Annotated in this window: 37 protein-coding genes, 1 tRNA gene and 1 pseudogene; 13 read left to right on the plus strand and 26 right to left on the minus strand. The window is 69.0% G+C overall.

What is annotated here, in order from left to right; all coding sequences use genetic code 11:
• From QSJ40_RS11990 to QSJ40_RS12000, 3 genes are all read right to left on the minus strand, one after another.
• On the minus strand, positions 1 to 427 hold a 427-nt coding region (locus QSJ40_RS11990; protein WP_502875255.1), incomplete at its 3' end, for a transposase family protein.
• Positions 424 to 732, minus strand: a complete 309-nt coding sequence (locus QSJ40_RS11995) for a transposase (protein ID WP_285731180.1) — start codon at positions 730 to 732, stop codon at positions 424 to 426. The genes QSJ40_RS11995 and QSJ40_RS11990, both read right to left, overlap by 4 nt.
• 657 nt (positions 733 to 1389) lie before the next feature.
• Positions 1390 to 2562 (minus strand): SHOCT domain-containing protein, encoded by a 1173-nt coding sequence (locus QSJ40_RS12000; RefSeq protein ID WP_285731181.1) that lies wholly within the window; start codon positions 2560 to 2562, stop codon positions 1390 to 1392.
• 110 nt (positions 2563 to 2672) lie between these two features.
• Between QSJ40_RS12000 and QSJ40_RS12005 the strand changes: the two genes are divergently transcribed.
• Entirely contained in the window at positions 2673 to 2924 is a 252-nt protein-coding gene (locus QSJ40_RS12005) for a hypothetical protein (protein ID WP_285731182.1), read from the plus strand.
• A gap of 53 nt (positions 2925 to 2977) precedes the next feature.
• On the opposite strand, the gene QSJ40_RS12010 is transcribed toward QSJ40_RS12005, so the two are convergent.
• From QSJ40_RS12010 to QSJ40_RS12070, 13 genes are all read right to left on the minus strand, one after another.
• Positions 2978 to 3054 (minus strand) — tRNA-Pro (locus QSJ40_RS12010).
• Positions 3055 to 3126: 72 nt separating this feature from the next.
• Positions 3127 to 6042: a DEAD/DEAH box helicase gene (locus tag QSJ40_RS12015; RefSeq protein WP_285731183.1), complete on the minus strand. Its 2916-nt coding sequence runs from the start codon at positions 6040 to 6042 to the stop codon at positions 3127 to 3129.
• A complete protein-coding gene (locus tag QSJ40_RS12020) occupies positions 6039 to 6437 on the minus strand; it encodes a (deoxy)nucleoside triphosphate pyrophosphohydrolase (protein WP_285731184.1) in 399 nt (132 codons plus the stop codon). Before QSJ40_RS12020 ends, QSJ40_RS12015 begins: the two co-directional genes overlap by 4 nt.
• A 324-nt stretch (positions 6438 to 6761) precedes the next feature.
• Entirely contained in the window at positions 6762 to 7796 is a 1035-nt protein-coding gene (locus QSJ40_RS12025) for a hypothetical protein (protein WP_285731186.1), read from the minus strand.
• A 90-nt stretch (positions 7797 to 7886) separates the two neighbouring features.
• The gene (locus QSJ40_RS12030) at positions 7887 to 11339 is read right to left on the minus strand and encodes a pyruvate carboxylase (RefSeq protein ID WP_285731188.1); all 3453 of its coding nucleotides are present in this window, start codon (positions 11337 to 11339) and stop codon (positions 7887 to 7889) included.
• A gap of 240 nt (positions 11340 to 11579) precedes the next feature.
• Positions 11580 to 13178: a ribosome biogenesis GTPase Der gene (gene der, locus QSJ40_RS12035; protein ID WP_285731190.1), complete on the minus strand. Its 1599-nt coding sequence runs from the start codon at positions 13176 to 13178 to the stop codon at positions 11580 to 11582.
• Between the two features lie 45 nt (positions 13179 to 13223).
• Positions 13224 to 13925: a (d)CMP kinase gene (gene cmk / locus QSJ40_RS12040; protein ID WP_390886424.1), complete on the minus strand. Its 702-nt coding sequence runs from the start codon at positions 13923 to 13925 to the stop codon at positions 13224 to 13226.
• On the minus strand, positions 13907 to 15016 hold the full coding sequence (locus QSJ40_RS12045) for a prephenate dehydrogenase (RefSeq protein ID WP_285731196.1): 1110 nt from the start codon (positions 15014 to 15016) through the stop codon (positions 13907 to 13909). The genes cmk and QSJ40_RS12045 overlap by 19 nt, the downstream gene beginning before the upstream one ends.
• Positions 15017 to 15018: 2 nt before the next feature.
• Complete coding sequence (locus tag QSJ40_RS12050; protein ID WP_285731198.1) at positions 15019 to 16152, minus strand: pseudouridine synthase; 1134 nt, start codon at positions 16150 to 16152, stop codon at positions 15019 to 15021.
• Between the two features lie 383 nt (positions 16153 to 16535).
• Positions 16536 to 17207 carry an SMC-Scp complex subunit ScpB gene (scpB, locus tag QSJ40_RS12055; protein WP_285731200.1) on the minus strand — a complete coding sequence of 224 codons (672 nt, stop codon included), beginning with the start codon at positions 17205 to 17207 and terminating at the stop codon, positions 16536 to 16538.
• Positions 17200 to 18096, minus strand: coding sequence for a segregation and condensation protein A (locus QSJ40_RS12060; protein ID WP_285731202.1), 897 nt, complete (start codon positions 18094 to 18096; stop codon positions 17200 to 17202). The genes scpB and QSJ40_RS12060 overlap by 8 nt, the downstream gene beginning before the upstream one ends.
• Before the next feature lie 7 nt (positions 18097 to 18103).
• Positions 18104 to 18997 carry a ParA family protein gene (locus QSJ40_RS12065; protein ID WP_006215814.1) on the minus strand — a complete coding sequence of 298 codons (894 nt, stop codon included), beginning with the start codon at positions 18995 to 18997 and terminating at the stop codon, positions 18104 to 18106.
• 169 nt (positions 18998 to 19166) lie between these two features.
• Positions 19167 to 20564: a cation:dicarboxylate symporter family transporter gene (locus QSJ40_RS12070; RefSeq protein WP_285731205.1), complete on the minus strand. Its 1398-nt coding sequence runs from the start codon at positions 20562 to 20564 to the stop codon at positions 19167 to 19169.
• A gap of 193 nt (positions 20565 to 20757) precedes the next feature.
• On the opposite strand from QSJ40_RS12070, the gene QSJ40_RS12075 reads away from it, so the two are divergent.
• From QSJ40_RS12075 to QSJ40_RS12860, 5 genes and pseudogenes are all read left to right on the plus strand, one after another.
• Positions 20758 to 22401 carry a sensor histidine kinase gene (locus QSJ40_RS12075; RefSeq protein WP_285731207.1) on the plus strand — a complete coding sequence of 548 codons (1644 nt, stop codon included), beginning with the start codon at positions 20758 to 20760 and terminating at the stop codon, positions 22399 to 22401.
• The gene (locus QSJ40_RS12080) at positions 22398 to 23093 is read left to right on the plus strand and encodes a response regulator (RefSeq protein ID WP_285731209.1); all 696 of its coding nucleotides are present in this window, start codon (positions 22398 to 22400) and stop codon (positions 23091 to 23093) included. Before QSJ40_RS12075 ends, QSJ40_RS12080 begins: the two co-directional genes overlap by 4 nt.
• A 21-nt stretch (positions 23094 to 23114) precedes the next feature.
• A complete protein-coding gene (locus QSJ40_RS12850) occupies positions 23115 to 23465 on the plus strand; it encodes an AMP-binding protein (protein WP_352156564.1) in 351 nt (116 codons plus the stop codon).
• A pseudogene (locus tag QSJ40_RS12855) lies at positions 23465 to 23692 on the plus strand (acyl-CoA synthetase); the annotation flags it as partial. The gene QSJ40_RS12850 and the pseudogene QSJ40_RS12855, both read left to right, overlap by 1 nt.
• Positions 23693 to 23738: 46 nt before the next feature.
• The gene (locus tag QSJ40_RS12860) at positions 23739 to 24290 is read left to right on the plus strand and encodes an AMP-binding enzyme (protein ID WP_352156566.1); all 552 of its coding nucleotides are present in this window, start codon (positions 23739 to 23741) and stop codon (positions 24288 to 24290) included.
• A 44-nt stretch (positions 24291 to 24334) separates the two neighbouring features.
• Here QSJ40_RS12860 and QSJ40_RS12090 read toward each other — a convergent pair whose 3' ends face one another.
• Positions 24335 to 26305 (minus strand): acetate--CoA ligase, encoded by a 1971-nt coding sequence (locus tag QSJ40_RS12090; protein ID WP_285731211.1) that lies wholly within the window; start codon positions 26303 to 26305, stop codon positions 24335 to 24337.
• A 278-nt stretch (positions 26306 to 26583) separates the two neighbouring features.
• Between QSJ40_RS12090 and QSJ40_RS12095 the strand changes: the two genes are divergently transcribed.
• From QSJ40_RS12095 to QSJ40_RS12120, 6 genes are all read left to right on the plus strand, one after another.
• Positions 26584 to 27240: a GntR family transcriptional regulator gene (locus QSJ40_RS12095; RefSeq protein WP_006215821.1), complete on the plus strand. Its 657-nt coding sequence runs from the start codon at positions 26584 to 26586 to the stop codon at positions 27238 to 27240.
• Positions 27237 to 28754 carry an MmgE/PrpD family protein gene (locus QSJ40_RS12100; RefSeq protein WP_285731214.1) on the plus strand — a complete coding sequence of 506 codons (1518 nt, stop codon included), beginning with the start codon at positions 27237 to 27239 and terminating at the stop codon, positions 28752 to 28754. The genes QSJ40_RS12095 and QSJ40_RS12100 overlap by 4 nt, the downstream gene beginning before the upstream one ends.
• Positions 28754 to 29659, plus strand: a complete 906-nt coding sequence (gene prpB / locus QSJ40_RS12105) for a methylisocitrate lyase (RefSeq protein WP_053447576.1) — start codon at positions 28754 to 28756, stop codon at positions 29657 to 29659. The genes QSJ40_RS12100 and prpB overlap by 1 nt, the downstream gene beginning before the upstream one ends.
• The gene (locus tag QSJ40_RS12110; protein ID WP_206390570.1) at positions 29659 to 30819 is read left to right on the plus strand and encodes a bifunctional 2-methylcitrate synthase/citrate synthase; all 1161 of its coding nucleotides are present in this window, start codon (positions 29659 to 29661) and stop codon (positions 30817 to 30819) included. Before prpB ends, QSJ40_RS12110 begins: the two co-directional genes overlap by 1 nt.
• Before the next feature lie 160 nt (positions 30820 to 30979).
• Positions 30980 to 31360, plus strand: coding sequence for a GNAT family N-acetyltransferase (locus QSJ40_RS12115; RefSeq protein WP_285731218.1), 381 nt, complete (start codon positions 30980 to 30982; stop codon positions 31358 to 31360).
• Entirely contained in the window at positions 31357 to 32418 is a 1062-nt protein-coding gene (locus tag QSJ40_RS12120) for an FUSC family protein (RefSeq protein WP_285731219.1), read from the plus strand. Before QSJ40_RS12115 ends, QSJ40_RS12120 begins: the two co-directional genes overlap by 4 nt.
• Here QSJ40_RS12120 and QSJ40_RS12125 read toward each other — a convergent pair.
• From QSJ40_RS12125 to QSJ40_RS12165, 9 genes are read right to left on the minus strand one after another with little or no spacing between them, the layout of a single operon-like run.
• A complete protein-coding gene (locus QSJ40_RS12125) occupies positions 32363 to 33415 on the minus strand; it encodes a site-specific tyrosine recombinase XerD (protein ID WP_285731222.1) in 1053 nt (350 codons plus the stop codon). The two genes, QSJ40_RS12120 and QSJ40_RS12125, sit on opposite strands and share 56 nt — an antisense overlap.
• A 22-nt stretch (positions 33416 to 33437) precedes the next feature.
• A complete protein-coding gene (locus tag QSJ40_RS12130) occupies positions 33438 to 34133 on the minus strand; it encodes an NUDIX domain-containing protein (RefSeq protein ID WP_006215831.1) in 696 nt (231 codons plus the stop codon).
• A 5-nt stretch (positions 34134 to 34138) separates the two neighbouring features.
• A complete protein-coding gene (pyrG, locus tag QSJ40_RS12135; protein WP_281196904.1) occupies positions 34139 to 35875 on the minus strand; it encodes a CTP synthase in 1737 nt (578 codons plus the stop codon).
• 57 nt (positions 35876 to 35932) lie between these two features.
• The gene (gene recN, locus QSJ40_RS12140) at positions 35933 to 37678 is read right to left on the minus strand and encodes a DNA repair protein RecN (RefSeq protein WP_285731226.1); all 1746 of its coding nucleotides are present in this window, start codon (positions 37676 to 37678) and stop codon (positions 35933 to 35935) included.
• A complete protein-coding gene (locus QSJ40_RS12145) occupies positions 37675 to 38760 on the minus strand; it encodes an NAD kinase (RefSeq protein ID WP_235444488.1) in 1086 nt (361 codons plus the stop codon). Before QSJ40_RS12145 ends, recN begins: the two co-directional genes overlap by 4 nt.
• Positions 38761 to 38820: 60 nt before the next feature.
• Positions 38821 to 39591 carry a TlyA family RNA methyltransferase gene (locus tag QSJ40_RS12150; RefSeq protein WP_024290204.1) on the minus strand — a complete coding sequence of 257 codons (771 nt, stop codon included), beginning with the start codon at positions 39589 to 39591 and terminating at the stop codon, positions 38821 to 38823.
• The gene (locus tag QSJ40_RS12155; RefSeq protein ID WP_006215836.1) at positions 39588 to 39770 is read right to left on the minus strand and encodes a hypothetical protein; all 183 of its coding nucleotides are present in this window, start codon (positions 39768 to 39770) and stop codon (positions 39588 to 39590) included. Before QSJ40_RS12155 ends, QSJ40_RS12150 begins: the two co-directional genes overlap by 4 nt.
• On the minus strand, positions 39767 to 40768 hold the full coding sequence (locus QSJ40_RS12160; protein WP_285731231.1) for an HAD-IIA family hydrolase: 1002 nt from the start codon (positions 40766 to 40768) through the stop codon (positions 39767 to 39769). Before QSJ40_RS12160 ends, QSJ40_RS12155 begins: the two co-directional genes overlap by 4 nt.
• A 1-nt stretch (position 40769) precedes the next feature.
• Complete coding sequence (locus QSJ40_RS12165; RefSeq protein WP_285731233.1) at positions 40770 to 41777, minus strand: tetratricopeptide repeat protein; 1008 nt, start codon at positions 41775 to 41777, stop codon at positions 40770 to 40772.
• 1300 nt (positions 41778 to 43077) lie between these two features.
• Here QSJ40_RS12165 and QSJ40_RS12170 point away from each other — a divergent pair.
• A complete protein-coding gene (locus QSJ40_RS12170; RefSeq protein WP_259872053.1) occupies positions 43078 to 44289 on the plus strand; it encodes a dicarboxylate/amino acid:cation symporter in 1212 nt (403 codons plus the stop codon).
• The last annotated feature ends 896 nt before the right edge of the window (positions 44290 to 45185 follow it).

Here is a 45185-nt window from a genome sequence, read left to right on the forward strand (position 1 = left end):
TGGCGCAGAGGTAGAGCTTTCCCTCGTCGATCCAGTGCTCTGTGATGTCGGTCAGCCACAGTTCGTTGACGTCATCGGCGGAGAAGTCCCGCTTCACGAGATCGTCGTGGACCGGCGGCCCGGGACGCTTTCCGTTCTTGCCGCGCTTCTTCCCGAACACGGACCACCACTGGTTGTCCCGGCAGATCCTCCATGCCGTGCGCTGGCACATCACTTCGCCGGCCTCGGCGGCTTCGCCGGCCAGGAACCGGTACCCGTACTCGGGGTCGTCGAGGTGGGCGTCCAGTAACGCGTTGGCGCGGTAGGCCTCAGTCGGCTCAGCCTGGGTGACCTGCTGGTGGCGCCAGCGGTAGTAGGGCTGGCGGGAGAGCTTCAGGACCCGCAGGGACACCGCGACGGGGATGCCGTCAGCGGCGAGCTCACTCACGAGCGGGTAGAACCTTTTCCCGGCAGGTGCGCCTGGGACAGGTAGGCCGCGGCACGGCGGAGGACCTCGTTCTCCTGCTGGAGCAGCCGGATCTGCTTGCGGGCCTCGCGCAGCTCGGTCGACTCCTCCCGTGTCCTGCCGGGGCGGTTGCCGTCGTCGATGTCGGCTTGGCGGATCCATTTGTGCAGCGTCATCTCGTGGACGCCGAGGTCCTTCGCGATCTGCGCGATGGTGATGCCGTCCTCACGGGACCGGGCCACTCGCACGACGTCTTCGCGGAACTCCTGGGGGTAGGGAGCGGGCATGGTGCACATCCTTCCAGGCCGCCCAACGGGCAAGCCAGATCAGATGTCACCTATCCGTGCGGCAGTCCCGACTTCACCTACGTGAGGACCTGGACCCGGTTGGTCTATGTGGCGTTCATCGTGGACGTGTCCGCCCAGCGCATCGTCGGCTGGCACGCCTCCAAGAGCATGCGCACCGATCTCGTGATGACTTTTCGATCCAGATCGCGCTGTGGCAGCTCGGACGCGAAGGACACCCGACTCACCTGGCGATCTGATCACTCACATCGACGCAGGATCTCGGTACACCCTTGGTTGGCACACCGAGCACCTGACCTTGGAAGGCATCGAGCCTTCGATCGGGATTGACTTTGACACGTATTACAACGCGCCCATGGAGATCATGAACGGCCTGTTCTAGACTTACTACCTCCACACGACAGTGTTCCAGTCCGGTATGTACCGGACGCTTGCCAATATCGAATTTGCGTCCGTGATTTTAGTGGATTAGTCCAACAACCGACGACCGCATGACTCGCTGGGGAAGTTCACCCCGACAAAGTTTGACACGCGCACTACGAGGCCCTCAACCAAGCCCGGGAACCCGCAAAGTAGCCACAGAGAACTTGACCCGATTTAATCAAGACACAGCAAGTCGCCAGAGTCTACTTCGAGCCCTTAAGCATTCGGGTCCGAAAGCATCCGAGACTTGGCTATTTGAAATTCCTCATCAGTCAGTACGCCAGCATTTCGAAGCTCTCCCAGCTTCGCGAGCTGGGAGACAAGATCGTTTGCCAATTCTGTCATCGGCCGCCCCCCTGAGGGAGCGATTTGCGCGGGGACGGAATCAACAGGCCGCTTTGCGTCTGCGATTCGTCGTCGCAGTTCCGACATTTCAGCATGGGCATTTAAATATTCGCGATTATCGATAGGCAAGGTATTGCTGAGTGTCCACGGATCGCCAGAATCCGCATTGCGACTTTTTGAAGCCCCTCTCCAGAAGTCATGATTCCCGGTCCCCTGGTAGGATGCGGTTAGAATCTCGAGCACGCTCCCAAATGGTTGTTTGTTGAACTCAATGGCGTTGATGTCGTGGAAGTAGAAGGTCGCACTTCGCCCTCCAAACATTGCCCCGGCCATAAATCCTTGCATATTCCCAGCCTTGACGACCATGAGGCGATCATCAAAGCAAGCCAAACAGCCAGCCTGGGAACTTTTCAATATGAACCACGGCTCTTCTCCATCGTGACAATGTTGCAAAATTGTCAGCCCGCTCGCCTTGTTGGGTGAGCCATTTGGGAGACGCGTGTTGGGCCATGTCTTCGTCGCAGCTCGTTCCTTGAGGGAGCGTCGGTAATCCGCCTCTGCTATTGCAGAGGCTTCCCGCTCAGCGACCTCAGCCTTACGCGCCTCTTTAGCGATCTCTTTCTGTGTCGGCACATATTCAGCGGCGAGCTCCTTACGGTGATCCACCCAAGCGTGCCATGCTTCGATATTTGATCCGAGTCTCGGAAAAATATCCAAAGCTGCCTTGAGCGCGAACCGCTCCTCTGAATTCAGTTTCTGAATCGAAATATCACGCGCATCGCCGTTCAGACGAATAATCACTCCGCCCTTCTTGGTGTCACTGTACCCAGCGACATCACGATACATAAACCGTTGCTCAATTTTCGACCACAGGAATCCAGCGAATCCGAATGTAGTTAAATAGAAGCTGTTCAGCCCATCACTGATTCCCGGACAATTTCCGATAAAGAATACTTCTTCACCAGGGTCAAGGTTCGCCATTCTCTTGGCAAGTGTTTTCGGCTTGTTATCAAACTTCGCACCCTCGGTGATCTCAGGTTCCATACACTCCACCTCTCCATAGCAGCCTTCGGCACATTCTAACCCGGTTTGGGGTATTTCACGCAGTCCGTTCGGCACCCATTTCAACCACCACCGCCCAGATCCACGACCGAGTGCGCACCGATCGGATCGACAAAGCAGGCGTGGTGACCCTGCGGCACAACGGGAAGCTTCACCACATCGGCATCGGGCGAACCTACGCAGGAACCTACGTCCTGCTGCTCGTGCACGGCCTTCACATCCGGGTCATCGACGCCGCCACCGGAGAGATCCTCCGCGAACTCACCCTCAACCCGAACCGCGACTACCAGCCCACCGGCAAGCCCCACGGACCACAACGCACCAGACCCCAGAAAAACGAATAGCCGAACCTACGAAAACCGTAGGTTCGGCTATTCCGATGTCGTGCGACATCACATGGTCGGGATGACAGGATTTGAACCTGCGACCCCCTGACCCCCAGTCAGGTGCGCTACCAAGCTGCGCCACATCCCGTGGACGTTGCCGTCCACTGCACCCGGATCGCTCCGAGCACTCGCAGTACTGTACCGCACCGCTGGGCCAAGTTCACATCGACGCACCCGGCGACGTCGGGCGCAGGAAGTACTCGTACAGGCTGTCGTCCAGCGGCGCCTCGAGGTCCAGCTTCATCGTCACCACGTCCAGCATCTTCCCGGACCCGCCGGGCATCTGCGTCTGCTCGGCATCGCGCGGAGCAGCCTGGCCCAGGTAGAAGAAGTCCGTGCCTTCGGCGTCGTCCTTCTTGGCGAACACGTGCAGCGGGACTTCTTCGGCGGCGATTCGTCGCTCGTCCACAGACTCCAGCGTCTTCCGGCTGCGCGTGTACCAGCGGACCGTCGATGGATCGAGCAGCTCGTCTTCGTACTTGGTGGACGCGGAGACGTCGTCGTCCTTGTGGTACGTGATGAAGATCGGGCAGGTCTGCGTTGCGGCGTCGATCTTGTACCCGAAGATCACGCCCTGCTGGTTCGACTCCCACCCCAGCAGCCGGCACACGTCCTTGCGCGAGTACCGCTGCCCCTGCTGCAGCTCGCTGCGCCAGCCGTGGCGATGACGCGCTAGGTACAGCCCGGTCTCGATCGCATCGCGCACGTGGGCCCGGAACGTCTCGTCGGCCTCCCATTCGGCCAGGAACGCCTCCGAGAGCCGGTACCGCTCCCCCGTCGTCTCGACGACGCCGGCACCGCCGTACTTCGTCGTCTCCTGCTGCGTGAAGAACCGGTAGGACAGCACCCGTTCGCTCGACAGAACCGTGCGAGCGTCATCGGCCAGCCCCTGGGAGCGCAGCAGATCGCGGAACTCGGGGCGAGTCAGAGACTGGCCATCGAGCAGCGCCTGCAGCAGCAGGAGCTCGTGCGGGCGCTTGCCGGGCAGCAGCTCGTGATCCAGGAACGCCAGGAAGCCGCGCTGCTGCGCGGTGGGTGCAGCATCGGCAGCCTTGGCCTTCACCAGGAAGTCCCAGTACGACGTGGCCCGGGCCGTCGCCAGCACCACCGGGTCCACGGTCTCGAACCGAGCGAAGTCCATGAGCCACGGCTGCTGCCCCAGCCGCTGGTGCATCTCGCGGTACGCGGTCTTGAGGTTGGCCAGCGAATCGAGGTTCGTGTCGGAGATGGAGCGCAGGATGGCGTCACGGGAGATCTCGTCGAAGTTCACGGACGACAGGCCCGAGATCGCTCCGGCGGTCTGCGCGCCAAGGACCTGCCGGCGCAGCTGGTCCTTGCTCAGCGACGAATCTCCGAACAGCGCGATCGGGATCAGGTAGTTGTTCGCGTAGTTGCCGATGAAGTCGATGACCCGCAGATGGTCCTTGCCCTCGGCCAGCCGCAGCCCGCGCCCGAGCTGCTGCGTGAAGATGATCCGCGACTGCGTCTGACGCATCATCACCACCTGATTCACGGACGGGATATCGATGCCCTCGTTGAAGATGTCGACTGTCAGGATGTAGTCGAGCTCCCCGGCTTCAAGGCGTTCGACGACGGCAGTCCTCTCCTGCTGCGATTGCGCACCGGTCAGCGCCTCGGTCCTCAGCCGCTTGCCGTTGACGGCGGAGAGATTCAGCAGCTCGTTGAGCTCGCGTGCTTCTTCCACGCGGCTGCAGAAGATCAGTCCACGCACGTCGCCCTTGTGCCCATAGGTCTCGATCATCCGCAGCAGGTGGTGCACGCGCTCAGGAGCCACGAGTCGCGAGAGCTGGGCGGTCTCGTCGACGGTCGTGCCGTCCTCGTACTGGAAGTCCTGCACGCCGTAGTAGTGGAACGGCACGAGCATGTCGGCTTCCAGTGCCGCCTGCAGGCGGATCTCGTAGGCCACGTTGTGATCGAAGAGCTCGAAGACATCGACGGCATCCGTGCGCTCCGGAGTGGCGGTGAGCCCCAGGAGGAAATCCGGGGTGAGCCGATCGATCATCTCCCGATAGGTGCGTGAGCCGGAGCGGTGGACCTCGTCGATCATCACGTAGTCGAAGCCGGCGGCCTCGATCTCCTCCAGCGCCCCGGGGCGGGAGATCGACTGGATCGTGGCGAAGACATAGCGGCGGTCCAGTTCCCGTCGCTGCGCCACGAACTTGCCGAAGTGATCGGCAGGCTCTTCGAGCACGCGCTGGAATTCACTGAGCGCCTTGTCCACGATCTGCTCGCGGTGCACCACGAACAGCATCTTGCGCGGTTTCGCCTGGCGCACCTCCAGCGCGCCCAGGATCGTCTTGCCGGTGCCCGTCGCGGAGATGACCAGGGCCCGCCGCTCCCCCGCCAGGCGCAGCCGCTCGATCCGCTCGAGCGCCTCCTCCTGCATGGAGTTGGGCACGATCGTCGTCGGGATCCCCGACGACGCCGGCGGGAGCAAGCCGTCGACGGGAGCCGCCACGAGCTGCGGACGCTGCGCATACTCGATCGCGTAGGCGTCGATGAGCTCGTGGGTGAGCACGACGGCCTCGTCGATCTGCCGGTCCACCGCCGTGCGCAGCTGCTCGGCGATATCGCCCTCGGGCAGCGCGGAGAAGCGCAGGTTCCACTCGCGATTGCGCAGCAGCGCGTTCGACGTCAGGTTCGAGCTGCCGATGATGGCGGTGGTGCCCAGGTCCTGGTCGAAGACGTAGCCCTTGGAGTGGAAGCCGCGCCTGGGATCCAGGTGGGCGTAGACCTCGATGCCGGGCAGGGCGAGCAGCTCCCGCAGGGCGTCCGGGGCATTGAAGTTGAGGTAGGTGGAGGTGACGATCCGCCCGGTGCCGCCGGCGGCCACGAAGTCGAGCAGCGGCTGCTTGAGCATCGCCAGGGCATCGGTGGTCACAAACGCGACGGAGAACAGGAAGCTGCGGGAGCGGCGCAGCTCGTCGAGGATGCCGCGCAGCATCGTGTTCTCGTCGTCGTTGGAGATCAGCACCGGATGGTGCAGCTGCTCCGAGGCGGTCTGCCGGTCCAGGAAGCCGAACGCGGTGTCTGCGCGAAGCGCCTCGCGCTTCATGCCTGCCGGTCCTGGATCACGCACTCGACAGCGGGGATGTCCGCCGGCGCCCAGTCGAGCCCCTGCAGCTCGGCCACGGGCACCCAGCGGATCTCGGAGTGCTCGGTGAGCCGGGGCGTGCCCTCGCGCAGAGTGCAGTAGTAGGTGGCCAGGGAGACGATGATCTTCTCGTACTCGTAGACCGTGGTCTCCACGTGCTCGCCGATCTCAGCGGTGCACTGCAGCTCCTCGACGAGCTCGCGAGCCAGCGCCTCCTCGGGCGTCTCCCCCGGCTCGATCTTCCCGCCGGGGAACTCCCACATACCGGGCAGGCTCATCTGCTCGCTGCGCCGCGCGGCCAGCACTGTCTGCCCGTGTACCAGCACTGCGCCTACGACGTCGACCTGCTTCTTCACTCTGTGGCTCCTGCTCCGTTGACTCACCCGATGAGGAGCAGCCTACGGTGAGTATCCAACCGACGCGCCAACTCGACGACAGATGAATTCGGCGGCAACCGAGCAGCCTAATAATAGGACGGCTCACCGCCCATACTCACACCAATGGTAAATTTTAATGGTATCTGACATTGAGATGGAATTGGCAAATCCTATAATACAAATTCGATGCACTTCAACGATACCGGAATCTAAATTTGCATTGAATTAACTCTTACCACCCATAGGTGTGATTGATGAAATTAACCTGGCACCCCGACCGGCATATCGCAACAAATCCACCTCCTATCGAAGGTTCAGGTCATATGCCAACGGCTCAACATCAGAAATCGAATCGTGCTGAGTCATTGAAGTGAGATCTCTTTGCATTACGCTTAATTCGTCTCGCCAGTCGGCGATTTGAGAAATCTCAGGAGCATGCCACGACTCGATGTTTTCCAGAATTCCTTCACAGAATTCAAGTGTATTTTTTTTTAGTTCACTCGCAAACTTTTTGATGGAGAGCCGCTCCAAGTGTTTTTCGATATACCGTTTTGCCGAACGCGAGTATGGATTCTTAGAGGTCTCCTCATCCAGCAACACACGGGGAACCAAATTTAGGGTGAGTCGTGCACCCCCCACTGCAAATTCCAAATGCTGCGACGGGTCGACCACCGAGCCATGCGTCAAATGATTTCTCAAAATTATAGCGAACGCGACGACATCCACCTTCTCAAGCCTCCCCCTGCGGGAGGGTATGGCCCCAAATTCCGGACGATCTGGGAGTCGGTCATTAATCCATTTCAAATGATCAAGGACAAATTTGAACGACACCACATAATTGATGAGTGCGCGATCCAGATACGGAAGAAATGAAAATTCCCTGTCCGGTGGCCCCTCGCTACCTTCTATGTCATCGATGATTACAGCAAGCTCTCTTGCGTTTTCACGAAATACTGCTATGACTCGCATCCAAGATTCCCACAACAACAGCGCCCCCCGCTCGGGAGACTTTTGAATTTTCTCATTCAAACGGACAATGCCTCTGATGAGCTCCATCTTCGGTAAATCCAAATTGTTGACGATCGAATCAATTCTGATCCAATCCCCCGATTCCGCAGCGTCATAAGCGAGATCGACCAATTCGCTCCAGGGCGGTATCGTGAACCTAAGGACGCCATCCATCCAGACATCGGCATTATGCATGCGCTGACCATTGAGGTAGACTAGTCCGAACGGTATTCTAATTGTTTCCTGGATTTCTATTATTGCATCTTCTTGAAGTACATTATCAACTAGAATCTGAACTTCTGCTCCGGATCCTATAACTTCAATTCTCATTTAGGGTCATCCAATCAAGCATTTAATACGGCGGCCCCGCCGATCCGCAGATCGCCGGGGCCGCCATCGTCTATCAGGACCCAAGCAGGATTACTCCGTCTCGATCTCCACGACCAGATCCCCGCCGGCCACCTGCGCCGGCCCCTGGACGACCACGCGCTTGACCGTGCCGCCCACCGGGGTGGTCACCGAGGCCTCCATCTTCATGGCCTCGATCGTCGCGATCTTGTCGCCGGCCTCGACCGTGTCCCCCTCGGAGACGGTCGGCGTCACGGCACCCGCGAAGGGCGCCGCCACGTGCCCCGGGTTGGACTTGTCCGCCTTCTCGGCCTCCACGAAGTCCGTGGCCACCGAGGTGTCGCGGACCTCCATCATGCGCATCTGCCCGTTGAGCGTGACCATCACGGTGCGCATGCCCTTCTCGTCGGCCTCGGAGATGGCCTGCAGGGTGACGAGCAGGCGCACGCCGCGGCCCAGGGAGACGATGTGCTCCTTGTCCGGCAGCAGGCCGTAGAGGAAGTCGCGGGTGTGCAGCACGGACATGTCGCCGTACTCCGCCTGACGCGACTCGAACTCCTGGGTGGGGCCGGGGAACAGCAGCCGGTTCAGGGTCGAGCGGCGCACAGCGGCATCATCCGACTGCAGACCGGCGCGGTCCTCCTCCGACAGCGGAGTATCGGCCGGCGTCTCGTGCCGCCCCTCCAGCGCCTTGGTGCGGAACGGCTCGGGCCAGCCGGCCGGCGGGGTGCCGAGCTCGCCGTTGAGGAAGCCGATCACGGAATCGGGGATGTCGAAGCTCTGCGGGTTGGCCTCGAACTCTGCCGGATCCACGTCCATGCCCACGAGCTGCAGGGCCAGATCGCCCACGACCTTGGACGACGGCGTCACCTTGACCAGGTGCCCCAGCATCCGGTCGGCCGCGGCGTACATGTCCTCGACCTTCTCGAACTTCTCTCCGAGTCCGAGCGCGATCGCCTGCTGGCGCAGGTTGGACAGCTGCCCGCCCGGGATCTCGTGGCGGTACACGCGCCCGGTGGGCCCGGCCAGGCCGGACTCGAACGGCGAGTAGATCCCGCGCACGATCTCCCAGTACGGCTCCAGGTCGGAGACCGCGTCCAGGGACAGCTCGGTCTCGCGCTCCGTGTGCTTCAGCGCGGCGACCAGGGCCGAGGCCGACGGCTGCGACGTGGTCCCGGCCATCGAGGCGGCGGCGACGTCCACGGCATCCACCCCGGCCTCGACGGCGGCCAGCAGCGTGGCCACCTGCCCGCCGGCGGTGTCGTGGGTGTGCAGGTGCACGGGGAGGTCGAACTTCTCGCGCAGCGCGGTGACCAGACGGCGCGCGGCCTCCGGGCGCAGCAGACCGGCCATGTCCTTGATCGCCAGGATGTGCGCCCCAGCGTCGACGCACTGCTGGGCCAGGTCCAGGTAGTAGTCCAGCGTGTAGACGGTCTCGTCCGGATCCAGCAGATCGGAGGTATAGCACAGCGCCACCTCGGCCACGGCGGTCCCGGTCTCGCGCACGGCCTTGATCGCCGGCTCCATCTGGGAGACGTCGTTGAGGGCATCGAAGATGCGGAAGATGTCCACGCCAGTGGCCGCGGCCTCCTTCACGAAGGCGTCCGTGACCTCCACCGGGTACGGGGTGTAGCCCACGGTGTTGCGCCCGCGCAGCAGCATTTGGATGGGGATGTTCGGCATGGCCGCGCGCAGGCGGGCCAGCCGGTCCCAGGGGTCCTCGCCCAGGAAGCGCAGCGCGACGTCGTAGGTCGCCCCGCCCCAGGCCTCGACGGAGAACAGCTGCGGCACGGTGTGCGCGTAGGCGGGAGCGGCGGCCAGCAGGTCGCGGGTGCGGATGCGGGTGGCCAGCAGAGACTGGTGGGCGTCGCGGAACGTGGTGTCGGTGACGGCCACCGAGGTCTTGGAGCGCAGGTGCGCCGCGAACTCCTCCGGGCCGTGCTCGAGCAGGTAGCTGCGCCAGCCCTCGGGGTACGGCGCCTCGGAGGGCCCGTCGAACGGCGAGCGGTCCGGCTCCTCGGTCTTGTCACCGGGGTGGCGCGGCAGCTTCTCGCGTGGATCGATGCCCTCCACGCGCGGGCCGTTGGGCTGGTTGACGGTGACATCGGCCAGGTACTGCAGCGCCCGGGTGCCGCGATCGGCGGAGCCGCGGGCCTCGAGCAGCTCCGGGTGGCGCTCGATGAAGTCGGTGGTGATCTGCCCATCCAGGAACTCGGGGTCCTGCAGCACCGACTGCAGGAACGGGATGTTGGTGGCCACGCCGCGGATGCGGAACTCGGCGAGCGCGCGCGAGGCGCGGTGCACGGCGGTCTGGTAGTCGCGGCCGCGGCAGGTCAGCTTGACCAGCATGGAGTCGAAGTGCGGGGAGATCTCCGCACCGGCGTAGATCGTGCCGCCGTCCAGGCGCACGCCCGAACCGCCTGCGGAGCGGTAGGCCGAGACCTTCCCGACGTCCGGGCGGAACCCATTGGCCGGATCCTCCGTGGTGATGCGGCACTGCATGGCGAAGCCGCGGACGTACAGGTCCTTCTGGCGGATGCCGATCTGCTCCAGGGTCTCCCCCGCGGCGATGCGCATCTGGGCCTGGACCAGGTCGACGTCCGTGACCTCCTCGGTCACCGTGTGCTCCACCTGGATGCGCGGGTTCATCTCGATGAACACGTGCTCCCCGGCGCGCTCGCCCACCGTGTCCACCAGGAACTCGACGGTGCCGGCGTTGAGGTAGCCCAGCTCCTTCGCGAACGCCACGGCATCCTTGTGCAAGGCCTGGCGGATGTCCTCGTCGAGGTTCGGCGCCGGGGCCATCTCGATGACCTTCTGGTGGCGGCGCTGCAGCGAGCAGTCGCGCTCGAAAAGGTGCACGGTCTCGCCCGTGGCATCGGCCAGGACCTGGACCTCGATGTGCCGCGGCTTGAGCACAGCCTGCTCCAGGAACACGGTGGGATCGCCGAACGCGGTGCCGGCCTCGCGCATGGCGGCATCGAGTGCGTCCTCGAGCTTGTCCTCGGACTCCACGCGACGCATGCCGCGCCCGCCGCCGCCGGCCACGGCCTTCACGAAGACCGGGAAGCCGATCTCCTTGCCCCACTCGAGCAACTGCTGCTTGTCGTCCGAGGGCTCGGAGCTGTCCAGCGTGGGGATCCCGGCCTTCTTGGCGGCCTTGAGTGCTGCGACCTTGTCGCCGGCCAGGCTCAGGACGTCTGCTGCGGGGCCGATGAACGTGATGCCGTTGTCCGCGCACTTTCTTGCCAGCTCCGCGTTCTCGGACAGGAAGCCGTAGCCGGGGTAGATCGCATCGGCGCCGCACTCCAGGGCCACGCGGATGATCTCGTCCACGTCCAGGTAGGCCTTGACCGGGTGGCCCTCCTCCCCGATCCGGTAGGCCTCATCGGCCTTCTGCCGGTGGATCGAGTTGCGATCCTCGTAGGGGAACACGGCCACGGTCTTGGCCCCGAGCTCGTACGCCGCGCGGAAGGCGCGCACCGCGATCTCACCGCGGTTGGCCACCAAGATCTTCGAGAACACAGAGACTCCATCTCCGGGAGCGCGACGCGAGCCGCCGCCCCCTTTGGGGTACTAGCAGTTGTGGGCCAGCTTACGCACTCGATGTGGTCTGACCACACTTTTCGGGGCGCGTCCGTCACCGAGCCCCGCGGCGGAGGCCCCGTGGACACTCACCGAGCGGCCGTCGCGGCCCCGGGCACGACGACGGCCCCGATCCCTGTCGCGCAGAAGGGATCGGGGCCGTCGTGGAGAGTGCGGGGCTCAGCGCTTGCGGGAGCGGCGCTCGCGCACTCGCATGGTCACCTCGATCGGCGTGCCCTCGAACCCGAAGGTCTCGCGCAGCCGTCGGGCGATGAAGCGGCGGTAGCCGGGATCCAGGAACCCGGTGGTGAACAGCACGAACTTGGGCGGGCGCGTGGAGGCCTGCGTGCCGAACAGGATGCGCGGCTGCTTGCCGCCGCGCAGAGGGTGCGGGTGCGCGGCCACGAGCTCGCCCAGGAACGCGTTGAGGCGCCCGGTGGGGATGCGGGTGTCCCAGGACTCCAGCGCGGTCTCCAGGGCGGGGACGAGCTTGTCCTTGTGCCAGCCGGTCTTGGCCGAGACGTTCACGCGCGGGGCCCAGGCCACGTGCGCCAGGTCCTTCTCGATCTCGCGCTCCAGGTAGTACCGGCGCTCCTCGTCGAGCAGGTCCCACTTGTTGAAGGCCAGCACGATCGCTCGGCCGGAGTCGATCGAGGTCTGCACGATCCGCACGTCCTGCTCGGCCAGCGGCTCGTCGACCGCCAGCAGGATCAGCGCGACCTCGGCCCGCTCGATCGCCGACTGCGTGCGCAGCGAGGCGTAGTACTCCGCGCCCTTGGCCATGTGCTGACGACGACGGATGCCCGCCGTGTCCACGAAGCGCCAGGTCTTCCCGCCGAGCTCGATGTTCTCGTCCACGGGATCGCGGGTGGTGCCCGCCAGCTCGTTGACGACCACGCGCTCAGAACCGGCCAGCTTGTTCAGCATGGAGGACTTGCCCACGTTGGGGCGGCCCACGAGTGCCACGCGGCGCGGTCCGCCGACCAGCTCGGGCTCGGCCACCTCGGAGAACTCGGGCAGGATCTCGAACAGGGCGTCCAACAGATCCGCCGCACCCTTGCCGTGCAGCGCGGAGACCGGGTACGGCTCCCCCATGCCCAGCGACCACAGCGCGGTGGCCTCCAGCTCCATGGCCTGCGAATCCGCCTTGTTGGCGACCACGATGACAGGCTTGTTCGCCCGGCGCAGCATGCCCACGATGGCCTCGTCGGTGGCGGTCACACCCACGGTGGTGTCCAGGACGAGCAGCACGGCATCGGCCTGCTCCACGGCGAGCTCGGCCTGCTCGGCCACCGAGTGATCGATGCCGGTGGCGTCGGCCTCCCAGCCGCCGGTGTCGACCATGGTGAAGGGCCGGTCCATCCACTCGGCGGAGTAGCGCACGCGGTCGCGGGTCACGCCGGGGACGTCCTCCACGACGGCCTCGCGACGGCCGATCACGCGGTTGACCAGCGTGGACTTGCCGACGTTCGGGCGACCGACCACGGCGACCACCGGGGCCGGCTTGCGGTACAGGTCCGCGACGTCGTCGCCGGCCCACTCCGCGAGCAGGGCCAGGTCCTCCTCGTCGAGGTCGTAGTCCTCCAGGCCCTCGCGCAGGGCCTCGGCACGCAGCTCGGCCTCGTCGTCGTCGATCGCGGCCAGGCGCTCGGAGATGTCCTGATCGCCGCCGCCGAGGATCTTCTCCTCGTACTGATCCGCCGGGCGCTGAGGCGCTCCCTCAGGGCCGGGGCCGGACCACTCGGAGTCGTAGTTCGTGTTCTCGGGGGTCTCGGGCATCGGGCCCCTCCTTCTGATGTGGTGCGGAAAAGTGTGCGGGGAGGCTCAGGCGAGCTCGGGGACCGCGCGCAGGACCAGGTCCATCACGGCGGTGACGGTCTGCTCGATGCTCAGCTCGGAGGAGTCCAGGTGCGTGACGCCGTCGGCGGCGTCGGTGAAGTTCACCAGCTTGGAGTCCTTGGCATCGCGGCCGGTGACCTGCGCGGCCAGGGCCTCCTTGGACTGCGAGGAGCCCAGCTGCGCGCCTCGGCGGGAGAGCCGGGCCGCTTCGGAGGCGGTGAGCAGCACGCGGACGTCGGCGTCGGGGGCCACCACGGTGGTGATGTCGCGGCCCTCGGCCACGATCCGGCGACCGGAGGCTTCGATCATCTCGCGCTGGCGCCGGACCAGGATCTCGCGCGCGGCCGGGATGGTGGAGACCGAGGAGACCGCGCCGGTCACCTCGGTCGAGCGGATGGCCGCGGTGACGTCCTGGCCGTCCACGCGGACCTGCTGCTGATCGGGATCGGTCGAGACCTCGATCGGTGCGGTGCGGGCGGCTTCCACCACGGCATCGCCGTCGCCCAGGTCGATGCCGCTGTGCACGGCCCACCAGGCCACGGCGCGGTACATGGCCCCGGTGTCCAGGTAGCCCAGGTCCAGCCGGCGGGCGATCTCCTTGGAGACCGTGGACTTGCCGGACCCGGAGGGCCCGTCGATGGCCACCACGGCCTGGGTGCTGTGCTCGGTCACTGGACCACCTTCCATCCGCGCTGCTCGAGCGCCTCCACCAATTCGTCCCGACGGTTCGGGTCCACGGAGATCTCCGCCAGGCCGACGCGCCGGCCCAGGGAGTGCTCCAGGCGCAAGTCTTCCAGGTTGATCCCGGTCTCGCCGACCGCGCTGAACAGCTCGCCCAGCTTGCCGGGCTTGTCATCCACCAGAACGGTGAGCTGGGCGAAGGCCTTGGGGGCTCCGCCGTGCTTGCCCGGGATCCGGGCCTGACCCGCATTGCCCTCGGCGATCAGCTCGGCCATGTCCAGGCGCGCGCCCGGGCCCGTGGGGTCCTCCAGCGTGTTGATCAGCCGGTCCAGGTCCTCGCGCACGCCGTGCAGCGACGGCACGATCGAGCCGGCATTGGCCGAGAGGATCTGCACCCACAGCCCCGGATCGGAGGCGGCGATGCGCGTGGTGTCGCGCAGACCCTGCCCCGCCAGGGACAGATGGTGCAGCGGCGTGTCCTGCAGGCGCGAGGCCAGCAGCGAGGACATCACCTGGGGGACGTGCGAGATCAGGGCCACGGCGGCGTCGTGCTCATGCGCCTCCAGCTCCGTGACGTGCGCGCCCAGGTCCTGGGCCAGCGAGCGCACGCGCTTCACGGCCGCCGGATCGGTCTCCGGCGCTGCGCACAGCACCCACGGCATGGTCGTGAACAGCTCGCCGCGCGCGGCCACCGGCCCGGAGCGCTCGCGCCCGGCCATGGGGTGGGAGCCCACGTAGCGGCGCAGATCCGCACCGCGTGCGCGCAGACCCTCCTGGATCGCGGACTTGACCGAGGCCACGTCCGTGACGATCGCCTGCGGGTGCTCCGCCAGGGCCTGCGCCACGGTCTCCACGACGATGTCCGGAGGCGTGGCCACCACGATCAGGCTCGGCTCGGGGACGGTCTCCCCCGCCGCCAGGGCCAGGCGCTCGGAGCTGCCGGCGCCGATATCCGCGCCGATGGCCTCGGCGGTCGGGGAGGCATCGCGCAGCCAGGTGCTCACACCCAGATGCCGCAGGCCCAGGCCCACCGAGGCGCCGAGCAGGCCCGCGCCGATGATCAGCACGGGGCCCTCGGCAGCGGTCTCAGCGGCCACCCTCAGCCTTCCAGGCCCACCGAGGCCAGCAGGTGCCCGACCTCGGTGTTGGACAGATCGCGCACCACGCCCTGCTTCTGATCGCCGATGCGGATGGGGCCCACCTGTGTGCGCACCAGGCGCTCCACGGGGTAGCCCACGGCATCGAAGAGGCGGCGGATGATGCGGTTGCGCCCCGAGTGCAGCACGACCTCGACCAGGATGTGGCCGGGCACGGAGTCGACCAGGCGGAACTCGTCCACCTTGGCCACGCCGTCCTCGAGCTCCACGCCGGCCTTCATGATGTCGCCGATGCCCTTCTCCATGGGCCCGCGCACCTGCACCAGGTAGGTCTTGGGCACCTCGTAGGAGGGGTGGGTCAGGCGGTTGGTGAGCTCGCCGTCGTTGGTCAGCAGCAGCAGGCCCTCGGTCTCCGAGTCCAGGCGGCCCACGTGGAAGACGCGGTGCTGGAGGTGCTTGGAGGAGGTGAGGAAGTCCGAGATGCACGGACGCCCCTCCTGGTCCTCCATCGAGGACACCACGCCCTCGGGCTTGTTGAAGGCGAAGTAGACGAGCTTGTCATCGAGCTGGATGGGCAGCCCGTCGACCGTGATATCCACGGTGCGCGGATCCACGCGCACGCCGAGCTCGGTGACCTTCTGGCCATCGACCGTCACGCGGCCCTCGGCGATCATCTCCTCGCACACCCGGCGCGAGGCCACTCCGGCGTTGGCCAGCAGCTTCTGCAGGCGCACGCCCTCGGAGTCGTGGACCTCCAGGCGGTCCACCGGCGGGTTCTTGGGACGACGACGGCGGTGCGGTCCGTAGATCGCCACCTTGTCCGGCATCTTGCGATCGTAGCGCTCCGACTTGGCGAAGGGCTTGGGGCCCTTCTGGCCCTTGGGAGCCTTGGGGCCGACGGCATTCGCCTTGGTGGCGGGCTTGCCGGGACGGCCCTTGGGGCCTCCGGTTGCTGCACCGCGGGGGCCGGCGCCCTTGGGGCCGGTCTTGGGGCCGCTTTTCGGGCCCTTGCCGGGGCCGCCGGAGCGTCCCGGTGCGCCGGAGCGGCCGCCCGAGCCCTTGCCGGGGCGGGACGGGCCGCTGCCGCGGCTCTGGGAGGGGCGCTTGCCCCGGGAGTTCGAATGGTTCTCAGCCATGTCGCACTGTCCTTTGCAGGTCTGTGGTGGTCTGTCGGTGCCGCCTGGCTCGGCGCTGACTCGCATGCTGGGCAGCGGCAGCGCCGGGATCGCTCGCGTGCCGGGCCTGACGTCCTGTGGGAGTCGGCTCAGCACGCACCGAGCCGCCGCGAGGGCGGGCGTCGGTCGGCGGTCGTCGTCGCTCGATCGGCGCGGACCCTCGTTCGGGTCCCGCTGCGCCGGTCCGCGTGATGCGCGGGGATTCCCGCGCGGACGACAGGCCATCCTATCCGCTGAGCCCCCGCCGGCGCAGTACCCGGGATCACGCGCGGCGTCGCTGCCCCGGCGCCTCCGCGCCGGCGCCTCCCCTCAGCCGCGAGAGCTCGCTCGCGAGGGGCGGTGGCTCAGCCGTCGAAGTCGCCGACGTCCTCGACGCCGGGCAGGTACGGCGAGATCCGCGGCAGCTCGGAGATCGAGTCCAGGCCGAGCTTCTCCAGGAAGTACGGGGTGGTGCCGTAGAGCAGCGCGCCGGTCAGCGGATCGCGCTCCATCTCCTGCACCAGGCCGCGGGCCACCAGGGTGCGCACCACGCCGTCGACGTTCACGCCGCGGATCGCCGAGACCCGCGCACGGCTGACCGGCTGGCGATAGGCGATCACGGCCAGGGTCTCCATCGCAGCCTGCGACAGCCTCGAGGTCTGCCCCTCGAGCACGAAGGCCTGCACCACCGAGGCGAACTCCGCGCGCGAGTAGAAGCGCCAGCCCCCGCCCACCTTCCGCAGCTCGAAGCCGCGCGGCACGGCCGGGTCGACGTCATCGCCGGTGAGGCCGTCGTACTCGGCGCGCAGCGAATCCAGGGTCGCGCGGATCTCGTCGACCGACTGGCCCAGGACCTCGGCCAGGTCGAACTCCGAGACGGGGCGCTCGGCGACCATGAGCACCGCCTCGATCCCGGCCGCCAGGCCCCCAGGGAGGGTGTCGACGTCGACGACGCCGGCGGAGATCTCCTGCCCCGGGGACGACGCGGCCGCCTCGTCCGCGCTGCCGTCGGGGGCGGGCTCGTGCTGCTCAGTCATGGGGCGTGCCTTCTGCCGCGGGGCCCTCGGCGGCGGAATCGGTCGAGGCGGGGACGTCGTGCTCGTCGGAGAGCCGCTCGGGGCTCCAATCCTCCGGGGCGGTCCAGGTGATCCAGACATCGGCCAGCGGCTCGTCCTGGCGGACGTCGATCGCGCGGTCGCGGAACAGCTCCAGGACCGACAGGAAGCGCACGACGACCACCAGCACCGTCTCGGCGTCGGCGATCAGCTCGGCGAACGTGTGCTCCTGGCCGTCGGCGAGCATCAGGCGCAGCTGATCGGCCTCCTCGCGCACGGTGACCTCGGAGCCGTGGAGGTGATCGACGCCGACCTCGGTGGGCGCAGCCTCCTTGGGCGTGAGCGCCCGGATCGCGATCTGCGCGAACTCCTCGGGGGTGGCGCGCCAGATGAGCTCGGGCATGAGCTTGGCGAACTGCGGCTCCAGCGGCACGGAGCGGGCCTGGCGGGCGGACTCGGTGCGCATGGTCTGGGCCATGAGCTGGGACATGTCCTTGAACGCCTTGTACTGCAGCAGCCGGGCGAAGAGCAGGTCGCGGGCCTCGAGCACGGCCAGGTCGGCCTCGTCATCGACCTCGCCGCGCGGCAGCAGCCGGGCGGCCTTGAGATCCAGCAGCGTGGCGGCCACAACGAGGAACTCGCTGGCGGCATCCAGCGCCGCCGGCGAGTTGGTCCGGCGCAGCTCGCGGACGTAGGCCAGGAACTCGTCGGTGACCATCGACAGCGAGACCGTGGTGATGTCGAGCTCGTGCTTGCCGATCAGCCCCAGCAGGACCTCGAACGGCCCGGCGAAGTTCTCGAGCTCGACCGCGAAGCCGCCCTCGGACCCGGCCAGGCCGGAGGACTCGATCTCCGGGACGAGTGCGGTCATGCGCGGATCACGGAGCGCCGCCGCGCGAGATCAGCTCGCGCGCCAGCTGGCGGTAGGCATCCGCGCCCGCGTGGTTGGTCGCGAACGACGTGATCGGCTCGGCGGCCACGGTGGCGTCCGGGAACTTCACGGTGCGCTTGATGACGGTGTCGAAGACCTTGTCGCCGAAGGCCTCCACGATCCGGTCCAGCACCTCGCGCGAATGCAGGGTGCGGGAGTCGAACATGGTGGCCAGGACGCCGTCGATCTGCAGCTTGGGGTTCAGCCGGTCCTGGACCTTCTCGATCGAGTCCACCAGCAGGGCCACCGCGCGCAGGGCGAAGAACTCGCAGATCAGCGGGATGATCACGCCGTGGGCGGCGGTCAGCGCGTTGACGGTCAGCAGCCCGAGCGAGGGCTGGCAGTCGATGAGGATGACGTCGTAGTGGTCCTCGACCTTGCGCAGCGCCGAGGCCAGCACCTGCTCGCGGGCCACCTCCGAGACCAGCTGGACCTCGGCGGCCGAGAGGTCGATGTTGGCGGGCATGAGGTCGATGCCCTCGGTCTCGGTCTCCAGGATCACGTCCCAGGGGTCGACCCCGCGCTCCATCATCACGTTGTAGATGGTCTGGTCGAGCTCGTGCGGGTTCGCGCCGAAGCCCGCCGACAGCGCGCCCTGCGGATCGAAGTCCACCATGAGGACCTTGCGCCCGGTCTCGGCCAGGGCCGCGCCCAGGTTGATGGTCGACGTCGTCTTGCCCACGCCGCCCTTCTGGTTGACCATCGCGATGATCCGCGCCGGGCCGTGAGAGTCCAGCTCGGGCGGGTCCGGGAAGCGACGCAGCGGGCGCCCGGTGGGGCCGACCTTGCCGGTCTCGGCTTCGCCGAGCTCGGGGAACCGATCCTCGTTCTTGCTGCTCACTGTGGGAACCACTCCTGGTCTGGGGACGGCGTGCGAGCCGCGCCGACGCGCGCCCGCCTTCTCTGGCCAGTCACCCTACCGCCGCGGGGCGGGACCTGCATGGACGCGCCGCCTGGCCGAGCGCTTCCGCGGCAAGGACCAGGCGGCGCATGCAGTGCCTGCCGGAACCTCAGGCGAGCTTCGACTGCTCGTGGCCCTCGAGTGCCTGCTCGGGGGCGGTCGGCGAGGCGTGCGGGTCCACAGCCATCTGCGCCTCGTCGAAGGGCAGCTTCCCGGACAGCACCTGGCTCACCCGGTCCCGGTCGATCTCACGGACCCAGGTGCCCAGCACCAGCGTGGCCACGGCATTGCCGGAGAAGTTGGTCAGCGCACGAGCCTCGGACATGAACCGGTCGATGCCCACGATCAGCCCCACGCCGTCGACGAGATCAGGACGGTGCGACTGCAGGCCGGCCGCCAGGGTGGCGATGCCCGCACCGGAAACGCCGGCCGCACCCTTGGAGGCGATGATCATGAACAGCAGCAGGGTGATCTGCTCGCCCAGTGCCAGCGGAGTGCCCATGGCATCGGCCACGAACAGGGCACCCATGGTCAGGTAGAGGGCCGTGCCGTCGAGATTGAACGAGTAGCCGGTGGGCACAACGACGCCCACGACCGGCTTGGAGACACCCAGGTGCTCCATCTTGGCGATCAGCCGCGGCAGTGCCGCCTCGGACGACGAGGTCGAGAAGATCAGCAGGTACTCGCGGGCCAGGTACTTCATGAGCGAGAAGATGTTCACCCCGGTCACGATCTTCAGCATCAGGCCGAGGATCACGATGATGAACAGCGCGCAGGTGATGTAGAACGCGAGCATCAGCACCAGCATCGACGTGATGGCCTGCACGCCGGTGGCGCCCACCACGGCTGCGATCGCGCCGAACGCGCCGAGCGGCGCCAGCCACATGACCATCATCAGCAGTCGGAACACGACGGCCTGGATGTAGGTCACCGCCTTGAGCACGGGCCGACCGGATTCTCCCATCGCCTGCAGCGCGAAGCCCACGAGCAGTGCGACGAACAGGGTCTGCAGGATGTTGCCGGAGGTCAACGATGACACCAGCGTGGTGGGGATGATCGCCAGGAGGAACCCGACGGTCCCCTCCTCGGCACCGGCGCCATGGGAAGTGTCGGCGGGGACCTCGTACGTCGCGTTGCTCATGTCCAGGCCGGAGCCGGGCTGGACGATGTTGCCCACCACCAGGCCGATGGCCAGGGCGAAGGTCGACATGGCGATGAAGTAGGCCAGAGCCATGCCCCCGACCTTGCCGACCGTGGCCGCCTTGGCGATCGAGCCGACGCCCAGCACGATCGTGCAGAAGATGACCGGAGCGATCATCATCTTGATCAGCGCGATGAACCCGGTGCCGACGGGCTTCAGCGCCACTCCGACCTCTGGAGCGACCAGCCCCAGGACGGCACCGGCGACCACAGCGATGATCACGGCGATGTAGAGGGTGTGCGTGCGGTCCTTCTTCTTCCGGGGCGCTGTCGACGACGTCGGGCCCGGCTGCTCGGCTGCTGCCATGTGCTGCTCCTGAACGATGCGACGCCGGACGAGGCCGGCGGTGGGCGGTGCTGCGCCTCGCTCGGCGCCACAATCAGCTTGACGGGATCTGTGATGCACGTCTCGTTGTGGTCGTTGTGGTCGTGAGCGGGACCACAAGCGGGTCAGCGAGGTGGGAGACTTCGGGACACCCCGATCCGCACGAGGAGCTCCCATGTCCCTGGCCCGCCGCGTCCTGGTCCTGCAGCTGCTGCTGGTCCTTGTCCTAGCGGCCATCTTCGGCGCCGTCCTCATCCAGCGAGCCGCCCAGGATGCCGACGAGCGAGCCCGCGAGATCAGCCGCACCATGTCCATAGCCCTGGCTGACGACCCGTTCGTGATCGAGCAGTCGGGTGCTGACGACCCCCACGCCCAGCTGCAGCCCCTGGCGGATGACCTCGTGCGCAGCACCGAGCTCGACTGGATCACCATCATGTCGCCAGAGGGCACCCGATGGACCCACCCTCGGCCGGAGATGATCGGGCAGCGATTCCGCGGCTCGATCGAGGAAGCGCGCAGCGGGCAGGTCAGGACCTCGACGGAACAGGGGCAGCTCGGCCTGTCGGCCCGCACCACCGCACCGGTGCGCGACGAGGACGGAGAGATCGTCGCTCTGGTCTCCACGGGGGTGCTGGTCGAGCACACCGCCGATGAAGTCTGGGCCGAGGCCCCGCTGCTGCTCGGGATGGCGCTGGCGCTGCTCGCAGCCGGGGCTGCGGCCCATCTTCCCCTGGCCCGCTACCTCTCCCAGCGCACCGGGGGACGGACTCCGGAGGAGCTGGCCGAGGCCGTCTCGGTTCAGGACGCCGTGCTCGAGCAGGCGACCCAGGGCCTTCTGCTGATCGAGAACGGCAGACTCATGCTCGCCAACCCTCGAGCTCGTGAGCTGCTGGGCCTGACCGAGCCTGCCCTGGAAGCCCTCCAGCAGCCGGACGGGCGCAGCCTTGTCTACCGATGGGCCGATCGGCGACGTCGTCGAGGCATCCCCCTGGAGGAAGCGAGTCTGCCCCCGCAGCTGCAGGACCTGCTCACCGGGCAGCAGGAGGTCCGCGAGCAGTGGATCATGCACGGCGAGCGCACCCTGATCGTCTCTCTGCTGCGCGCGTCGGAGCCCTCGGCCGGAATGGTCGCGATCCTGCGCGATCACACCGAGCTCACCCGGCTGTCCGGACAGCTGCGTGCGACCACCACGATGGCCCAGGCGCTGCGCTCGCAGACCCACGAGCACGCGAACCGGATGCACACGATCGTCGCACTGCTGGAGCTCGGCGAATCCGAGCAGGCAATGCGCTTCGCCGCCGCGGATCAGCAGCGCACCTTGAGTCTGGCCGGGGACGTCGGGGCAGGGATCGAGGATCCCGTGCTCACGGCCCTGCTGCTGGGCAAGGCCTCCGCGGCCCAGGAGCGCGGAGTCCGACTGGAGGTCCATGCGGCGGACGGAGCACCCGGACTTCCGCTGAGCGCATCGGAGACCGTGACCGTCGTGGGCAATCTCATCGACAACGCAATCGAAGCAGCCGTCGCCGCATCCGGTGCCGAAGGGCCGCTGGTGGAAGTCGAGATCGCGCACGATGATGACGGCGCCGCGATCCTCAGCGTCGCGGATTCGGGGCCGGGCATCGAGGCGTCGGTGCGGGAGCGGATCTTCCAGCGCGGCGCCTCCACGAAGGATTCGGACACCGTGGGCGGCCACGGTGTGGGACTGGCACTCGTGAGCGAGATCGTCCACCGCCATCGCGGTGCGATCGAGGTGATCGACGACGGCGGCACGGCCTTCGTGCTCAGCTTCCCCCTGGTCTCGAAGGAGGTTCGATCATGAGCAGGGAGCTGCGGGTGGTCGTCGTGGAAGACGAGCCGCTGACCCGGGACGCGCACCTGCGGTTCGTTCAGCAGGTACCGGGATTCGAGGCGGCGGGCAGTGCGGCCACAGCCGCAGAAGCCCTGCGAGCGGTGAGTTCGCTGCGTCGCGAAGGCCGCCCCGCGGACCTTCTGCTGCTGGATGTGAATCTCCCCGATGCCACCGGCATCGACGTCGCACGCCGGCTGCGCGCCACCGGAGAGGACGTGGACATCCTCGCGGTGACAGCCCACAGGGATGTGGAGACGGTTCGAGCAGCTGCCTCGCTCGGAGTCGTCGGCTACCTCGTGAAGCCCTTCACCCACGAGCAGCTGGTGCATCGCCTGGCCGCCTATCAGCAGTACCGCACCAGTCTGCGGGGAGAGCAGCCGCTCGATCAGGAGGCGATCGATCGAGCACTCGATGGGCTTCGGCCATTCGCAGCCTCGGGCAGCCCCAAGGGCCTATCCCCTGAGACGCTGGAGCGCGTGGCCCAGGAGCTGGCGGCACTGCCGTGGCAGTCGGCGGCCGAGGTCGCGGCGCGGACGGGCATCTCCCGCGTGACGGCTCGGCGCTATCTGGAGCACCTGACCGAGGTCGACCGCGCACAGCGCCGGGCACGCCGCGGCACGGTGGGCCGACCCGAGATGGAGTATCGGTCCTGCGGCGATTGAGGGCCCCGTTCGACGGCACCCGTGGCACCGGAGTGCATCACCCCTCCCCTCGGGCAGCCCCCGGCCGGAGACACGATCCGGGATCTGCTGCGGCGCAGCGTCCGGCGCAGTCCGTCGGCAACGGCTCTGCGCTTCGAGGACCGCGACTGGACGTATCGGGAGCTGGAGTCGGCGGTGCACAGGACGGCCCGGCGGCTGGAGGCGGCCGGGATCTCACCGGACGATCGGGTTGCCGCCTTCGGCGCGAACTCCGACGCCTTCGCGATCCTCTTCCTGGCCTGGGCGTCCATGGGCGCGGTGCACGTGCCGGGAACTTCGCCCTCAAGGGCGAGGAGCTGCGCCATATCCTGCGCGATACGGACGTCGCCCTGATCGCCGCGGACCCCGCCCTGCTGGGCCTGGCCGAGGAGGCGGCAGCCGATCTGACCCGCGAGCGCGGCGCCGAGGCGCTGGCCGTGTGGCCCCTGCTGCCCGCCGACGAGCAGCGGGAGGCCTCGGTGCTCGAGACGGCTTCGGAGGCCTCCCTCGGCGAGGAGGCGCCGTCGGTCGAGATCGCGCCGGAGGACCTGGCGCAGGTGCTCTACACCTCCGGGACCACCTCGGCCCCCAAGGGCGCAGTACGGCGCTTCGATCATGCCGTCCACGGTGCTGCAGAGACTGCGCGACCGGTTCCCCAGGCTGGGCTTCTACAACTGCTTCGGGCAGTCCGAGCTGGGTCCCCTGTGCACCGTGCTTCGCCCCGAGGAGCACGACCTGCGCCCGACGTCGTGCGGCCGCCCGGTCTTCCACACGGAGGAGAGCTTCGCGGACGGGTGGTTCCGCTCGGGAGATCAGGTCACCCGCGATTCGATGGGCTTCATCGAGGTGGTCGACCGGATCAAGGACGTCATCAACACCGGCGGCGTGCTGGTGGCCCCGCGCGAGATCGAGGACTGCCTCTACCGACTGCCCGAGGTCGCCGAGGTGGCGGTGCTCGGACTTCCCGACGAGCGCTGGGGCGAGGCCATCACGGCGGTGATCGTGGTGCATCCCGACCAGCAGCTCACCGCGGAGACGGTCCGCCGGCACGCCCGCGAGCGCCTGGCCGACTACAAGGTGCCCAAGCGCGTGGAGTTCGTGGCCGAGCTGCCGCGCCACCAGGCCGGCAAGCTGCTCAAGCGCGAGCTGCGCGCTCAGCGCACGGCTCCGAGCGACTGACAGCGGCGGGGCGATCCGCCCGGCAGGATCGCCCCGCCGCGCACTCACCGGCCCCGCAGCACGGGCTCTAGCGCCTCCAGCACGGCCGGATCCTCGATGGTCGAGGGCACCGGCGCCTCCTGGCCATCGGCCATCTGGCGCATGGTCTTGCGCAGGATCTTCCCGGAGCGGGTCTTGGGCAGGGCCTCGACCACCGCGATCTGCTTGAGGTCGGCGACCGCTCCGATCTCCCGGCGCACGAGCTGCACGAGCTCCTCGCTGAGCTGCTCCTGCGAGGTCTCGATGCCCTGCTTGACCACCACGTATCCGCACGGGCGCTGGCCCTTGAGCTCATCGGCCACGCCGATCACGGCGCACTCGGCCACCGCGGGGTGCTGGGCCAGGGCCTGCTCGAGCGCACCGGTGGAGAGCCGGTGGCCGGAGACGTTGATGACGTCGTCGGTGCGGCCCATCACGAAGACGTAGCCGTCCTCGTCGATCCGCCCGGAGTCGCCGGTGACGTAGTACCCGGGGAAGGCCTCCAGGTAGGCGCTGCGGAAGCGGTCGTCGCTGCCCCACAGGGTGGCCAGCGTGCCCGGCGGCAGCGGCAGGCGCACGGCGATGTTGCCCTCCTCCCCCTGTGGCACCGGCTCGCCCAACGGATCCAGGATCTCGATCTCGTAGCCCGGGATCGGCACCGTGGAGGAGCCGGACTTCAGCGGCAGCTGCTCCAGGCCCATCGGGTTGCCGCTGATGGCCCAGCCGGTCTCGGTCTGCCACCAGTGATCGACCACGGGGATATCCAGCGCCCTGCCCGCCCAGCTCCAGGTCTCCGGGTCCAGGCGCTCGCCGGCCACGAACAGCGTGTCCAGGCTCGACAGGTCGTGCTCGGCCACCAGCTCGCCCTCGGGGTCCTGCCTGCGGATGGCCCGCAGCGCGGTGGGGGCGGTGAAGAAGGCCTTCACGCGGTGCTCGGCCACCAGCCGCCAGAACGCACCGGCATCCGGGGTGCCCACCGGCTTGCCCTCGTAGAGCACGGTCGTGGCCCCGGCCAGCAGCGGCGCGTAGACGATGTAGGAGTGGCCCACGACCCAGCCCACGTCCGAGGCGGTGCACATGACCTCGCCGGGGCCGATGTCGTAGATGTTGGCCATGGACCAGCTCAGCGCCACGGCGTGGCCGCCGTTGTCCCGCACGACGCCCTTGGGGCTGCCGGTCGTGCCGGAGGTGTAGAGGATGTAGAGCGGATCGGTGGCAGCGACCTCGACCGGCTCGGCAGGCTCGGCGGCCTCGACCGCCTCCTGCCAGTCCACCCACTCGAGGCCGTTGACGGCCGCGCGCTCGCGCATGCCCGCGACGTCGTGCTCGAAGCCCTCGCGCCCGACCACCAGCACCGCAGACGGCTTCTGCTCGGCCATCTGCACCGCCTCCTCCACGGAGGGCAGGTACTCGATGCGTCGCTTGGGCTCCACTCCGCCGGAGGCAGTGATGACGGCGCGCGGGGCGCAGTCGTCGATCCGCACGGCGAGCTCGCGCGGGGCGAAGCCGCCGAAGACCACCGAGTGCACCGCGCCCAGCCGGGCGCAGGCCAGCATGGAGATCAGCGCCTCCGGGATCATCGGGAGGTAGATGAGCACCCGATCGCCCTTCTGCACGCCCAGCTCCCGCAGGGCCCCAGCGGCCTGCGCCACCCGGTCCTGCAGCTGGGCATAGGTGATCGTCTCCTGCCGCTCGAGCACGGCGGAGTCGTAGATGATGGCCGCCTGATCCCCGCGACCGGCCGCGACGTGGCGGTCCACCGCATTGGCGCACGTGTTGAGCGTGGCCTCCGGGAACCAGCGGAAGATCGGGTCGCCGGAAGCATCCAGCGCCCGGCTGGGCGGCGTCATCCAGTCGATGCCCTGGGCTGCCTCCAGCCAGAAGCCCTCCCGATCCTCGACGCTGCGCCGCCACGCCCCGGAGTAGGTGCCGTCGCCGGGCAGCGTGCGCTCGGCGGTGGTGGTGGGGCGGGGCTGGTCCGCGCTGTGCTGGCTCATGGATGCTCCTTGTCCGTGCTGTGCGTGGCTCGTGGGCCGACCCGGTCCGGGGCGCCGCGCAGGCGATGCACGCGGTGCACCGCCGCCGGGCCCCGCCCGGTTCCATGTCCGCCACACTAGTGACTCAGCTCACTTGGCACCACCCCTGTGTATACATTGATGCCCATCGCCTGCTCGACGACGTGACAGGAACCACGGTCCGTGGCAGGGTGTGTATACACAGCAAGCGCCGCGAGCACGTCGGGCGCGCACCGAGCCCTCGGGCGGAGAGGAGCACCATGCGAGCAGGTCAGCGCGTGCACCTCCAGCTGCGCACGGAGATCCTCAACGGAGATCTCGCCCCCGGGGCACCCCTGGGGGAAGTCGAGCTCTCCGAGCGCTTCGGGACCTCCCGCACGCCGGTGCGCGAGGCCCTGGGCCTGCTGGCCGCCGACGGCCTGGCCGAGCAGATCGGAGGCCGCGGCACGGCGGTCAGCCGGATCAGCTCCGCGGACATCGAGCCGCTGTTCGAGCTCCGCGAGGCCCTCGAGGTCAAGGCCGCTCGACTGGCGGCGGTGCGCTGCACGCCGGGCGACTTCGTGCACCTGGGCGAGCAGCTGCAGGGCATCTCGAACCAGCTGGACCGAGACCCGGTCCCGGACGAGTACTACGAGCTCGTGGCCCGCATGGACCAGATGATCGACGACGCCGCGGCCAACCCCTGGCTCGTCACCGCCCTGGAGACCGTGCGCACCCAGCTCATCCGGGTGCGCCGGCTCTCGTCCCACGACCCGTCCCGGCTGGTCAGCGCCGCCCAGGAGCACGCCGCAATCGCCCGGGCCATCGCCTCCGGCTCCGAGCAGCTGGCCGAGGCCGCCGTGCGCCTGCACCTGCACCAGGCCCTGAGCGCAGCCCTCGAGAAGACCGAAACCACCGCATCAGAGAGGACGTCATGACCGTCAACCACACCGTGAAGGTCCACCCGTCATCGGCGCAGCTGCCCCGCGAGGAGCAGCTGGCCTGGAAGATCGCCGAGGTCGCCGCCGACCCGGTGGAGGTCTCCCCCGAGGTCACCGACATGGTGATCAACCGCGTGCTGGACAACGCCTCGGTCGCCATGGCCTCGATCAACCGCGCCCCCATCGTTTCGGCCCGCGATCAGGCCCTGCGCCACCGCCCGGCCTCGGACGCCCGCGGCGCGCAGCTGTTCGGCGTGGACTCGGCCACCGCGGTCTCCCCCGAGTGGGCTGCCTGGGCCAACGGCGTGGCCGTGCGCGAGCTCGACTTCCACGACACCTTCCTGGCCGCCGAGTACTCCCACCCCGGCGACAACATCCCGCCGATCCTCGCGGTGGCCCAGCACACCGGCGCCAGCGGCGCGGACCTGGTCCGCGGCATCGCCACCGGCTACGAGATCCAGGTCGATCTGACCAAGGCCATCTGCCTGCACGCCCACAAGATCGACCACGTGGCCCACCTGGGCCCCTCCGCGGCAGCCGGCATCGGCACGCTGCTGCACCTGGACCCGTCCGTGATCTTCCACGCGATCGGCCAGGCCCTGCACACCACCACGGCCACCCGCCAGTCCCGCAAGGGCGAGATCTCCACCTGGAAGGCCCACGCCCCGGCCTTCGCCGGCAAGATGGCCGTGGAGGCCGTCGATCGCGCCATGCGCGGGCAGACCTCCCCCACTCCCATCTGGGAGGGCGAGGACGGCGTGATCGCCTGGCTGCTGGACGGCAAGGACGCCTCCTACGAGGTCCCGCTGCCGGGCCCGGGCGAGGCCAAGCGCGCCATCCTGGACACCTACACCAAGGAGCACTCCGCCGAGTACCAGGCCCAGGCCTGGATCGACCTGGCGCGGCGCCTGCACTCCGAGCACCCGGAGATCGCGAACGCGGACAACGTCGACTCGATCGTGCTGCACACCTCGCACCACACCCACTACGTCATCGGCTCCGGCGCCAACGATCCGCAGAAGTACGACCCCAAGGCCTCTCGCGAGACCCTGGATCACTCGATCCCGTACATCTTCACCGTGGCGCTGCAGGACGGCGAATGGAACCACTCGGCCTCCTACGCCCCCGAGCGCGCGGGCCGTCCGGAGACGGTCGCCCTGTGGAACAAGGTCACCACGCAGGAGGATCCGGAGTGGACCCGCCGCTACCACTCCCTGGACATCTCCGAGAAGGCCTTCGGCGGCCGGGCGGAGATCACCCTCACCGACGGCACCCGGATCGTCGAGGAGATCGCCGTGGCGGACGCCCACCCGCTCGGCGCCCGTCCGTTCGCCCGCGAGCAGTACCTGACCAAGCTTCGCTCGCTGGCCGAGGGCGTCGTGGCGGAATCCGAGCTCGAGCGCTTCATCCAGGCGGCCGAGGAGCTGCCCAGCCTGGAGGCGGGCGATCTCGGCGCGCTGAACATCCTGGCCTCCGTCGACCTGGCCACCGGACCCGAGGGGATCTTCTGATGCTGTACTCCCACGTCACCGCCCAGCAGAAGCGCAAGCGCTTCCGCGAGCTGCTCGCCGAAGACCGCTGCGTGCAGTTCCCCGGCACGTTCACGCCGCTGGCCACGTCGATGATCCAGGAGAAGGGCTTCGACGGCGTCTACATCTCCGGCGGCGTCCTGGCCAACGAACTCGGCCTTCCGGACATCGGGCTGACCACGCTCACCGAGGTGGCGACCCGCGGCGGGCAGATCGCCCGCACCACGGACCTGCCCACCCTGATCGACGCCGACACCGGGTTCGGCGAGGCCATGAACGTAGCCCGCACCATCCAGGAGCTCGAGAACGCCGGGCTGTCCGGGTGCCACCTGGAGGACCAGGTCAACCCCAAGCGCTGCGGGCACCTGGACGGCAAGGCCGTCGTGGACCAGGACACCGCCGTGCAGCGACTGCAGGCCGCCGCCAAGGCACGGCGCGATCCGGATTTCGTGCTCATGGCCCGCACCGACATCCGCGCAGTGGACACCCTCGAGGCCACGATCGAGCGTGCCCAGGCGCTGGTCGAGGCCGGCGCGGACGCGATCTTCCCGGAGGCGATGAAGGACCTCTCCGAGTTCGAGGCCGTCGCCTCGGCACTCGACGTGCCGGTGCTGGCGAACATGACGGAGTTCGGCAAGTCCGAGCTGTTCACGGTCCAGCAGCTGCAGGACGCCGGGGTCTCCATGGTCATCTACCCCGTCTCCGCACAGCGCGCAGCCATGGGTGCGGTCGAGCGCCTGCTCGACACCATCCGGCAGGACGGCACCCAGCAGGCCGCTGTGCCCCAGATGCAGACGCGAGCGCGTCTGTACGAGACCGTCGACTACGACGGCTACAACCAGTTCGACAGCCAGGTCTTCGCATTCGACGTCCCAGGAGGCAAGTGATGAGCACTGCAGATCAGTCCACCCAGGAGCCCGAGGTCCACAAGGGCCTGGCCGGCGTCGTCGCCGATGTCACGGCCGTCTCCAAGGTCAACCCCGAGTCCAACTCCCTGCTCTACCGCGGCTATCCCGTCCAGGAGCTGGCGGCCTCGCGCACGATCGAGGAGGTCGCGCTGCTGCTGTGGAACGGCGAGCTGCCCACCGCGCAGGAGCTGACGGAGTTCGAGGAGTTCGAGCGGGCGCACCGCGACCTGAGCCCCGAGCTCAAGGCCGTGATCGACGCCCTGCCCACGGACTGCCACCCCATGGACGTGTGCCGCACCGCGGTCTCCGTCCTGGGCGCCCAGCACCCCAAGGCCGAGGACGCCTCCCCCGAGGCGGAGCTGGAGAAGTCCAAGGCGCTGTTCGCGGCCATGCCCGCGGTGGTCTGCTACGACCAGCGCCGCCGCCACGGCAAGGGCCCGATCTCCGCCCGCGATGACCTCAGCTACAGCGAGAACCTGCTGTGGATGGCCTTCGGCGAGGAGGCCGATCCGGAGGTCGTCGACGCCTTCAACGTGTCGATGATCCTGTACGCCGAGCACTCCTTCAACGCCTCGACCTTCACGGCGCGCGTGATCACCTCCACGCTGGCGGACCTGCACAGCGCCGTGGTCGGTGCGGTCGGCGCGCTCAAGGGCCCGCTGCACGGCGGCGCCAACGAGGCCGTCATGCACACCTTCCAGGAGCTCGGCATCCGCAAGGACGAGTCGGAGGAAGACGCCGAGAAGCGGGCCAAGGAGTGGATGGACCAGGCCCTGGCCGAGAAGAAGAAGGTCATGGGCTTCGGCCACCGCGTCTACAAGAACGGCGATTCCCGCGTGCCCACCATGCAGGACGCCCTGTTCCGCATGCTGGATCACTACGACCGCCGGGAGATCCTGGGCCTCTACAACGGCCTGGCCCGCTCCATGGACGAGGCCAAGCAGATCAAGCCCAACCTGGACTACCCGGCCGGGCCCACCTACTGGCTCATGGGCTTCGACATTCCCACGTTCACCCCGCTGTTCGTGTGTGCCCGCCTCACCGGGTGGACCGCGCACATCATGGAGCAGCGTGCCGCGAACTCGCTGATCCGGCCGCTGTCGGCCTACAACGGCCCCGACGAGCGCCACCTGGACTGATCCTCGATCCGTCCTGACCGGGCCCCGCCGATCCCCAGCGATCGGCGGGGCCCGGTCCGTTCGGGGACTTGCTCGTCGGGACCCGACGACAGCGCCTCGCCTCCGGCTCCCACAGAACACGGCGACGGGACGCCGCCCGGATCTTCGTAGACTCTCCGTCATGCCCGAACTGCACCGCGCCACCGCCGACGACCTGACCGACCCGGTGCTGGACTCCCGCACCCGCATGATCGGCGGCCTCGTCAGCGACGGCGCAGCCCTCGGCTGGACCGACCCGCCCGCGCGGGAAGAGCTCGAGGACCTGCTGCGCGGCATCGTCGACGGCCCTGCCCACGACGCCTGCGGTCTGCGCCTGCTGCTGGAGCAGGCGCAGACCGCAGGCATCGAGCACCTCACCCTCGACCTGCGCGAGGGCAATGAGCGAGCCCAGCATCTCTACGCCTCGGAGGGCTTCCGGGAGTACGGCCGATTGGCGGACTTCGTGGCACCCGGCGACGGCACCCGCTGCCCCAAGATCTTCATGGTCCGCTCCTTCGCATGATCGTGAAGAGCCACCTCCAGGACTTCCTCCATATCCCCTCCGGGCGCGGTCACCGCGGGCCTGCCGCGCGCGTCGGGATCGGCATCGCGCTGCCCCTTCTGGCCGTCGTCCTGCTCGGGCGACTGGATCTGTGCGTGCACGTGATCTTCGGATCGCTCACGGGTGTGTTCGGACGCGCGGATGCACCGCGCCTGCGCTTCCAGCACCTGGCGATCGCAGGGGCGCTCATGAGCGGCAGCGTCATCGCCGGGGCGGCCTCGGCCAGCGCCGGGCTCGGCCCCTGGGCTGTGACGTTCGCAGCCGTCGTCGTGGCCGCCGTGCTGTCCGTCGTCTCGGACCGGCTGCAGCTGCGCCCGGCCGGCCCCTTCTTCTACCTGTACGCCTTCACCACCGTCGCCGGTGTGCCCAGACAGGGACGGCTCGGGGAGGCCGCCCTCGCCGCCGTGGCGAGTGCGGCGCTCGTCGTGGTGCTGGGATTCCTCCTGGCCACTCCGCCCCGCTGCGCGCCCGACGGCATGGCGGCCCCGCCCCTGCAGCCGGTGGCCTGGCCCGAGGCGCTGGCGCGGGCCTCTCGCTATGCCGTCGCCGTCGGCCTTGCCGGTGCGGCGGCCACCGCCAGCGGCCTGGGCCATTACCACTGGGCGATCCTGGCGGCGACCGCTCCGATCGCCGCTGCGGATCTCGCCGGGGCGGCGAACCGGGTGGTCCACAGCGTCATCGGCACCTTCGCCGGCGTGGCCCTGACCGGTCTCCTCCTGCTGATCGACTGGAGCCCGCTGGGCCTGGCCCTGCTGCTGGCGGCGCTGCAGTTCGCCAACGAGCTCTACGCGGTGCGCCACTACAGCCTGGCCCTGGTATTCCTCACGCCGGTGGCGCTGCTGATGACGAGCTTCGTGGTCACCACCCCGGCTCATGAGCTGATCGGAGATCGCGTGATCGAGACCGGCATCGGGGCCGCCCTCGCCCTTCTGCTAGTGAGCGCCACCAGCGGGATGCGCAGCCTCAGCGGGCGCGCGGGTGGGCCATGGCCCAGACCTCGCGCAGGGAGTCGGCGGTGACCAGTGTGTAGACCTGCGTGGTGGTCACCGAGGCGTGCCCCAGCAGCTCCTGGACCACGCGCAGGTCCGCCCCGCCCTCGAGCAGGTGCGTGGCGAAGGAATGGCGCAGCGTGTGCGGGCTGACCTCCACGCCCTCAGCACTCAGCCCTGCGGCCTCGGCGGCCTGGATCACCGTGTTCCACACCGTCTGCCGGGTGATCCGCCCGCCGCGCTGATTGAGGAAGACCGCGGCATCGGCCTTGCCCTTAGCCGCCAGCTCCGGCCGCCCGCGCACCATCCACGCGTCCAGCGCCGCGACTGCCGGTCGGCCCAGCGGCACCATCCGCTGCTTCGATCCCTTGCCGAACAGCCGCAGGAACGGCAGCCCCGACGACTCCTCCCCCGACCTCAGCGCCGCCGACAGGTCGTCGACGTCCAGGCCGATGACCTCGGAGGCGCGCGCCCCCGTGGAGTAGAGGACCTCGAGCAGCGCCCGATCGCGCAGCCCGGCAGGCGTGGACGGATCCGGCGCCTCGAGCAGCCGCGTGATCCGCTCGGCGGAGATCGCCTTGGGCAGCCGCATCCCCGGCGTGGGCGGCGCAACCTGGGCGGCGGGATCGTGCTCGGTGAGATCCTCGAGCAGCCAGAAGCGATGCGCACCGCGCACCGCCACCACGACCCGGGCGGCGCTGCGAGCGCTGAGCCCCGCGCCGTCAGCACCGCCGTCGGCCGCCCCCTTCGGCGGTGCCGGGCGCTGCAGCCAGCGCACGAAGCCGGTGACATGGGCGACCGTGATCTCCCGCGGATCATCGACCGGTGGTGCCTGCGCGCCGTCGCCGATCTCCGTCACGAAGCGGACGTAGCGCGCCAGATCCCGCCGGTACGCCGCCAGGGTGTTGGCAGCCAGGCCTCGCTCCACGGCAAGGTGCTGCAGATAGCGCTCGACCGCCCGCTGCACCGCTGACGAAGCAGCAGAGGATTCAGCGGGCGGTCGGGACGCGCGGGACACCGGAGACACCTGGGACGCCGAGGCCGACGCGTCAGCGGGCGTCCGGCGGCGTGATGGTGGCGGGAGTCAGCCCGTCGGTGCCGCGCAGCCCGGGATGAGCAGGCCACGCGGCATCGGCCGGGCGCAGCGAGGACCAGCCCGCGGCGCGCGAGGCGTGGGCGGCCAGCACTCCGGTGACCAGGTTGGGGTTGTGCAGGCTGCCGTCGAGCACGGCCGCCACGGCGTCGTCGAGCGGGACCCAGGTGGCCACGATCTCGGACTCCTCGTCCTCGCGCTCGAACTCCTGATCCAGGGTCGTGAGCTCCCGTGCCAGGTAGATCCGCAGGGACTCGGCCGAGGAGCCGGGGCTGTTGTGGAACTCGACCAGGGTGTCGAGGCGCCCGGCGGACAGGTCCGCCTCCTCCCCCAACTCGCGAGCGGCGGCCTTGGCCGGATGCTCGCCCTCTACGTCGAGGATGCCTGCGGGGATCTCCCACTGCGTCATCCCCACGGGGTGGCGGTACTGGCGGATGAGCAGGACGCGATCCTGATCGTCCAAGGCCAGGATCGCCACAGCACCGGGGTGGGTGATGAAGTCGCGGGTCATCCGGGGGCCGCCCTCGGAGAGCTCCACCTGCTCCGAGACGACGTCCCAGATCCGGCCCTCGTAGACCGTCTCGGAAGCCAGGACGCGCCGCGGATCCACGCGATCCGTCAGCTCCCCGGCACCCAGTTCCACGAACTCCATGGGGCTCAGCGCTCCGGGGACGCGTCCGTGCGGGAGGCCTGGCGCTCCAGGCCGGCCTTGACCAGCCCGGCGAACAGCGGGTGGGCCTTGGTGGGACGCGAGAGCAGCTCCGGGTGGGCCTGCGTGGAGACGTAGTACGGGTGAGTCTCCCGCGGCAGCTCCACGAACTCGACCAGGGTGCCGTCGGGCGAGGTGCCCGAGATGACCAGACCGGCCTCGGTGAGCTGATCGCGGTAGTCGTTGCCGACCTCGTAGCGGTGGCGGTGGCGCTCCTGGACCTCGGTGGCGCCGTAGGCCTCGGCCACGACCGAGCCCTCCGTGAGCCTGGCCGGGTACAGGCCCAGTCGCATGGTGCCGCCCAGATCGCCGGCGCCCTCCACGAACTGCTCCTGCTCGGCCATCGTGGCGATCACGGGAGTGGCCGTGTCCGGGTCGAACTCGGTCGAGGAGGCGTCGTGCAGGCCCACGACGGAGCGGGCGTACTCGATGACCATCGACTGCAGGCCCAGGCACAGGCCCAGGGTGGGCAGGCCCGTGGTGCGCGCGTAGGTCAGCGCGCCGAGCTTGCCCTCCAGGCCGCGGATTCCGAAGCCGCCGGGCACGCAGATGGCGTCGACGTCGCCGAGCTCCCGCGCTGCGCCCTCGGGGGTCTGGCACAGGTCCGAGGCCACCCACTTGATCTTCACGCGGGCGTCGTTGGCGAAGCCGCCGGCGCGCAGCGCCTCGGAGACCGACAGGTAGGCGTCCGGCAGGTCGATGTACTTCCCGACCAGCCCGATCGTCAGGTAGTGCTTGGGCTCGTGGACGGCGCTGAGCAGCTTGTTCCAGTGCGAGAAGTCGGCCTCGGTGCGCTCCATCCCGAAGTAGTCGAGGATGGAGCCGTCCAGGTCCTGGCCGTGCAGGGTCTTGGGGATGTCGTAGATGCTCGGGGCATCGGCGCAGGAGATCACGGAGTCGATGTCGACGTCGCAGGCATCGGCGATCTTGGCCCGCATGGAGTCCGGCAGGTCGCGATCGCAGCGCAGCACCAGGCCGTCGGGCTGGATGCCGAGGTTGCGCAGCGCAGCCACCGAGTGCTGGGTGGGCTTGGTCTTCAGCTCCTTGGCCGGGCCGATGTACGGGATCAGCGACACATGCAGGTAGAACACGTTGCGTCGGCCGATGTCGCGGCGGACCTGGCGGGCGGCCTCGATGAACGGCTGCGACTCGATGTCGCCCACGGTGCCGCCGATCTCGGTGATGATCACGTCCGGGGCCTCCTCGCCCTCCGGCACGTGATCGGCGTGCCAGCGCATGCGCGCCTTGAGCTCGTCCGTGATGTGCGGGATGACCTGCACGGTCTGGCCCAGGTACTCGCCGCGGCGCTCCTTGGCGATCACGGAGGAGTACACCTGGCCGGTGGTCACGTTGGAGGAGGCGTCGAGGTCCTCGTCGAGGAAGCGCTCGTAGTGCCCGATGTCCAGGTCGGTCTCGGCGCCGTCGTCGGTCACGAAGACCTCGCCGTGCTGGAACGGGTTCATGGTGCCCGGATCCACGTTGAGGTAGGGATCGAGCTTCTGCATCGTGACCTTGAGGCCGCGGGCCTTGAGGATCATCCCGAGCGAGGAGGCCGTCAGCCCCTTGCCCAGGGACGAGACCACACCGCCCGTCACGAAGATCTGCCGGGTGACCTTGCCGGTGGAGCCGGAGGTCTCTGTCTGCGTATCGCCAGCCGTTGCGGCGGCATTCTGAGCGTTCACCACGGGGTTCTAGCCTATCACTGGACGGTCGGGGGGTCTGCGAGGGGGTGGGGAGGGGCGCTAGGCCGAGGCATCGCGCAGCAGCTCGCGGGCGTGCTCCTGGGCCGCCTCGGAGTCCTCGTGGCCCGCCAGCATGCGGGCGAGCTCGATGACGCGCTCGTCCTGCGAGAGCACGCTCACATCCGAGACGGTCGAGTCCGAGCTCTTGGTCACGAGCACGTGCTCATCGGCGAAGGCCGCGACCTGCGGCAGGTGCGTCACCACGAGCACCTGCACGTTCCGGGCCAGCATCTTCAGGCGCCGGCCGATCTCCAGGGCGGCCTTGCCGCCCACGCCGGAGTCGACCTCGTCGAACACGAACGTGGGCACGGGGTCGACGGCGGCCAGCACGACCTCCAGCGCCAGCATCAGGCGCGAGAGCTCACCGCCGGAGGCGCCCTTGCCCAGAGGCCGCGGCGAGGCATCGGCGTGAGCTCGCAGCAGGAACTCGACGGTGTCGCGGCCCCAGCGGTCGAAGCGCTGCGACGGCTCCACGGAGACGATCAGCGCGGCGTTGGGCATGGCCAGCGCCTTGAGCTCGGTGCCGACCTCCTGCGCCAGCTGCTCGGCCGCGCCGCTGCGGCGCTGCGTGAGCTCGCCGGCCTGGGCCTCGAGGGCCTCCAGCAGCTGGTCGCGCTGCGCTGCCAGCTGCTCCTCGCGCTGGGGGTCGTCGCCGAGCGATTCCAGGCGGGTGCGGGCGGTCTCGGCGAAGGCGAGCACCTCGTCGATGTCCGCGCCGTAGGTCTTGGTCAGCCCGCGCAGGGCCGCGCGCCTGGCCTCGACCTCGGCCAGCCGCGCCGGGCCGTCCTCGTCCAGGCCGGTCGCGTAGGCGGAGAGATCCGCCGCGACGTCGTTGGTCAGCACGGACAGCTCGCGCACGCGCTGGGCCAGCTGCTCGAGCTCGGGATCGGAGTCGGCCTCCTGGTCGAGGGCGGACAGCGCCCGGTCCACCAGCAGGATCGACGACGCCGCGTCCGGATCCTCCTCGCTTCCCGACAGCGCCGCGTGCGCGGTCATGGAGGCGCCGCGCAGCGACTCGAGGCTCGTGAGCTTCTGCGATTCGGCGTTCAGGGCCTCGTCCTCACCGCTGACCGGCTCGACGGCGTCGATCTCCTCGAGCGCAGCCCGCAGCGACTGCGCCTCGAGCGCGCGCTCCCGGCCCTTCTCGCGGATCTCGGAGAGCTCGGCCTCGACGGCCTCGAACGACGACAGCGCCGCACGGTACTCGCCCAGCAGCTCCTCGAAGCCCCGGCTCTCGGCGGCCTTCTTCCGACCGCGTGCCGAGCCGGTGTCGTGCACGGCTGCGAACGTGTCCAGCGCATGGCGCTGCGCGGCCGCCGAGGTCAGCCGCAGCTGATCCGACTGTCCGTGCACGGCCACCAGGGTCTCGCCGAGCTCGCCGAGCCGAGCCACCGGGGCGCTGCGTCCGCCCACGTGCGCCCGCGAGCGCCCCGTGGCGGCCACGGTGCGGCTGAGCTGCAGGGAGGCGCGGTCCTGCTCGTGGTCGACGTCTCCCCCGGCGTCTTCCACCAGAGCCACCGCGGCGTGATCGGACGGGACGTTCACGACGGCCTCCGCCACGGCCTTCTCTGCGCCCACGCGCACAGCGCCGGCGTCGGCGCGGCGTCCCAGCAGCATGCCCAGGGCGGTCACGACCATGGTCTTGCCCGCGCCGGTCTCGCCGGAGAGGATCGTCAGCCCCGGCCCCAGGGGGAGCACGGCATCGGTGATCACCCCGAGATCGCGGATGTGGATCTCCTCGATCATGAGCCCTCCTCCGGACGATCGGCCTGCGGGATCTCCTGGCCCACGGACAGGTGCTGAGGCGTGCCCGGCTCCTGGTGGCGGATGGTCGTGCGGTAGTCCGGCTGGACGATCGGCAGCGTGGAGGTGGCGTCCGAGATCTCGTCCCGCTCCACGGGGCCGCGCCAGCCTGCGGTCGGCAGGCCGAACTTCTTGACCAGGCGCTCCGAGAACGGCGTGCGATGCATGCGCGCCAGGGTCACGGGCCGCTCGGCGCGGGTGACCTCGATGCGCGATCCCGGAGGCAGCTCGACCGTGCGGCGGCCGTCGCACCACAGGACGCCGCGGGCATCGGTGCGGGTGAGCACCTCCACGGCGATCATGGACGACGGCGAGACGACCAGCGGCCGCGAGAACAGCGCGTGCGGCGAGAGCGGGACCATCAGCAGCGCCTCGACCTCCGGCCACACGACCGGTCCCCCGGCGGAGAACGCGTAGGCGGTCGAGCCGGTGGGTGTGGCCATGATGACGCCGTCGCAGCCGAAGGACGACAGGGGCCTGCGGTCCACCTCGGTGACGACCTCGAGCATCTTCTCGCGGTCGCCCTTCTCCACCGAGGCCTCGTTCAGCGCCCAGGTGTGCAGCACGGGGCGTCCCGCGTGCCAGACCCGCACGTCCAGGGCCATGCGGTCCTCGACGGTGTAGCGGCCGTCGACGACGGCCTGGACCGTCTCCGCCAGGCCGGAGCGCTCGGATTCGGCCAGGAACCCCACATGGCCCAGATTCACACCCAGCAGCGGGACCTCGACGTCGCGGACGACCTCCGCGGCGCGCAGGATGGAGCCGTCGCCGCCGAGCACGACCACCAGCTCGATGTCCGACAGCGCGCAGTTGTCCGGCACCACTCCCACCGGGGGCAGCTCGTCCACCTCCGGGGCGCGCAGCATGGCGTCCCGGTCCTCGGCGGTCAGGACGCCCTCCACGCCGGAGTCGGCCAGCTGGCGCAGTGTCTGCTGGGCTGCGACCCGGGCCTCCGGACGTCCCATGTGGGCGAGCACCAGGATGCGTCGTGAGGCGGGCGCGCGCATGCCGGAGTCGTCGATCATGCGCTCCACCCTACGTCCTCCGACCGACGGCACACGGAGGGCCCGGTTCTGCCCTCGGGTTCAGGACGACGCCGGCACCGGACGCTGCAAGTGCAGGAAGAACTCATGGTTGCCGTCCTGGCCCGGCAGCGGCGAGCGCGTCCGCCCGAGCTCGATCAGGCCCGCAGCGACGCCTGCGGCCGCCACCTTCTCGACCGCCTCGAGGCGCTGCTGCTCCGAGGCGACCACTCCGTCGCGGCCCAGCCGATCCGCTCCGACCTCGAACTGCGGCTTGACCATGAGCAGCAGGTGCCCGCCGGGCAGGGTGGCCGCCGCCAGCGGTGCGATCACCAGGGTCAGGGAGATGAAGGAGACATCGCAGACGGTCAGCTCGGCAGGGCCGCCGATGTCCTCGGGGGCCATGTAGCGCAGGTTGAGGCCCTCGTGCACGCGCACCCGCGGATCCGCGCGCAGCTGCGGCACGAGCTGGTCGTGGCCCACGTCCACGGCCACGACCTCCCGTGCCCCGCCCCGCAGCAGCACGTCGGTGAATCCCCCGGTGGAGGCTCCGGCGTCCAGGCAGCGCAGCCCCTCCACGACGACGTCCGGGAACGCCTCGAGCGCCCCTGCCAGCTTGTGCCCGGCGCGGCTGACGTACTCGGGGCCCTCGGCCTCCTCGAGCTCCACCCCGGAGGTCGCGGCCACCAGCTGCGAGGCCTTCCTCGTGCGCTGCCCGTCCACGCTCACGCGGCCCTCGGCGATCCATCGGGCGGCCAGGGTGCGCGAGCGCGCCAGGCCCCGGGTCACCAGGGCGCGGTCCAGCCGCTCGGCGCTCGGTCCTTCAGAGCTCACGACGTCCCGCCGGCACCGGCGATGCGCGACTGCGCCGACTCGAGCTCGCGGGTCAGCCGCTCGTGGGCGTCCTGATAGGCGGCGGCGTGCTCGCCCACGGGGCGCTGGTCCAGGTCCTCGAGGTCCTGCAGGACGCGCTGAACCCCGGGGCTCTGCGAGGGCTCGAACGACTGGGTCATGCCGCCGTCCAATCGATCTCGGGGATCGAGGCCGTGTCGACCTGCGGATGCCGGGCCCACCAGGCGGCGCAGGCGGCGCGCCAGGCGTCGAGGTCGTCCTCATCACCGGAGATCCGCAGGCCGTCGTCGTGCGCGGTGGCCTGCGCGGCACCGCAGCGCGCGATGCTGGCGCCGTCCGATTCCTCCACAGCGATCTCCGCCTCCGGGGCGAAGAGCCCCGTGAGATCGGCGATGAGGTGATCGGGGCGCTCGTCGGTGATCGCACCGAGGGCGGTGCGCACCGTGTCCACGCCGGTGAGCACCAGGGCGGTCGCGAAGCCGGCGCGATTGCCGCCCAGGATGTCGGTGTCCAGCCGGTCGCCGATCACCAGCGGGCGCTGAGCCCCCAGGCGCTGGGCGCCGGTGCGGAAGATCGGGGCCTCGGGCTTGCCCGCGACCTCCGGGGTGCGCCCGGTCGCCCTGGCCACCGCGTCCACCAGCGTCCCGTTGCCCGGGGCGATGCCCCGCTCGCGCGGGATCGAACCGTCGGTGTTCGTGGCCATCCAGAGCACCGAGGCATCGGCCAGGGTGTAGGCCGCCTCGGCCAGATCGCTCCAGCCGATCTCCGGGTCGAATCCCTGGACGACCGCCACGGGGTCGTCGTGCTGGGAGCTCACCGGGGTCAGGCCGGCCTCGGCGATGTAGTCCGACAGCGCCTGGGCCCCCGTGATCAGCACCCGCGATCCGGCCGGAAGGCGGTCGCTGAGCAGTTGGGCGGCGGCCTGCGCGGAGCTGACCACGTCCTCGCCGCGGGTCGCCACACCGAGCTCGCTGAGGTGCTCGGCGACCGTCTCGACGGCGCGCGAGGCGTTGTTCGTCACGAACATCACCGGCACGCCCTCGGACTTGGCCCGCTCGAGCGATTCCGGGGCCTCCGAGATCGCCCCGGGACCGGCGTAGACCACGCCGTCCAGGTCGGCCAGGATCGCGTCGCAGCCGTCGATCAGTCGCCGAGTCATCTCAGGAGTCCTCCTGCTCCGTCTCGCCCTCGCTCGCAGCACCGTCCGCGAGGGATTCGTCATCAGCGGCGGCGTCGCGGACGATGCCGCTTGGGCCCGACGACGGCGCCGGATCCTCATCGTCGTCGAAGCCGTCGGCGGAGGCCGACTCCCCGCCCATCGAGGCGAGGTCCTCGTCGTCGAGACCCGGCTGATGCTGCGCAGCGGGCTCCTCGGAGCCCTGCGCCGCGTCGTCCGCCTCGGCCTCGGCCTCGGACTGCCCGGTGACGTCGGAGACCCGGTCGATGTCGCGCTGGGCACCCTCGGCGGAGTCGAGCTCCACTCCGATCTCGTCCTCGCCCAGGTCCACGATCTCCGGGTCCTCGAACGGGCCGGTGCCCAGAGCGGCCTCTGCCACGAGGGCCTGCCGGTCCCAGGCGGTCGCCTCCTTCTCCCGCCCGACGCCGCGCAGAGCCTCGCCGTAGGCGCGGAACAGGCGCGGGCTGTAGGAGAAGCCGCGGTTGCGGTCCAGCTGCGGGATCTCCAGGGCCTTCAGGGCGCCGTCGGCGTCGCCCTCGTCCCGGCGCAACCCTGCCACGATGATCGCCAGCTCCACGCGGGCATCGGCCGGAAGCTCGGTCACGCCCTCCGAGGCCGCCAGCTCCAGGGCCTTCTCCGGACGGCCCAGGGCCCGCTCGCAGTCGACCATCAGGGGCAGGTGGATGTCGTCGCCGGTCATGCGGCGGTACGTGCGCAGCTCCTTGAGGGCCTCGTGGTACTCGCCGTTCTCATAAGCGGCAACGCCTGCGGCCTCGCGGACCGCGGCCACGCGCCCGGCGCGGCTGACGGCGTAGCGGGCGTGCTCCAGCGCGAAGGCGGGGTCGTCCTCGATGTAGCGGGCGACCATCACCAGGTGCTGCGAGACGGCCTCGGCGTTGTCGGCCTCGAGCGCGCGCACCTGGAACTGGGCGTCGCGGTCCAGCTCCTGTCCGGTGATGTCGGCATCGACCTCCGGACGCGGTGCGCGCACGGGGCGGCCGCGCTCCTCGAAGGAGCTCGACGTCCGGCGCTGTCCGCCGCGCTCATCGCGGCGTCCGTCCCGACGCTCCCCGCGGAAGCCGCCCTGCCGATCATCCCTGCGCCCGCCGCGCGAGTCGTCGCCGCGGAAGCCCCGACGCTGCCCATCGCGGGATTCCCCTCCTCTGGAGCCCCCGCGGGAGTCGGAGCCGCGGGAGCCGCCGCGGCGGTCACCACGGGCGCCGTCCCGACCGCCGTCGGGGCGAGTGCCCGGGCCTCGACGGTCGTCCCTGCGCTCGTCGCGACGCCCCTCGCCGCCGCGACGTGCCTCGCTGCTGTGACGCGGCTCGTCGCGCCATGCCGAGCGGGACTGTCCTCCGCGACGGTCATCGCCCCAGCTGCTGCGCCGCTCGCCGGAGCGCGCGCCGCCGCGGGAATCGTCGCGCCCGCCGGGGCGATCGCCGTCCCGACGCGGGCCGCGATCATCCCTGCGCTCCCCGCCGCGGTCCTCCCAGCGACGACCGGAGCCGCCGCCCTGAGAGCCGCCCCGGAAGTCACGACGGGGTCCCCGGTCGTCCGGACGCCCATCGTCGCCGCGGAAGTCACGACGCGGAGCACCCGAACGCTCATCGCGGCCACCCCGACGATCATCGCTGCGGAAGCCCCTGCTCGGACCGCCGGAGCGCCCATCCCGGCCATCCCGACGGACATCTCCGCGGAAGTCACGGCGGGGACTGCCCGAGGGATCACCCTGGGGCCCACGGCGGTCGTCGTCCCGGAAGTCACGCCGAGGACCGCCCGAGCGCTGTCCCTGGCCGCCGCGTGCGTCGCGCCCGCTGCGGGATTCGTCGCCGCGGAAGCCGCGTCGCTCACCATCGCGGGATCCGCCGCGCGCGTCGCCGCGGAAGCCGCGGCCCGAACCCTGGCGATCGTCACGCCGGGCGCCGCTGCGCCCCTGCCCCGACGATCGGTATCCGGAGCCGCCGCGATCATCGCGACCCCGCCCCGGAGTCCGACGATCGCCGCCCCGGTCCTCGCCGCGATCGTTGCTGTCCTGCGACCAGGCCTCGGCCATCTCAGTCCTCCGGTGCGCGTCGCGCAGATATGTGTTCAACAATTCCGTGATCTGCAGCTCATCCGAGCGCAGTCGTGCCATAGTGAGGCCGCAGCGGATGCGGCCTCTGAGCCATGGACGGCACAGTCTACTCGTCCGCCGATCGCAGAATCGGTCGCAGCACCTGAGCGAGCGCACCACAGCTGGTCTCAGGGCCGCCTCCCCACACCCCGAAGAAAGACCCTCCATGCTCCATCGAATGCTGTCCTCACTGCTGACGAGAATCGTCGTCGCCATCGTGCTCGGCGCCCTGTGCGGCCTGTTCTTCCCGGAACCGATCGCTCGCGTCTTCGTCACGTTCAACGGCGTCTTCAGCGGCTTCCTCGGCTTCCTGATCCCCGTGCTGATCCTGGCCCTCGTCGCTCCGGCGATCGCGGATCTCGGGCGCGGCGCCGGCAAGTGGCTGCTGATCACGGCCGCCGTGGCCTACGGCTCCACCATCTGTGCCGGCCTCATGGCCTTCGGCACCTCGATGGCGCTGTTCCCGTCGCTGCTGGCCGATGAGACCCACGACGGCGGCGCACTGAGCGATCCCTCGGAGGAGTCGCTGTCGTCGTTCTTCAGCATCGAGATGCCCCCGCCCTTCGACATCATGACCGCGCTTCTGCTCGCCTTCTGCGTGGGCGTGGGCATCACGATGGTTCGCGGGACCACGCTGAAGAGCGGTCTGGAGGAGCTGCGCGACATCATCATGCTCGTGGTCACCCGCATCGTGATCCCGCTGCTGCCGGTCTACGTGTTCGGTTCGTTCCTGTCGCTGACCATGAACGGGCAGATCGGGACGGTCATCTCCACGTTCTTCAAGGTGGTCATCACCGCGTTCGTGCTCACGATCATCCTGCTGCTCCTGCAGTACGTGATCGCCGGGGCCATCGCCAAGAAGAACCCCATCCGCCTGCTCAAGAACATGCTGCCGGCCTACTTCACTGCCCTGGGCACGTCCTCCTCCGCGGCCACCATCCCGGTGACCCTGCAGGCCACCCGGAACAACGGGGTGAGCGAGGAGGTCGCCGGCTTCACGATCCCCCTGTGCGCCACGATCCACCTGGCCGGCTCAACCGTGAAGATCGTGCTGTTCTCCACCGCCGTCATGATGGTCACGGGCATCGAGATCGATCCGGTGCAGTACTTCGGCTTCATCCTGATGCTCGGCATCACCATGGTCGCCGCACCGGGCGTTCCCGGCGGTGCCATCATGGCCGCCGTGGGCATCCTGCAGTCCATGCTCGGCTTCGACGAGACTGCAATCTCCATCATGATCGCCACCTACGTGGCCATCGACTCGATCGGCACGGCCACCAACGTGACCGGTGACGGTGCGATCGCCGTGGCCATCGACCGCTTCTACAAGAAGTCGGAGGACATCGACGACGACGCTGTCGCTGAGGATCCGCAGCCGTCTGCTGTGTGATCTGCTCCCCGCGCCCTGAGCGCGGACGACGCGAAGGCCCCGAGCTCTCTGGAGGAGGCTCGGGGCCTTCGTCATTCGTCTCACCGCACCGCGAGCACCAGTGCCGCACCGCAGCGGGAAACGACACCACACCCCCAGAAGACCACGGCCCCGCCATGACGACGAGAGCGGCCAAGGCCACTGCCTCTCGCCGAGTGGATACCCATTTGCGCTGAAACACCCCTCAGCGCAAGGCAGCGCACACTCGAATCACGTCTCAAGCCAGCAGGGCCCGCGGAGGGTCGGCAGACAGGGCCAGGGCGGCCGAGAGCCGGCAGACAGAGCCAGGAGAGCTTCTGGAGCGGAAACACCCACTCCCCTGTTCGAGTGGATCGCCAGTTGCATTGAGGACGCCGATACCGCAACTGAGGGTCCACTCGAGCGTCGGGAGCCAGCCCCGGCTCCGCACCCAGGCGCAGCGGGGTCCAGAGCTGCCCGTGCCGATGCCCCGAACGGCCCTCAGTCCTACTCAGAACCGGCACCGGCCCCTGAGATCGATTGGATGCTCAATTGCGTTGAGGACGCCGACAACGCAATTGAGCATCCAATCGTCGTGGGGCGGCAGCTCAGCTTGCGGCGTCATCGCGCGCAGGTGCTGTCTGCCGCTTCGCTGCTCACGGCCGCATCCCCCCTCACCGAAGCTGGCCCTTGACCGGCATTCGAGTGGATCCCCAATTGCGCTAAAGGCCCTCATAGCGCAATCAGGTATCCACTCAGCAGGAGGGGGCACAAAAGCATCTGGGTACACGAAAAGAGGCCGACCGCGACTCGACCCATCCTCACCCTCACGGTGAAGACAAGGAGTCAGCGATCAGCCTCTCTCCGTACAAATAATTGCGGCGGCGACCTACTCTCCC

Source organism: Kocuria sp. NBRC 114282 (assembly GCF_030268385.1).
GTDB classification, from domain to species: domain Bacteria; phylum Actinomycetota; class Actinomycetes; order Actinomycetales; family Micrococcaceae; genus Kocuria; species Kocuria palustris.

What these genes read in the sequence shown, in the direction of transcription:
- QSJ40_RS11995 (WP_285731180.1), bottom strand. Translation starts at nt 732, where the DNA reads ATGCCCGCTCCCTACCCCCAGGAGTTCCGCGAAGACGTCGTGCGAGTG.
- QSJ40_RS12000 (WP_285731181.1), bottom strand. Translation starts at nt 2,562, where the DNA reads ATGGAACCTGAGATCACCGAGGGTGCGAAGTTTGATAACAAGCCGAAA.
- QSJ40_RS12015 (WP_285731183.1), bottom strand. Translation starts at nt 6,042, where the DNA reads ATGAAGCGCGAGGCGCTTCGCGCAGACACCGCGTTCGGCTTCCTGGAC.
- QSJ40_RS12025 (WP_285731186.1), bottom strand. Translation starts at nt 7,796, where the DNA reads ATGAGAATTGAAGTTATAGGATCCGGAGCAGAAGTTCAGATTCTAGTT.
- der (WP_285731190.1), bottom strand. Translation starts at nt 13,178, where the DNA reads ATGCCCGAGACCCCCGAGAACACGAACTACGACTCCGAGTGGTCCGGC.
- cmk (WP_390886424.1), bottom strand. Translation starts at nt 13,925, where the DNA reads ATGGAAGGTGGTCCAGTGACCGAGCACAGCACCCAGGCCGTGGTGGCC.
- QSJ40_RS12050 (WP_285731198.1), bottom strand. Translation starts at nt 16,152, where the DNA reads ATGGCTGAGAACCATTCGAACTCCCGGGGCAAGCGCCCCTCCCAGAGC.
- scpB (WP_285731200.1), bottom strand. Translation starts at nt 17,207, where the DNA reads ATGACTGAGCAGCACGAGCCCGCCCCCGACGGCAGCGCGGACGAGGCG.
- QSJ40_RS12060 (WP_285731202.1), bottom strand. Translation starts at nt 18,096, where the DNA reads ATGACCGCACTCGTCCCGGAGATCGAGTCCTCCGGCCTGGCCGGGTCC.
- QSJ40_RS12070 (WP_285731205.1), bottom strand. Translation starts at nt 20,564, where the DNA reads ATGGCAGCAGCCGAGCAGCCGGGCCCGACGTCGTCGACAGCGCCCCGG.
- QSJ40_RS12075 (WP_285731207.1), top strand. Translation starts at nt 20,758, where the DNA reads ATGTCCCTGGCCCGCCGCGTCCTGGTCCTGCAGCTGCTGCTGGTCCTT.
- QSJ40_RS12080 (WP_285731209.1), top strand. Translation starts at nt 22,398, where the DNA reads ATGAGCAGGGAGCTGCGGGTGGTCGTCGTGGAAGACGAGCCGCTGACC.
- QSJ40_RS12090 (WP_285731211.1), bottom strand. Translation starts at nt 26,305, where the DNA reads ATGAGCCAGCACAGCGCGGACCAGCCCCGCCCCACCACCACCGCCGAG.
- QSJ40_RS12095 (WP_006215821.1), top strand. Translation starts at nt 26,584, where the DNA reads ATGCGAGCAGGTCAGCGCGTGCACCTCCAGCTGCGCACGGAGATCCTC.
- QSJ40_RS12100 (WP_285731214.1), top strand. Translation starts at nt 27,237, where the DNA reads ATGACCGTCAACCACACCGTGAAGGTCCACCCGTCATCGGCGCAGCTG.
- prpB (WP_053447576.1), top strand. Translation starts at nt 28,754, where the DNA reads ATGCTGTACTCCCACGTCACCGCCCAGCAGAAGCGCAAGCGCTTCCGC.
- QSJ40_RS12110 (WP_206390570.1), top strand. Translation starts at nt 29,659, where the DNA reads ATGAGCACTGCAGATCAGTCCACCCAGGAGCCCGAGGTCCACAAGGGC.
- QSJ40_RS12115 (WP_285731218.1), top strand. Translation starts at nt 30,980, where the DNA reads ATGCCCGAACTGCACCGCGCCACCGCCGACGACCTGACCGACCCGGTG.
- QSJ40_RS12120 (WP_285731219.1), top strand. Translation starts at nt 31,357, where the DNA reads ATGATCGTGAAGAGCCACCTCCAGGACTTCCTCCATATCCCCTCCGGG.
- QSJ40_RS12130 (WP_006215831.1), bottom strand. Translation starts at nt 34,133, where the DNA reads ATGGAGTTCGTGGAACTGGGTGCCGGGGAGCTGACGGATCGCGTGGAT.
- recN (WP_285731226.1), bottom strand. Translation starts at nt 37,678, where the DNA reads ATGATCGAGGAGATCCACATCCGCGATCTCGGGGTGATCACCGATGCC.
- QSJ40_RS12145 (WP_235444488.1), bottom strand. Translation starts at nt 38,760, where the DNA reads ATGATCGACGACTCCGGCATGCGCGCGCCCGCCTCACGACGCATCCTG.
- QSJ40_RS12155 (WP_006215836.1), bottom strand. Translation starts at nt 39,770, where the DNA reads ATGACCCAGTCGTTCGAGCCCTCGCAGAGCCCCGGGGTTCAGCGCGTC.
- QSJ40_RS12160 (WP_285731231.1), bottom strand. Translation starts at nt 40,768, where the DNA reads ATGACTCGGCGACTGATCGACGGCTGCGACGCGATCCTGGCCGACCTG.
- QSJ40_RS12170 (WP_259872053.1), top strand. Translation starts at nt 43,078, where the DNA reads ATGCTGTCCTCACTGCTGACGAGAATCGTCGTCGCCATCGTGCTCGGC.